A 57,671-nucleotide genomic window follows, 5' to 3' on the forward strand; every position below is an offset into this window, starting at 1 on the left:
AATCACGGGTCTCACTTTGGCGATGGCCATTCCAACCGGCATCACAAGCTTTATATGGGTTTCCATTTATAAAGGAAATATTCCTCTTACTCTTTCGGTGATTTTGATCGACACGTTCCTCTCGCCGTTAATCGTTCCTTATACGGTTTCCTTCTTCATCGGAGCCAAAGTGGAAATGAACACGATGGATATTATGAGTGGATTGATCGGAATGATCGTCATTCCGTCGCTGATCGGCATGCTGGCCAACCAAATTTCAAAAGGAAAAGCCAAGGAAGTGCTCGCCCCTCGCTTGGCCCCGTTTTCGAAAATCTTTTTAGGAATCGTCGTTTTAATCAACAGTTCGGTGATTGCTCCGTATTTGCGCCATATCGATTGGAAACTGGTCGAAATTGCGGCGGCTGTATTTTTGATCGCTTTTAGCGGCTACTACCTGTCCTTTATTATCGGCCGGATGTTCAAACTGAAAAAAGACACAGTGGTCGCGATCACATTCCTTGGAGGCATGCGCAACATCAGCGCCGGCGCTGTCGTCGCAGTTTCTTACTTCCCGGCAAAAGCCGCCGTTCCCGTTGTGATCGGCATGCTCTTCCAGCAAATCCTCGCCTCCACATACGGACACATCGTGGACCACTATTATCGAAAACAAGCTAAAGCTTTTGAAAAAAGGGTGTCTTAGTAGCGTTAGAGGATGGCAAAATCAATTAAAAGTAGATCGTATGATATCAATTTTTAAAATTGCAGCTAATTCCAGAAATGAAGTAGTTTATATGAAAAACGTGTTAGAAGAGGAGCTCGTAAATGAAGCCGAATTTACAAACCGAAGGGATAATCATTTCTGAAAGCTTTCATAATAAGAGGAATAAAACATAAATGAACGTGCCAATTGTTGAGGGCTTCTTTTGAATGAAGTCCTCATATTGATTCATGTCGTCAAAACGTTCATACCGCAACTTCATCTGTTGAATCCTCTAAATACAGATGGTTGTCTTAGTTCAATAAAAAGCTCATCATTCTTTGTGTGATAAATAATGGTATTTTTATTTGATTTTAATAATTCCTTCGTTGCTTCTTGTGAATCCTTGATTGGACGAATCAACGCGACATCATCGACAATCTTTTTATTTCCAACTACATGGGCATCTAAAACTGACAATAAAACGTATTGATCAGGATAAATTTCACGTACTTCTTGCCATTTCACTTTCCCCGCCCCCATGTGCAAAATTTAGACTCGTTAAATTTATTGTATTTCCTTAAAAATTTATATTCAAGAAACTTTATGAGTCATGACGATGTGATACGTTCCTGGAAACGATTTACTCTAAAATGAAACAATATTCGTTATTACCAACTTTATGGAACCGTACCACAACTAATCGAGTAGGAGGGAGCGATTAACTCCCGTCCTCTCACACCACCGTACGTACGGTTCCGTATACGGCGGTTCAATTAAGATAATTGACGCAAGTCTTTATAACTTCCGTGAATAGCTGTTCTCTTTATGCCAGTGGTCACTCCACCCTCCAAGAGGTCTCCCACGGGATTCACCGCTTCCTCCCTCAAGTGAGGTACTACGTTTTCTGTGTTCATCATGACTCACTGAATACCAAGGGCTATTCTCTCTTAATTGTTCGGTCCTTCTTAGTTGTTCTAGACCAACTAATACTATGACCTCTGCTGACTTCTGACGGTTCAGCTACTTATCACTAAGTAGGTTATGAAGAGTACTTCACATATCCGCCAGACCTCCCCGGGTAAGTACATGCACTTTCACACCATCTATCCGCCTCATTTACTCGATATGACCTTCGACAGAAAGAGCTTTGTTTTGTTATGCAAACTCACTCAATCATACCTAGCCTTATATGAGGTTCGTGTTCCTCGGACCGGTGTTTTGCCTCCAGCTTCCTTCAGATTCCGCGTCACCACGGACACCCTTGCTCTTGGCTAACCTCTACTTCTGTCTTCGGGGTTCGGGACTTACACCCTATAGTTCATGTACATGCCGGGCGCACATAAAAAACAATAACCAAAATGATTATTGTTAAACATACGAACCAATTAAAAAATACTCTTCTTCTCCCTTTCGCATCATAAAAAATAAATCTAGATGTGGATTTTTCTTGTTTCATTTTTGGGAAAATACTCCTTTTGTTTGGTCTTGGTGCAAGCATAAAATATATGAAAAGGGGATCGCTTCCAGCTTCACTTTTCTCCTTTTTTGTTCCATTCATTTGCATGGTACATCATATAACACTTCGATCCATTTCTAAAACGGACCAAAGTTAGAAATTATTTATAATCAACATGACAATTCTCTTTTCCCTTCTCAAATACTTTCGACCTAAAAGAATGGATTCTTCAAACTCCTCTTCCATCTTTTGCTGATGAATACATTCATCAATAATAAGCTAAGTGATGCTGAAGCCACTAAAATGCAAACGGAACTCTATCGAAACAAACCAGATGAACTCGATGAATGTGCTATTAAGTAAGATAATCCGCTTTTTGCCAATCCATGGGAAATTTAGTAGGTAATCGGGGAGGAACTTAGTAATAGAAGTAATGACATATAGGTAGATGAGAATATTAAAATAAAGCCGCTGTGTCTGTTGTCATCGGTATGCTCTTCCAGCAATTCTTTCATCCACATAAAGACATATGTGGACCACTATTATCGAAAACAAGCTAAAGCTTCTAAAAAATTGGTTATTTTTATGATTTGGGGGATGGCATAATTAATTAGTAGAAAAAAGATTAAAGGTAGATGGAGGATTATCAGTGTTTAAAATTACTGATAAATGCTCTAAATGCGGCATAGAAATTCAAGGAAATGAAGAGATTTATGTGAAAATGCGTTATCCTGAAAGAAAAGGGATGGCTGAAATCAAAGCGTATTTGCAAAACGAAGGGGAAATGATTTGTGAAAAGTGCCTTATGGGCATCTAACACTGACAATTAAACGTATTGATCAAAAATAAATTTCACGTACTTCTTGCCATTTAACTTTTAACTTTCTATGTATTACCCCCTTATCCAAAATTTTAAGTAGTTATTTTTATATTTGTTTACTTAAAAATTTAATTTCAAGAAACTTCTAAAGAACTTTACACAACTTTGTTTTCGTTGTTTCGTTTATAACCAAACATGATAACCTTCATCCACAAACTGAAAATCCCATAAATCCACCATGTTGATCTATTATTCCTTATAGTTCTATGAAAAAATGATTTTTTCGTCTTTTCTAGACCCTTACTAACCCCCATATACATATAAGGTATGAAGTTACTACCACATTTGGTTTAGAGCCGTTTTTTTTTGCTTTTTGGATCACATTGCACCTATTTAAGTGGGACAACCTTTTTTTGTTTTTATCAAAGTGATCACTTCAAAAGGGAACCACAATGTTAATTCCCATAAATGTTGTTGGGTGTTTGGGGTTCTTACCCCTCCCCTCGGCAAGAACCCCAAACACCTTACACGACTATATCATTCTCCATTTTTCGCTTCTTCTTACCCAAACCGAAAAATGGTCCTTTCTAAAGAAGAATATGTGGTCAAACCAAAATTTTAAATTATCAAATTCATTCTCTTTTGAAAGGCCTATACTCTTTAAATCTAAGACTAAAAGCCACTTTTTTGATTGAGTTTAAATGTTTATCTTAAACTTTAAAAGTCCATTTATTTGCTCTAAGATTTGAATAAATTTAGTGTGTATGTCTATTTCATTAGCTAAATAAGTATCGTCTAAAACATTGATACTATTCTTTAAAGATTGAACTCGTTCTCTCGCGGCTTTTTTCATTTTATCATCCGCTTGTTCAAATGCTTTTTCTGTGTCTATCCAGAAAGAAGTAATTACATTTTCATACTTAGAAAGAGCATCCTGCTTATCATATTCTTTAATAATTTTTTTAGAGATACTCTTTTTCCAAGTACCAGTAGTTATTGCAAAAGTTGAAAGAGTAGTAATTATTGCCAGAGCAATTCCTAAAGTAATAGGCCCCCCTATTGAAGCAACAGCGGAAGCTGCGGCAGCTGTTCCCCCAACAGAAATGCCGATAGATGATAATAAACTTACTGACTGTGCTACAAGAATATACCCACCCAAGTTACCAAGTGTAGAGGCCCAGATGGCTAGTCCACCAAAAGTAGCAATCCCGACAAGACCGCTAGCAAATGCATTTTTAACATCAAATACTAGAGTATTGTGTAAATGTACACCTGAATATTTTTTACTTACCGAGTTGATATTATTGTTTATTTCTTTTAAGTATGTTTCAATAATATCTGAAAGCTCCTCGGATTTTTTTACTAATATGTTCTCTAAAACAGACTCTAATTCCCCAGAAATGTATCCAGATAGTCTTTTTAAATCCTGTTTTTTTCTACTGTATTTATTTTTTTTGATTATGTTTAAAATATGTTCCAAATTGATTATCCTATGGAATTCAGTCCTAAACTCATTCAAACTTTCAGATTTAAGTGCCCTTATTTTATTTAAAACTTCTTTTCTTAAGGACTCGCTCACTATTTCTTCTTGAGGCATGTTCTTTATAGTCTCATTAAGAATTTTTATATACTCGTCTCTTCTTTTTAATAACATCTTGTTAAATTCAATCTTTTCTTCAGATTGTTTTTTTAATTGAAATAGATAGTCTTTAACTTTTTCTCGATACTTTTGTTCAATTATTTCTGGTATTGTTTCTAATAATCTTTTAAGATCAATCTCCAACTCATCCCGTAAAATTTGAGTGTCTGTGGCAAAGGTAAAGAATCTTTTTCGCAGTATTTCTAAGGTGTATTCATAACCGGTTATTCTTTGCTTTTTATGCCATATTTCAGGATTAATATCGGTGTACAGCCTTTCAGCACCAGCATCAAGAACATTCTTAAGCGAAACTAAATTACCATCATCAACAGCTTTCGCATGAGAAGCTACCACATAAAAATTTCCAAGTGGAGAGATTATATTACTGTCCTTTCTTTCTAATGGATCCAAAATGTTTAAGGAGTTTCTTATAAATTGGATTTCTTCACCTCTTAAAAATGCGTTGGATGGCGATAAATAAACAATGATATCAGCAATTTTTTGTGTCGAATTTGCCATTGTATTGTCGAGAGCACGATCTCCAGTGCCAAATCCAGGAACATCAATTAAATCGCACACTCTTAAAATCTCTTTATCCAAATACACTATTATTAAAAGATTTCGGTCTTCATCATAAAATTTTCCCTTTCTGGTACCGAACTCCTTAAGTAAGTTAAGCCCTCCTGCAGCTACTTTATATTTTTCGTAATACTCGGGTTCTGATAATTTTTCAATTTCAATTGATTCCTTTTCGTTGTCTAAAATAATCACATCATGTAGTAAATTAGCCGGACGATCTAATACATGTTTAATATGTACATTCGTTGCTGTAGCAGGCGTCCAATAAGCTGGAAGTTCGTTAGCACCTAATAGTGAGTTAATAAAAGTGCTTTTCCCAGCATCTGACATACCCAATACAGCTATTCTGGGTTTTACGGGGTTGTTAAGTCGACCCAACTGAATAATCTCATCTTTAAAGTTGCTGAAATCACTATGATTCTGTAATTTTGTTAGTTCATTCTGAATGAGTTTTTTTAAATCCTCTACATTTTTCCAGTTGTTTTTTACCGAAAACGTGTTTGGTATCTCTTTCTTAAATCCCGTCAATTCTTCTAATGTTTGCCCTGTAATTTTGGCTAGTTTAATAAGCATACGCAATTCTATTTTTCCAGGGTCGTTTTCCATTCGAACAATTTTATCTCTGCTAACACCCAGCCTATCTGCCAACTCAGATTGTGACAAATTTAAAACTTCTTGTCGAAAAGTTTTTAAATCAAACTCCATCTTTATCCCTCCCTGGTAACTATTGAATATTACAAGCAAATAATACCAATATTCGATGTTGAATTCAAGTAAAAATTAAAAGTGATTTTGCGATTTTTGCACATGAAAATAATGGTATTTAATTTTTGATAGAGATAGATGTCTTCTTAATCATTCATAAGCGCCTGTTTTGAATTGGATTTAAAAGTATCCAAACTAATATGCGGAATTTACGAGAGGAATGGAAAATCCCAAGGAGAACATCTTCCGACCAGTCTCATCCATTCAAGCCTATTTCTTAGAGCGGGACTGATATAAAACTTAAAACAGTGATCTTCAAAAAGAAAATCACTGTTTTGAATCATATTTGTTCAACTCGAATACTCGCTATTGGATGACCACCAAAGCATTTCTTTAATTTTTCTCCTGCTTGCGCGGCCATTTTCTATAAAAACTTGGGGAAATCCAGCTGAATAACCACTTACATTTTCTTCTCCAAAAATATCCATGATTCTTTGACAAGTTTTTGTAAAAAGAAGTTTCAGGGTTCTGATCCATGAACTTCTTAAGGACATCTCCCATCAAGCCTTTCATCTTTCCCTTTTGTGTCTATATAACCAATGTTTGAGCATTTATTACCGCGATTTAAGAAGCATCTCACAAATTTTAAAATCCAAGATTGTATCAATATCAACAGAGCGTTCACTTGGCATTTGATAAGCTAGTACCTTATCTTGCAGGAAAGTTTGCTGTTTGATTAGCTCTTTGACAGTAGAGACATACACAGCACCATTTAATTGATAAATAGCTGGTGTATCTTGCCTTCTAACGGGAAAGTGATCCGTATTGATAATTGGACTCATAAAATCTTTTGAATCCAGTTGATACATCCAATACGGATTTTTATCTGTTTTACAAACGGATACACAGGCAATCCCATGATTTTTTTCACTTTTCTCTATCGCATCATCAATATCTTTAACTAATCGAAGGGGAGACGTTGGTTGTAAAAGGACGATATAATCAAACCCCGGTACTTCTTGAATTGCATGAAGAATGGGGGCTACTCCGGGAGTATCATCTTGCGCCAATTCTTTTGGTCGCACAAACGGAACCTCGCAGCCATATTCCTTGGCGACGTTTATGATTTCTTTATCTTCAGAAGTTAAAATAAGCCGATCTATATATTTTGATTTTTTGGCTTCTTCAATCGTCCAAGCAATCAACGGTTTTCCTGCTAGATTTTTGATATTTTTTCTTGGAATTCCTTTTGATCCTCCCCTTGCAGGGATAATGGCAAGTACTTTTTTATCATGAATCATTCAAAAACCTCCGAAAACTCCAAATTGGCTTTTTCAAAATCCGGAATTTTCCCAATATCTAACCAATATTCTCGAATAGGAAATACATTGGTTTTCTCTTGTCGCTTGATCAATAATTCAAACAGAGACGGCATATCAAAATACTGATTTTCAGGTATGTAATTCAACACCTCAGGATTTAAAACGTATATCCCTGCATTGACGAAATGTCGTTCAATCGGTTTTTCTTCAATCGAACAAAGCCTTGTTCCTTCTGTTCTAACTACTCCATAAGGTATTTGAAGTTGATATTCTCTTACACACATTGTCGCCATTGATTCACTTTCTTCGTGAAACTGCAAAAGTTGCTGAAAATTAATTTTGGTTAAAATATCTCCATTCATCACAATAATAGGTTTTGTTGGCTTTTCAGTAAAAAGTGAAAGTGCTCCGGCAGTTCCTAACCTTTGATTTTCATCAAGGTACTGGATGGTTACTCCCCATTCTAACCCATTACCAAAATAATCTTTTATTATTTCACGTTTATAATTGACGGAAAAGTAAAACCGATGAAACCCATGTTCAATAAAACTTTCTAATATCGTTTGCAAAATCGGCTTAGTGCCAACCGTTAACATTGGTTTAGGTATGTTTTCAGTCAAAGGCAAAAGTCTGGTGCCCAATCCTCCTGCCATTAAGACAACCCAATTATCAAATGAAAGTGAATCAAATAATACATCTGAAAATATCACATCAACCACTTGATTATTTTTATTCAGAATAGGAAGCTGGCGTAGTTTTTTTTCTTGAAAAATCTTTTTAATTGCCTGCTTCGATGTTCCTTTTTTCATCGTAATCGGATTTTTATTCATCACTTTCGTTACTCGGTCATCAAGTGAAATGCCTCTTAAAATTCCCCTTCTTATATCCCCATCTGTCACTGTACCTAAAAGCCGAAAATCATCATCTACTACTAATGCGATTTGGGCAGCGGTATTGTCTATATTTTTCATCGTTTCAATAATGGATGTAGAAGGAGGTACCAACAATTCTTTCCAATTTCTCATTTACTCACTTCCTTAGCAGGACTACCATAAACTTTCTTATTATCGCCGATGTCTCTTAAGACTAAGGAACCTGCACCCACTAACACATTGTTACCGACTGTAATATTTTGAATAATTTTTGCACCTGTGCCTATATGAGTTTCTTCGCCAACTACAACACCGCCTGACAAAACACACCCAGGCGCAATATGACAATGTTTATTGATAAAGCAATCATGGTCTATACTAGCTGAAGTGTTTACAATAGTATTATCGGCAATTTTCGTAAACGGTTGAATAACCGCTCCTGCCATGATTTGAACACCTTCGCCTAGTACAACCGAATCCGAAATAATTGCAGAAGGATGAATAATAGAAGAAAATTGATAGCCTTTTGATTTAAAAAAGTTGAAAATAGTTGCTCGAATCTTCATATTGGAAACAGAACCAAGACCATTCACCAATTCAATTTCTTGCGGATGGTATTGTAATATTTCTTCGTCGTTCCCTAAGTAAGCAATATTGTACGGATTGTTTTCTTTTTTGGGCTCTGTATAACCGATTATTTTTCTTTTTTGCATCAATAAAATGTCAACCAATACCCGCGCATGTCCACCATTTCCAATAATAATCACTGGTTTAGAACACATTACGTTATAACCTCATCTTCTTCATAATCTTGCCCTGCTTTTTGTCCGATATAATCCCAATAATAGTATGGTTCGATTCCTATTCCAGGCCGCTTTACCGTTAGATTATCAAAGGTAAATACTTCTCCTTTTTTAATTGGTTTAGCCGCAACTAAACTTTTTCTTGCCACTTCTTTATTTTTCAGCTCTGTTTGCGTCGGTCTTTTTTGCTTCTCACCAAGGGCTTTTTCAATGATTCGAATGGATTGAATCATTTCCTTTAATTCATTTGGCTCCAATGAAGCTTTATGATCTGGACCTGGCAATGTCTTATCTAACGTGAAGTGTTTTTCGATGATTTTCGCCCCTTTGGCAATTGCGGCAATAGGAACAACAATTCCTTCTGTATGATCCGATAATCCAATAGAAAGATTAAATTCTTCTTTCATATCATCCATTGCATTCAAATGTACATCTTCGTATGGTGTCGGATATTCTGTTGTACAATGTAAAATGCTTACTTTTTCTTGCAGCAACATTTTTGCTTCATCTGTTTGATAAAAACGTTTTACTTTATCAAATGAAACATCCGTTTTATTCGCAAAGCCGTAAGCTAAAAACGCTAGTGCATGATGAATTTCTTCCTTTGTAGCCATTCCTGTCGATAAAATCACATCGACACCATGCAATGCAATTTTATGTAAATATGGAGCATTTGTAATTTCGCCAGATGGTATTTTTATAACATTCAATTCCAATTGTTGAATTAAAAAATCTACACTTTCTAAATCGAAAGGTGTAGACAAAAACATAATATCTTTTTCATCACAATATTGCTTTAGCTTTTTAAAGCCCTCATAACTTAACTCCAGCTTTTTCAGCATTTCATATTGTGATGAGGACTTTCCAATATTCTTTTTTTGATATTCTGCCTGCTGGGCTGATTTTGTGACTAAATGTTCGGTTTTAAATGTTTGAAACTTAATGGCATCCGCACCGGCTTCTACTGCGTCATCAACTAGTTGAAATGCCAAGTCTAACGAACCGTTGTGATTCACTCCTGCTTCTGCGATAATGAATGTTTTCATTATTGTACTTCCCACCAAACTTACATTATTTTTTTCTTAAAACTATTAAATGTTCAATTGCAGAATGTTCTTCCGGCATATAATCTTCCAAAAAGTCTATAAATAATTCATAAATAATATTGCACCACTCTAACTTAATATCAATTCGTTGTTCTTCAGTAAGATTATTCGCCATCTTAACTAAAGGATTAAATAAAGGTCTAAGTCCAATATCCCATATTTTCGCTAAGATATCCCCATATATTGGCTCAACTAATTCAATTTCAACTTCATCAATAGACTTTAATATATTCAAGATTTCTTCCTTAGTTCTAAGTCCCTTCCAAGTATCTAATCGCCCTGCATTTATTATTTCATGGAACTTATCGCTCATAAATGGTATATAATTCCAATAAGTGTAATTTATTATCTCTTTATGCTTCATTTCTAATACAATCAGACCATTAGGCTCTGTTATTCTTACCATATCCTTTAAATGCGCTTCAAATTTATCTACCCAGTATGCACTATTTGAATAGCAAATTGCATTTCCTGATCATTAAAAGGTAATTTGTAATTATTATCGTGTTGTATTAGCTCATTATAAAAACCTAATTTCTCTGCCTTTTTTAATAAATTTTCTTTCCAATCTGTACCATAATAATAATTTTTAGAAGGAGTTTTGCTTACTTTAATAAAATAGTCCTCATTAAAGAAGTCAAACGCATCATAATTTCCTTGACGAAAAGTTCTAGAGAGATTAACTGATCTGAACATATCTACAGATTCAGATAATACTCCTCCCATAGCAATAAATGAAAAAACGCCGTCTCCACACGAAATATCAACAGATTTTTTATTTTGATCAAAATATTTAAATACTTTTTGTAGGGCATCTGCTCTAAGCGCAAGTAATAAAGCATTTTCAGGTCTAAGCCAAAAAAACTTTAAATATTCCTTAAAAAAGTAACCTCTCATAAGTAAAATCCTCCCTGATTTATCTAACTCTTTCTCGCAACAATAAAAATGCTTCTGCTGCTTCAAACCCAGCTGCCGATCCACGCAAATAGGCAAGAGATTTAATAGATTTAATGCTTCTTGGAAAAGGATGTTCTGCTAACTCACTTTTATAGATTCGCATAATTTCAATCTTCTTCTCTAAAAATGGGGTAATATCGACATATACATTAGGACGAAAAGCATTATTATCTGGATTTAAGTTAAAATCGGTCTCTGATAAAGTTTCATAGACAAGAACTTTGTCAATAGTCGGATATCGAAACCATTTAGTGCAAGCAATTGTTGCATCAAATACGACAGCATGATCAGTATGAATATCCCCTCGATAAGGCAAATAAACAACGGTAGGCTGCAAATGAGTAAAAATTTCTCCTATTTGCTTAACGATATTTCCAATTGGTATTGTGTCCAATTTTGTTGGAGGAAGCTTTAAATTATAAACACTTTGAAATCCATATAATTCTTTAACCTTTCTTATCTCTTCCTCTCTCGCCTTTACTTTTTCAGGCTCAAATCCAGACTCTTCAGAAACATGTGTAATAATTAGCCAATGAATTTCGTCTCCCAGTTGTTTATGCTTTAATAATGTTCCTCCACATCCCAAGGTTTCATCATCAGGATGCGGTGTTACAACAACTACCTTGTTTTTCATAAATACTCACCTTCTTTAGGTAAAGGAAATAGTTCATGTTCTACAAGAATAAGAACTCCTTCTCCACATTTGACGTAAATATGGTTCCCCTCTACTTTTAACACTTTACCTGGTTCAATATGAAAAACTTCTTCCTGATTAAAATAATGTTGATCTATTTGCGTTTTCCAAACTTTAACTTCTCTATTACGATATAAACAATGTGCCCCAACATAAGGTTTCGTTAAAGCGCGTACGAGATTATAAATCGTTTTTGCAGACATCCTCCAATTAATTAAACCATCTTCTTTATTTCGTTTTCGCCAGTAATTGGCTTGATCATGATCTTGTGGAATTCTTTTATACGTATTATCCATAAATTGATGAGTAAATGTTTTTATTTGCTGTAGTGCAGTTGAAATTAATTTGTTATACAGAGTATTTGCATCATCCGTTTCTAAAACAGGTAACACTTCTTGACTTAGTATATCTCCAGAATCAGCACCTTCATCCATGAAAAAGAAAGTAGAAGCTGTTTCTTTTAATCCTAAGACAAGTGTCCAAATGATAGGATGCCTTCCTCTATTTTTCGGCAATTTGGTAGGATGGTAACCGATTACACCTAATTTTGGTATCTCTAATATTTTTTTGTTAAGCAAGTACGACCAGCCAAAGCAATAAATAACATCAGGATTAAGTTCTTTAATCCATTGATACATTTGCTCTTGATCATTATTTTCTGCTATCATTAAAGGAATTTTATATTTTTTCGCTAACGGCTCTAAGGATGCAAAATCAGCATTAAATTTAGATTCATTTTTTGTTATAACTCCTACCACTTCCGCTTTTGTTTCTTTTATAACCATCTCTAAAGCGGCGTAGCTAAATTTCACACAACCTATAAAGACAATCCTCATATTGTCACTTCCACATCGAAAAAATTCTTTTTAATGATTCCATGTAAGTCAACTTTTTTTAACACTTCTTTAATTTTTTTAGAGGTACCACCATATCCATATAAAGAAGTTACCTGTTGCAAAACTTTTTGAAAATCTTGAGATAAAGCTATTTGAATTGCATTCGTAATCTCTTCAGCATTTTCTCCACAATCGATAATGGATTTAGCTTTTAATCTACCTTTTTGTCTATCACCAATATTAATTGTCGGTTTCTTAAATAATGGTACTTCTATAATTCCGCTAGATGAATTTCCAATAACTACATCAACATGCTTTAATGCGCTTAAATATCTTAATTGTCCTAAAGATGAAAACAATTTTGAGCGCTCTTTATGTTTTTGAACAAATTCTTCTAATAACTGATTGATAGTCCTTCCCTCTGTATCTGCATTTGCTTTTGTAAACAATATTTTGGCGTTAGGAAAGTTTTCTAACGCTTTTAATAATTCCAGGACGTTTCGTTCAGCTGTTTGATTTTCCAAAGTAACAGGATGATAAGTTACTAAAAATGTAGGGCTACCTAGTTTAAAATCAATCGATTTCTCAAATTTTTCACGATCAAGTAATTCTAGGCGTTGGATATAATCCAATCCAATAGCCCCAAAGTTAAACACCCGTTTAGGATCCTCTCCTAGTTGAATCACTCTATTGCGATATTGCCCTGCTGCTACAAAATGCAGGTGCGACATTTTGGTAATAGAATGCCGAATAGCTTCATCAATTAATCCTTCTGTTAATTCTCCCCCATGAATATGAGCAATCGGTATTCTGGCAATCATCGCCGCTTGAGCTGCGGCTAATATTTCAAATCGATCTCCTAATAAAACTAAAATATCGGGTTTTAGCCGATTTAAAGAATCCGCAAATCCGATTGTTCCCAACCCCAACGATTTTGCAATTCCTACCGGTGTATCGCTAGATAATAGCATCTCAACTTTTTCATTAATTACAAAACCGTCTTCCTCAATTTGCTTATATGTCAAACCAAACTCTGGGGATAAATGCATGCCTGTCGCAATAATTTGCAGTTCCAAATCAGGGTCTGCTTGTATTTCTTTCATTAACCAATATAAAAGGCCATATTCTGCTCTTGTACCTGTTACAACACAGATTTTTCTTTTATTCATCCGCATCTTCCCCTAAGTATGGACTGCTTGGAACATTCACAATTTGATGCTGCAATTGTTCTGTAACTGACAAATCAGCTTTTGGACAGTTTTGAAAAGAATTTAAAAGATGTAACGGTTTCCATACAGGTCTTGACATCACATTATGGTTATTTAACGTTTCCAAAACTTGATTTATGTCATACATTTTTTCATCAAAAATTAATGTTTGCAGCCAGTAATTGCTTCTTGCAAACTCAGGTTCTTTAAATAATTTAATCCCCTCATAATCTTCTATCAATTGCTCATATTTGCTAACAAGTTGACGTTTCTTTTCAATAAAATCTTCTAACTGTTCAAGTTGTGCGCATCCTAATGCTGCATTTATATTTGGCATACGATAATTATATCCTAGTTCATCATGTTCATATTTCCAGCGATGAGGGAGTTTAGCAGTAGTAGTAAGATGCTTCGCATAATCTGCCAGTTTTTCATCATTCGTTAAAATCGCCCCTCCACCGCCGGTTGTAACAATCTTATTGCCATTAAAACTCATGGCAGAAGCTTTTCCGAACTTTCCTGTATGAATCCCTTTATAATAGGAACCCAGCGATTCTGCAGCATCTTCAACCATCATTAATTTCCATCGTTCACATATATCTAACAATGGATCTAAATCAACAGGATGTCCAAATGTATGCATTGGAACAATCGCTCGAATAATTCTGTTAGTTTGCTTATTTACACAAACATTATTCTTTACTATCGCTACCTCTTTCAAATAATCTTCAAGCTTAAATGGATCGATACCTAATGTTGTTTTGGAGACATCCACAAAATGTGGAAAAGCCCCGCAATAAACAACTGCATTTCCGGTTGCAACAAAAGTTAAGGAAGGGATTAGCACTTCATCATCTGGTTGAACTCCTACTATCTTTAATGCTATATGCAGGGCTGCGGTCCCGTTTACAACAGCAACCGCTCTTTTTACGCCGGTAAACTCGGCTATTAATCTTTCAAATTTATCAACATAACTTCCAACAGAAGACACCCACCCTGACTTTATGCAATCAACTACATACTTTTGCTCATTGCCTGTGAATATTGGTTCATGCAACGGAATAAAATCTTTCTCCGGACAAATGTTTTTTATTCTTTTAGCTAATTCTACTAACTCATCATTCATATGTTATACACATCTGCCTTATATAGAGATAAGTTTCTTTCGTCTGTAAACCATTCAATGGTTTCTTGCAGGCCTTTTTTAAATCCGTCTTTTCCACCATAAATCGGTTCCCAACCAAGAAGTTGCTTTGCTTTTTGATTGTCTGCCCATAATCTTTCAACTTCACTTTTTTCAGGGCGAATCCGAACATCATCTGTTTCAATTTCCATATCAACACCCATAATGTCAGCAATCAGCTTTGCAGTTTCACCAATTGATACTTCGTAGTTACTTCCAATATTAATCACTTCGCCAATTGCCTGATCATGTTTCATAACCGAAATAAATCCATTTACTGTATCTTTTATATAATTAAAATCTCGAGTTGGATGGATAGAGCCTAATTTAATTTTCCGTTTTCCCGATGCTAATTGGGTGATAATCGTTGGAATGACCGCCCTGGCTGATTGACGCGGTCCGTATGTATTAAACGGGCGTATGACAGAGACTGGAGTTTCAAAGGAACGATAAAATGACAGTGCAAGCTGATCAGCACCAATTTTTGTTGCTGAATAAGGAGATTGCCCCCGTAATGGATGATTTTCATCAATAGGGACGTATTGAGCTGTTCCATAGACTTCACTCGTAGAAGTGTGGACAACCTTTGATACATTTAAATCGCGGGCTGCCTGCAAAATATTGAGTGTGCCTTTTATATTTGTATCAACATAAGTATACGGTGAATGATAAGAATACGGTATAGCAATTAATGCTGCCAAATGCAGGACGTAATCGCATCCTTTCATTGCTTCTTTTACACCATGAGGATCACGAACGTCCCCAGTGAATACTTCTAATTCATTTTTAATCTCCGGCGAGCTGGAATCGAGCCATCCCCATGAATTAAAAGAATTATAATAAACAAAAGCCCGAACATTATAACCTTGTCTCACTAATTCCTCAGTCAGATGGGAACCGATAAAGCCATCAGCCCCCGTTACTAATATTTTATTGTGCATATTCTCACCTTATATTTTTAGATTGTGTGATAATTCGTCAATTTCTTTACAAAGTTCTTGATAATAGGGACGAATAAAATCTAAGTGTAATTGACATTCCTTTATAAAATCTCCAAATTCTTTTACAACCATTTGCCCTTTCAAGCTGGAATTCTTTTCTTTTCGTATTTCATTCGCTTTTTGCGTCAATTTTTTAAATTGAATTCTCACCATTGGTGAAATAAACATTTGATAAAATAAATTTCGTTTTAATTGATTGAATCGTTTATCAAATTTACCCAATTGCTTTTCCATTTGTTCCGCATGGTAGCGGTTAGAAAACTGCTGAATCTTTGTTAACATGTCTTCTAAAGATGAAACCAGCTTATCAAATTCTTTTAAACTTATATTCATTTTTTGAAGCTGAGCATCACAATACTTTATATCATATTGATTATTTACTTGATACCAAGAATCTCGAACAACCGGTTTTTTCAATCTATTTTTAATCACTTCAGATAAACGAATAAAAGTCGTTCCTTGAATCTTAGCTCCACCGTTTGTGGTGTTGATCACTTCTGTGTCCTTTGCGTTTTTAATATACATTTCCAACTGATTTTTCATACTTTTAAATCCTTCATTTGTGTAAACCATATTACCATATACATCTTCCACCATTAAGTTTTCATTCAATTCATTTTCCGAAACTCGATTCGCAACATGGTCATATTCAATCCCTTCAGCATAGCGGCTACGATCTTTGAATGATAGATTTTGTCCTACTAAAATAATTGGCTGACACTCAAGAAGTTTTAATAATTGAAACGTCATCACTGCAATCGAAGGTGCATCCAAAACAGTTTTTACCCCTTCATTGTCATTTGTTCTAACTAATTGAGGAGAAATGGTATCTTGACTTGTCAGCATATGTAGCATTGGTCCCGGATAATCTTTGAGAGTTTCAAACCCAACGCTGCTGCCAAAAATTAATGGTATGGAAGAAATGTTGAGTTCTTTTACTTTTTGAAAAACTTTTTGATTCAAATGACTGGGGTCATACGTACACGCTGCATCCGGATAAATATCATGACTGATCAAAGCGTTAATAGCCGACCCAACTGAAAAAATGTAGGCTAATCCATGTTCTTTAATATATCTTAAGTTTTCAAATTCCTCCGAAAGAGAAGGACCTGCTGACACAATAATAGCTGGTTTGTCTTTAAAAATCGATGGATTGACATCATGTAAAATATTGGGTGTTTTCATCACGTATGGAAAATTTTTAATTGAGTTGATCGTCCATCGCTTTTGAAACGCTGCATTCGTTGCTACATTAGTTCTTTCATGTAACAATTGTTCTTTCAATGCCTTCATAATAAACGTTAATTCATTCACGTAAATTGTTTCATAAGCCGTTAGAGGAATCACGAGTATATTTTTCCCGTTATTCAACAATTTTTGAATCTCGATTGTTAATTGTTGCTTGTCAGTTCCAGTAAAAATAGACTGTACATTTTTTAAAGGCCAAACCTTTATGTTGATGTGCGTAAAAAATTGAACCAACACTTCTGGATTTGGTTCATAAATAGAAAATTTCATAGCTGGATATTGATTGGCGAATTGTTTTATATGGTACCCTAGCCCAATTCCTACAAAAAGAACTTGTTCATATTGCTCAACATTTGTCCATTTTTCAATCAGCCTTGCTGCTTCATGTTCCGGATCGTATTTGCTGTGAAGATAATGAATTTTGTCATTCCATTTTATTTTCATTGTTAAAGAGCCTTTTTTGGTTGGCTCCACTATAACTTGATCGCTCTCTTGAGATTCCAGCGGCAACAATTTTTGAAACAATTCTCGATGATGTAAATTTAAATACATGCGATTATCAACTAATATCATAGCGGTATCCCTCTTGATCGATTGTTGAATCAATTTCTTTCCCCAATTCTTCTAACAGCGGAAGCAGTTCGTATTGAATCGTATCCGCAATAAGCACTTCATCTTGGTTTTCCAACGCTTCTTGCAAACTTTTTAAATGCTCTTTTAGCGCTGCAGCTATGTTTAAATATTGATCCCAATTTTCCGGCCGCTGCTTTGTTCTATCAATCGTGGCAATCATTTGATTCAACCATTCTAAACCCTCAAGAAAGTCCATAAATCGATCCCAAGTCGTTTGATCGGAATGATGATAAAATTCATCAACTAAATGAGGAAGTTCTGGTTTGGCTCTTTGGATATATTCACTGGCAGAAAGGAGTATGTCATTAATAAACTGTTTCACTGTTTTCAGAACAATCTCCAATTCACTGATTTCTGTAAGATGATCTTCTAAAAACAACTCATGATCTTCATAAATTTCTTTTCCGTCAGCAATGAAATGGCTAAAAAAATAGTTATCGTTCGTTTCACTATTAATTTTCTCTATGACATCATTAGGGCTCGGTTGATTTAAGTCCCATGTTTTTTCATTTATTTTTAAAATCATCATATGCCTCCGAATTACTATTGATAGAAAGAACTTTTCTATTAATATTATCGGACTTAAAAACAAAATATTGAGTGAAAATCAATCAAGTCAAAAACAACAATCACCAATTTCAAAAATAATTTTAAAAATAGAACAAAGATCTCACTAGTTTTTATAAGTGAGATCTTTAAACCAGGTTTATCTCAAGTGGTTTCCTTCCACTTTAAACACAAAAATTTTCTAAACATACTGACAAAACTAAGCTAAACATTACAATTTTGTTTTCTTAGACTAACCACGCTAATAACATTTTTTATGAAGTGAAATACTTATGATAAATCACCGTTTCTACTATTTTCTTCGCTCTTGTAAGCCAAGTATGATTTTGCTCAACTTTTTTTCTACCTTTATCAGCAATTGCTTGCAATCTCTCCTCATTGTTAAGTAAATTTTCTAAAAGATCACCTAAACGTTGACCAAATGAATATAATAAAATATCTTTTTTATCTTCAAACACTTCATTCAAAAATAAATTTTTATCCGTTAAGCTAACCGCACCATTTAACATAGTAGTAAAAATTCTTTCATGTCCACCTCTGATAAAATTCGGTAAAACATTTAATACAATCTTTGAATTCCTCATTTTTTCCTGCGTTTTTTCGAAATTTATGGAAGAGTTAATTTTAATAGAGTTTGCAGATAACAAACCGTTTTCCCATCCATTACCGTATAATTCAATTCTAGCGCCTATTTTGGATATTTCTAAAATGGTTTCAAATCTTCTTTTATGCCGAATATATTTATCAACATTTATTAATGTATGCCAAAACTTGTAATGATTCATATATTCAATATCAATCCCGTTTTCAATAAATACATCCTCGGCTATATTTATAAGTGTTTTACCGTAGCTATATAAATATCTTTCCATAATAGAATCGAATAATTGTGCAATATGCTTTCCTTGTGAAGTCCATTGGTTACGAAAATGATCTGGATTTGTAAAAGATCCCGAAAATAAAATGTCAATATTTCGTTCTTTCATTGATTTTAAAGTTTCAGGTACAGGATAAGGTGCACCATGGGGAATAAAAATTTTTGTATATCCTCCCTTGAGAAATCGGTTTAAAAAACTAATATGTGTTTTATCCACACAGGAAACGATAAGATTTTTCAAACCGAGATTTAATCTATTTATGTGGTACATTGGATGATCCACCATAAATGCAAATAAGGGGATATTTACATAATCATATAAAGGCTTGTCTCCAACTTTCAAATCCACACCCATGGCGTTCATGGACAAAAAGAAAAATACATTTTTTTCTTTTAAAACCTTTTCCAATTCCGTTGCCCATGAAGACTTTAGTAAATCTATTATCTCAACATCAAAACCAAGTTGTTTAAATGAAAATGCTAAATCTTTTATAAAAAAACGAAGTACATTATATTGACTTTGACCATTAAAAAGAACTATTGTTTTATTTTGATCATTCATAAATTCACCCTCAACTCAGTAAATTAACTGATTATTTTTAGAAAAACATATATGTAAAATATCAGAAAACTTCTTTTGATATAGCTACAATAAATCCATAATCCTGCTAAAACTCTTTACCATTTACCCAAAATATATTTTCTTTTTAGTCTATATATGTAGATAAAAATCAGATTACACAAATCTATCTAAAGGAGGATAGAATAAATAAAAGAATTACTTTGGTGATTTTATCGAAATAGATTGTATAAGAACTTTAATAACGATAGCGGAAGGATTTCATTATTCAAGCGGAAATAAGCCGAATTACTCCCTTACTTTATTTTACGAAGTTGTTCCAAATTCTTTGCACTTCAAGAAAAAGATTTAATATACTTTTACTATGCTAGCCATCTTTAAAAAAAGTGGGTTTCTGAATTAGAGTAGATTCGCTTGAAAAGAACCTTTCAATATCAAGAGAAAAAAAGTGACCTTCTACAAAAGAAGATCACTTTTAACTGAAAATTAACGAAGAAGTTGCAGAACTCCTTGCGGTTGTTGGTTTGCTTGAGCCAACATTGCTTGGGCAGCTTGAGCAAGAATAGAGCTCTTCGTTTGTTCCATCATTTCTTTCGCCATATCTACGTCACGGATACGGGATTCAGCAGCTGTTAAGTTTTCAGAAGATGTACTTAAGTTATTAATCGTATGTTCTAAGCGATTTTGGTAAGCACCAAGTTTGGAACGTTCTGCTGACACCTTTTCAATTGCCGTATCAATTTTTGCAATGGCAGCAGTAGCTGTGGCCGCATCTGTTGAAATATCAATACCACCTGTAACTGTTGCATTCGCTCCACTAGTTCCGCTAGCAACACCAAGTCTAACAGCATCCATTGCACCGATTTTTAAATTTATAGTTTGACCAGAGTTTGCACCAATTTGGAATGTTAATCCATTTCCAGAAACTGAGCCATCAAGTAATTTTTGAGTGTTGAACTCTGTTGTATTAGAAATACGAGTAATTTCTTCTGCTAACTGATCCACTTCTTTTTGAAGTTCTGCTCTATCATCTACAGTGTTAGTGTCGTTGGCAGATTGAACAGCCAGTTCACGCATACGTTGAAGGATGGAGTGTGTTTCGTTTAACGCACCTTCAGCCGTTTGAATTAAAGAAATACCGTCTTGAGCGTTACGAGATGCTTGGTCTAAGCCGCGAATTTGCGCACGCATTTTTTCGGAAATGGCAAGTCCTGCAGCATCGTCTCCAGCACGGTTAATGCGAAGACCGGAAGATAGTTTTTCCATCGATTTCGATTGGGCATTAGTAGCAGCATTTAATCGGTTCAACGTGTTTAACGCTGCGATATTGTGGTTGATAATCATGTGTTTTTCCTCCTTGAAATGGTTTTGGGTTCACATCCGTGTGAACGTGAGGATGATAGGTCGGCCGCCCTATTCCTCGCTCGTGTTTTATATCGGCGCTGGGAGAGATAGTTTAATAGTTTTTAAAAAATTTTTTCGCTTTTGTGCTAAAATGGGTTGAAGTTGTTGAAAGGAGGGTATTCTATGGATATTTCCGCATTATCGGTTGGATTGCATCAGATCCAGCTGCAGCAAAGCGTCGGGATTGCCCTGACAAGGAAAGCGATGGATACGGTTCAGATTCAAAGCCAAGAAATGATCAACATGATTCAGCAATCAGCCGTTCCCGCTCCCCATCCGACATCCAGTCATAAGATTGATGTAAGGATTTAACTTAAAAAATCCGACAGCCGAGCTGCCGGATTTTTTAATATCATCTTTTCTGTATCTTCTATGCCCATCAGTTGATATTTCCTTTCCATTTGTGATATTTTTACATAAAATTAAGGACGATTTTTTCATAAAAATGCTTGATTCCGTTTTTCATTCTCAGGTGGAGAGGGTTTTTATATGGAAGAAAACAGACACGGCAGTCCGGCAGCAGGGCAAGTTGCTTCGTCGAAAAGGCGCTGGTGGATTTTGGCGAATGTGTCGCTTGGAACGTTTATGGCCACATTGGATGGCAGCATCGCCAATGTTGCGCTGCCGTCGATTGCCCGCGACACTCATACGTCCATGGGAGATGTGCAGTGGGTGTTAAACGCCTATCTGTTGACGATTTGCGCCCTTTTGCCCGTTGTGGGGAAAATTTCCGACATGGTGGGACGTACGCGGATTTATAATGACGGGTTTTTGATCTTTACGCTGGGGTCGTTATGGTGCGGACTTTCTCATTCGCTTACAGGATTGATACTGGCCCGAATCGTTCAAGCGATAGGTGCGGCCTGTATGATGGCGAACAACCAAGCGATTGTATCGGTGACATTCGCAAGCGGCGACCGTGGCCGGGCAATGGGGATTACAGGAGCGATGGTGTCGATCGGATCGCTGACGGGTCCGGGGATCGGCGGGATTTTAATCGGCCATTTTGGCTGGCCGGCGATCTTTTTCGTAAACATTCCCATTGGGATTATCGGCTTTATTGCCGGCTGGTTTATTTTGCCCCGCTCAAAAAGAAACAGCCAACAAGAACCTTTCGATTACACTGGCTCGGTTTTGTTTATGATCGGAATGGTCGCCTTCTTATACACGGCCTCCAAAGGCGAAGAATGGGGATGGGGGTCCAACAGAACGCTTTCGCTCGGGCTTTTGGCGATTATTTTCTTGCTTGCGTTTTTCATTTGGGAGCGAAAAACGCGTTTTCCGATGATTGACTTTTCTCTGTACCGGATCCGCGCATTCCGCATCGGCAATATCACGGCGTTATTGTCGTTTGTCGCCCTTTTTTGCTCGAACGTGATGATGCCGTTTTATTTGCAAAACATCCTCGGGTTCTCCCCGCAAAAAACCGGTTATATGATGATGGTGTATCCAATGGTGATGGCGGTTGTGGCTCCGTTTGCTGGCTGGCTTTCCGATAAAATCGGGTCGTCGTATTTAACGACCGGGGGATTGCTTCTGAATGCGATTGGATTCGCACTGTTAAATACGTTGTCGATGAAAGAAAGCATGTGGGTCGTGGCTCTGCACTTAGCGATTTTCGGGCTTGGCCACGGTTTCTTCCAGTCGCCGAACAATTCCAGCGTGATGGGCGCCGTTCCTCGCCCGCAGCTGGGAACGGCGGGAGGGCTGAATGCGCTTGTCCGCAATGTCGGAATGGTTTTAGGCGTTTCGTTCTCCGTCACTTTGCTGACGTTCCGCATGAATCAGCTGAGCGGCCATTCAGGGCAAGTTTCCGCTCACGAAAGCGACCCTGCTTTGATGATGCAAGCACTTCATACCGTCTTTTGGGCGGCGTTTGCGATTTGCTTAGTCGGCGTTATGCTTTCCTCTTTGCGTCTGAAAAAACAAACCCAGCCTTCTGATTAAAACCGTCCTTCTCCGACATTCACACACGTTTGTCGGAGAGGTTGTTATAGGCTGAATTTCGCCGTCAATTGTGAAAATATATTGTGAATAAAGCAAATATAAGATCCGGTCGAGCACAGACTGAATGTAAAAATAGCTGGCGGGTACATTCTCATTCCCGTTTTAGTATCGAAGCGAGACGACCGATTTGCTGACGGTGATGTTCTCCAATGGATACCCCCTGCTCCGCAAATAGTATTCTACGCCGTTTTTGGCAATATCGATATTATTTTTAGGACCGATGGTGACATGCCTCACCGGCAGCTTTTCTTTCAATTCAATCGAAATATAAGGAATAATGATGCCGTTAGCCGAACGAAATAAAACTTTGCCGTCGCCGGTATTTGCTTTTCTTCTGCGCGTAAAGGCAATGCGGTATTCTTCTTCGTTTTTGAAAGCTTCATGTTTGAAAAATATCGAGCAGGATGTAATGATTTCCGTAAAATAAGCCGGCAGTTTGGCAACCATTTCATCATCGTCGAACTGTCCGCGGTGCTGCATGAGGAATTCAAACGATCGGATCAAAGAATGAAGGAGAGTCTGTTCTTGCTTTTCTTTTTCGTACAGGACATTTCCGTAGACAACGCTGAATTCTTGTCCCATGTTTTCCGAAAGGCGGTTGATTTCCGCCAACAATTTATCGTAAGAAAAGCCGATATTGTAGCCGTCTCCTCCCGAGTAGTTATACCAGAGGGTTAACGAATCTTGATTGGGAGTCAAAGACAAAACGTACACTTCCAAATGATCCAAATGAATCTCATGCAAAAATTTAGAAAGAGCCCATCTCATTTTTCCCACAAATCGATTCCGACATTTCAAAAGTTCCACATCATTTCCGTACTTTTGGTTGATGTGTTGTTCAAATAATTCAAGCACATGGCGGGCAATATGATGAATATAGACCAGCTCGCCCGAATCGTTTAAGAAATTTCCTTTGGACATCCAGATGCTTCTGTTGTCGATCATTCCCATGAAGCTATCCAAATTGGTGTAGTGGTAGAGAATATCATGGGGACGTTCCGTTTGCCCTATGGCTCTTCCCATGTACTTCCAAAACAGCGATTGCAGCTTCTGCATGAATGAGTCTTGTTCTGCCATCCCATCACTCCCCGATCATATTCACGATGTCCATGTTTCTTTTACTTCAACCACTTCTTCTCTTCTTTTTCCCAAAATCCCGAAAGACAAACCTGCCTTCGAATGGCGCCGCGACTCCAACATATGGCCATCCACTAAAGCGAAAAAGCCGAATTCCCTTTCCGCTTGAAAAAGAATCCGGCCTTACGTTTTGTACTATTCTTATGATGGATTGTCCGTACTTATCCCTTTTTTCTTTCCGTTCATTTTTTAGCTATTACCAAATGATGAAAATCGCCAAAAATCCATTTTTCCAATGGAATATAACGAATCCCATTAGCCTAAGCGTAACAGAATTTCATGTGGATCTTTTCTCATTCGCCAAAATCCGATACACTTTTCATAAATGCAGAGGACGCAAAGAAAGAAGGAGGAAACAAATTCATGATTTTCATTTTATATGCAAGCCTTATTCTTTTTATCGGAGTTCTGATCTTTTTGGACCGTGTTGCTGTTAAAACATACCGCTCCGCCCGGCCGAAAGTCGAACATATTCAAGGGACGATCAAACGTATGCAAGAGCAAACAGATCTTATCAAAGAGGAAGCCATCAAACTTTCTGAATATCAGCGTCAAATGCTGGAAAAGATCGAAGACACCAGGAATTCATTGGAAACTGCTGCAACAGCGGCGAAGCAAACACCGGAAGCTGCGAAGAAGTTATTTAGCGTCTTGAAAACTCAAAGAAAAAAGGCACCAAGCCAGCCATAAATATCCTTTCTGTTCTATAGGCCAGCTCTTAAGGATGTCGAAAATCGGCATCCTTTTTTAAATTTTATTTTTTAACCGTTTTCATGAGAGCTCTTGTCTTGACTTCGACACTATCCGACATTATACTCAAAACGTAGCAACATTGAAATATCAGAAAATTCAACTATTTTAGAAGATAGGAGGACATCATGAGTACACTGTTTCGAAAAAAATCGATCAATGAAATGCTGGCACAAAGCCAGAAAAAAGAGCTGAAGCGATCTCTTGGATTGCTGGACTTAATCTTTCTTGGCGTCGGCTGCGTGATTGGAACAGGCATTTTTGTCATAACGGGAGTGGTAGCAGCTCAAAGCGCAGGTCCCGCAATTATTCTTTCCTTCATCTTAGCCGGAATTGCATGCGCGTTGGCTGCTTTTTGCTATGCCGAGTTTTCCTCAGCAGTGCCGATTTCAGGAAGTGTTTATACGTACACATATGCCACACTGGGTGAAATTTTTGCCTTCTTAATTGGCTGGGACTTGATGTTGGAGTACGTGCTGGCGATTTCAGCGGTGGCAGCCGGGTGGTCAGCTTATTTTCAATCCCTTTTGGCTGGTTTTGGACTGAAAATACCGACTATTCTTTCTTCGGCACCCGGCACTGGGCATGGAGGAGCCGTTGATTTACTGGCAATTCTGATTATTTTGTTTATTACTGCTTTAGTTAGCAGAGGAGTAAAGGAAAGCACTCGTTTTAACAATGTCATGGTCATTATCAAGCTGGCGGTCATCATCGCTTTTATCGCTGCCGGACTCGGCTATGTAAAACCGGACAACTGGACGCCGTTTATGCCATATGGTTTTAGCGGAGTTGTTACAAGCGCCGCAACGGTTTTCTTTGCCTATATCGGATTTGATGTCATTGCAACGGCTTCTGAAGAAGTGAAACGGCCGCAGCGTGATATGCCTATCGGGATCATCACTTCCTTAGCTATTTGCACGATCTTGTATATAGGAGTTTCTCTAATCCTAACGGGAATGATCCCTTATCAAAAATTAAATGTTGCCGACCCGGTAGCCTTTGCTCTTAAATTTGTTGGCCAAGACCGGATGGCTGGGATTATATCCGTGGGCGCCGTCGCCGGAATTACGACCGTTCTCCTCGCTTTAATCTATGCACAAGTCCGGCTTTCCTATGCGATGAGCCGGGACGGTCTGCTTCCAAAAGTGCTTGGCCGCGTTCACCCGACTTTTCAAACGCCGTTTATCAACACTTGGATCACAGGTATTTTAGCCGCTGCTATTTCAGGCTTTGTGGATTTAACGACCCTTGCCCATCTTGTCAATATGGGAACCCTTGCTGCTTTTACGTTAATTTCTATCTCTATTATCGTGCTGCGGAAAAAATACCCTGATTTAAAACCATCATTCAGTGTTCCATTTGTTCCGGTGCTCCCGGCGATCAGCGCCATCATCTGCATTTACTTGTCACTAAGCCTGCCGGGAATCACTTGGATCTCTTTTCTGATTTGGCTGGCCATTGGAACGTTCTTTTACTATATCTACGCCAGAAACCACAGCCATTTAGCACGCCACGACATTCATCAATCAAAAAAAGAGGTTGTCTAGAAACGCGGCTCGTCATGGCCCCATCCTTTTCCGAACCTTGTGGCGTGTGAGTCCCTTGATCTTGTTTAACAGGCTCTCTCCTTTCCCTTTGAAGGAGGGGAACTTCTTTTTTCAAGATCAATACCATTTTGGAAAAAGATGACCTTATTTGGATCATGGGCCAGCTGGAAGGCTGGCCATTTGAATGGAAAAAACAGTTTGTTTTTTCTCTGCGTTACAACGTTTAAAGAGGGAATCCTTTTATAAATCGGACAGACAGTCCATAAGAAAAAGCGAATTTGAAAGATAAGTCTATTTGTAAGCGCTTTTATAACTGAAAACAGTTGTTTCTCTTCATTTTTTTCCCTTTACATTCTTACTATTCCAGGATTAAGATAGGGGCACTCAAAAAATAATAAGAATAATGCAGCATCTTTTATCGCTTAATTCATGATGATGAAGCGGGGGAAACCAACCGCGGCCTTCTGGCTGCTTGGGGTGAATCCTAACATTTTAGGAGGGGTGACTCTTTCCACCCTAATCCGACAGCTAACCTCGTAGGCGTTTGAAAAGAGGAGATGCCTCTTTGCCTATGTTTTGTTTTTTAGTCCGCAGAGTCATTTTCCCTCTGCGGTTTTTATCTGCACAAATTTAAAAATCAAGAGGTGCAAACCATTATGTATACGACATTAAAACGATTGCTGATAGGAAAGCCACTGAAAACCAATGCCCTTAGCGAGCATAAATTAAGCAAAAGGAAAGCGCTGGCCATTTTATCATCCGATGCTTTATCTTCCGTTGCATACGGTCCCGAACAAGTGCTGATCGTCTTAGCTACTGTCGGAGCAGCGGCTTACTGGTACTCCATTCCAATCGCAGTAGGGATTTTGATACTGCTCATAGCGCTCATCCTCTCCTATCGGCAAATTATTTACGCCTATCCGAACGGCGGTGGAGCGTATGTTGTATCCCGAAACAATTTAGGAGAAACAACCGGTCTAATCGCTGGCGGATCGCTATTGGTCGACTATATTTTAACCGTTGCCGTCAGCATTTCGGCAGGGACGGATGCCATTACCTCGGCGTTTCCTTCTCTGCATGCCCACAGTGTGCTGATTTCTATTCTTCTTGTGCTCTTTATTACCATTTTAAACTTGCGTGGGCTGTCTGAGTCGGCAACCGTGTTGTCCTATCCAGTCTATTTGTTCGTATTGGCTTTGCTGATATTAATTGGGGTGGGAATTTCGAAAATCGCCACCGGCCAAATTCCGGCATCGGCCCATGAACCGATGGGACATTGGGTGCCCGGCGTCAGCATGTTCTTGTTATTGAAAGCTTTTACGTCTGGGTGCTCCGCATTAACTGGGGTCGAAGCGGTGTCAAACGCCATTCCCAATTTTAAAGATCCCGCTGAAAAAAATGCGGCCCGTACACTCATGATGATGGGCGCTTTACTTGGAATTTTGTTCTCTGGCATTACCTTTTTAGCTTATTGGTACGGAGTCGGTCCTAAATCGGACGAAACCGTTGTCTCTCAAATTGCGTCCGAAACATTTGGACGGACACCGTTGTACTACTTTATCCAAGGGACAACTGCCTTAATTCTCGTATTGGCGGCCAATACCGGTTTCTCCGCTTTCCCTCTGCTGGCGGTAAACTTAGCGACAGACAAGTACTTGCCTCGCATGTTTACCATTCGCGGCGACCGGCTTGGGTATTCAAACGGCATTTTGTTTTTAAGCATTGCTTCGATCATTCTCATTATCGCGTTTAAAGGAAAAACGGAAAACTTAATTCCTTTATATGCGGTTGGCGTTTTCATTCCTTTTACCCTTTCTCAAACCGGAATGATTGTCAAATGGCTGCGTGAAAAGCCAAAAGGATGGAAAACGAAGCTTTGTATCAACTTTATTGGAGCGCTTATTACCTTTACCGTTGTGTTGACGTTGTTCATTACAAAGTTCACACACGTTTGGGCGGTTTTCGTCTTTTTGCCGGTGATTATCTCGATGTTTTATAAAATTAAGCATCATTATATCAACGTGGGGGAACAACTGCGGATTAATCCCGACGAACTAATCCAACCCATCGCGGGCAACATGGTCATCGTTCCGGTGGCTGGAATTACAAAAGTAGTCGAAAATTCGTTAAAATATGCCCGATTGATTGGCGATCAAGTCATTGCGGTCTATGTGGCGTTCGACCGCGAAAGCGAAGAAGCCATGCAGAAAAAATGGGAAAAATGGCATCCTGATATTCGGCTTTTAACTTTTGTTTCTCAATATCGGAGTCTCGTTCATCCAATTGGAAGGCTTATTGATTTTATCCAAGACAAAGCGAAAGATCACAACTATCAGGTAACGGTCCTGATTCCGCAGTTTATACCGCATAAAAGATGGCATCATATTTTGCATAACCAGTCGAGCATACTGCTGATGGCTTATTTACTTCGAACAAAGAACGTAGTGATCGCCACTGTACCTTACCATTTTAAGAAATAGACAAAAGCCCCTAACCTTCGAAAGGGGCTTTTTCTTTTTGGAATCAAACTACAGCTTCCACCTTGCTCCATTCTTCTAGCTATCATTTATGAAGCAAAAAAACCATCTATAGATGGCTACACATTTAAACTGCACGATCATGATTTTATTTTTTGATTTTTTCAAAAAAAATACTAGATAAAACCAGTTATTTTGATAGAATTAATCTTGATCTGTAATTTCCAGCAAGCGGTAGTGAGGACTTCCGCTTACACTTTGATCGATTACTAGTAAGAGTAAAGGACGAAGAAAATGTGTACAGAATAGCGATTGATGATGAAAGAGATGTGTACATGGCCAGTTCCATCGGAAAAAAAGTGGCGGAAGAATTTGGACTGGACAAAATTCAACAAACCAAGCTGGTCGTTTCGATCATGGAATTGGCACGCAATATCATCTATTACGCAGTAAAGGGGGAAATTTTTATTACTCCCTTTCCTGACTACGGAATTGAAATTTTGGCTATCGACCATGGGCCGGGCATCAAAGAGATCGAAAAAGTTCTGAAAAGTGAGATTCGTTCCAAAAAAGGGCTTGGACTCGGTTTATCAGGAGTTCAGCGGTTAATGGATGAATTTGAGATAACCAGCAAAGAAGACTTTGGAACGAGAATCCGCGCCGTGAAATGGTTAAATGAAAGGCAGGGGAACCATCATTTATAAACAATTGAAATTTAGAGAAGTACACTATGGTTTGATTCTGCTTAAGCCGGACGGCCAAATTGAATATATGAACAATAAGGCCCAGAAATTAATAGGGCATAAAAGCCAGTCCGAACCGAAAAATATTTTTCAGTGCTTTGCTCATCCGGACATCAATAAAAAGCTTCAAGACTGTATGGATGGGACTTGCGAACAATTTGTCGCTCATGTTCACTCAAGACCTCATCTTTTTTTGTTCCATAAAGGCATTGGTCATCCGCCCTCAAGTCATTATTTGTATATCTTCAGCCTTGATCAGCTGAAGAATGTAGAAAATCACAATAATTGGAATGAGAGCTTATTAACTTCCATCGGTGAGATGTCAGCCGGCATCGCTCATGAAGTAAGAAATCCTTTAACAGCTGTAAAAGGATTTTTGCAATTATTGAATCAATCCTATAAACCAGAGTACATCGAAATTGCTCAAAGCGAACTGGAACGGGCGATTACCATTTTAAATGAGCTCATGAGCGTTTCCAAACCGGAATTTGATCAAGAAAAACGAACCACGTTTTCCATCGCCGCTGAAATTGAATCGATTTTGCTTCTGTTTCAAAACCAACTTTATAACATTAAAGTCGTCAAAAAATTGGAACATCCAAGCGCCGTTATTACGGGGAAAAAGGGCCAAATCAAAAAAGCGCTTTTCAACATTGTGAAAAATGCGATAGAAGCGATGCCCAAAGGCGGAATCTTGACGATTGAACAGTATGAAGATCATGAGGGAGTCCATATTAGAATTGCGGATACCGGCGTCGGCATCCCGAAGGATAAATTACGAATGCTCGGCACCCCTTTCTTCAGTTTAAAAGAAGACGGAACGGGAATGGGAGTGGCTCAAGTGTTTTCAGCCATGCAAAACAATAATGCATTCGTTCAAGTAGAAAGCGAAGAAGGAAAAGGGACTGCTTTTTGTTTGCACTTTCCAAAAGGCATCCGGCATTTAGATCCATTCTCCAGGAGGGATATTATGGCGAAAACGATTTCTTTAGAAAAAGAATTAACCGAATTTTTGATCCAAAACATCGATCAATATGCGAAACAATGGGTTCAATATTTGCAAGAGCATAAAAGCTATTATAATCACTTTCACGCAAGCAGCGACGCAGAAGAGGAACAGTTCAATCATTGTAAGCGTTTTTTAAGCCTTGTCGTAAGAAGCATTCCGGAAATTAAAGCGGAAGAAATCATGGACTGGTCGAAAGAGCTTGGTACATCAAGGGCCAAAACCGATTTTCCCATTCATCTGGCTTGGGAATTTTTCCAATCTTCCCGAAGCATGATTTGGGAGGCCATTCATTCCTTTTATCAACAAACCGGCACCAGTCTGGTCATCGATGAGTTTTTTTCACTCGAACGGAAAGTCAATAATATTATTGATATGATGATTAACTCCTACACAGCTTATTATGTTCAATATAAAGACGAATTGCTGAAAAGCCAGCGCGAGACCGTCGATGAGTTGTCCGTGCCCGTTATACCTATCACCGATAAAATATGCATTCTTCCGATTGTGGGCACTGTCGATACATATCGAGCGAAAAAAATTCGCGAGAAGACTCTTTTTAAAGTGAAAGAGTTTAAAGCGCGCAAATTAATCATTGACGTCTCCGGAGTTCCATTCGTTGACACCGCTGTCGTCAACCATCTTTTTAAAATTGTGAGAGGGATTAAACTGCTGGGATGTTCCACCATCTTAACCGGAATCAGTCCGGAGATCGCCGATACGATGATCGAACTCGGCATCGAAATTGGAGAAGGGCTGGAAACCCGCTCCGACCTTCAGCAGGCACTCCAAGAAATCGGCTTTGGCTTTGAACATGCTTCGAACCATATGAAAACAAAAAGATAAATGAAAATTGGAATCGCACTAAAAAGAATGACCGCCTGTTGACGGTCATTCTTTTCTCCTATACGGCTTTCATGACAATGTTATAACCGGCTTTCTGCTTCTTTGTTGATCGGCTGCGGATTTCTCATAATGAACGGATACAGCAGCAATCCGACCACAAATAAACCGATGCCTAGCAAGAAAGTTCTCATATCAGCCGTTCCTGTTTTAATGACCCAAATAGAGTACACCAATGCGAGAACGGTAATCACGCCGTCTGTTCTCCGTGCTCCTTGCGCTAAGCCATAAGTTTCTCCGGTAATCACCAACTTTAATTGATAGACGGCAGACACAAGATATGGAATCAAATAGGCCAGCGTCGCCACTACAATGACAAAGTTATAGGCTCGGTTCACCGTATGGGATATGGTCGAAAACAAGAAAATCTGCGTCATCAAATTGGTGAGGGTTAAAGAGTTTCTTGGACTTCCCTTTCCATTGGTTTTGGCGAAAAAAGCAGGGAATAGGCCCGTTTTTGCCGCTTGATAAGGCACTTCGGAACTGACGACAATCCAGCCCACAGTCGATCCGAACAAAGAAATTAAGGCTAAAATCGCCATAATATAAGTACCGCCGCTTCCAATCACTTGCCCTAAAGCATCGACAAGCGGTTTTTGCGATTCTCTCAGTTCATCTTGAGAGAGAGCCCCCATCGTTAACAGTGTAATCGCGATATAAATCAGCATCGAAATCAACAATCCTAAAAGGGTTGCTTTCTTTACATCTCCTTGCGATTTTGCCCGGTTGGAAAGCATTACGGCCGATTCGATGCCGATAAAAGCCCACAACGCGGAAATAGCTGCACCATTGATTTGTCCGCCCAAAGACACTGCCTTTCCGGTCGAATCCACAAAATGTTTGGCATTTCCCAAATTGCTTTGATCAAAAGCAAAAATAGTCAAAACGACAAATAAGGTAAATCCAAGCACTTTCGCAACAGTCGCCGTTAAATTGATTTTCCCGGCACCGTCAAAGCTGCGAGTCAGAATCCATTGAATTCCCCACAGCATCACCGTACACACTAAAAAGGTGATCAGTTTGCCGACTTCCAATTGAAAAGACCCGGCTGACCATAAAAGCTTTTTGCTTTGCATGATCGGGAAAAAGGTAGTTAAATAACCGGCAAAAGAAATGATGACTGAAGCGGTCGCAGCCCAGTTGGCTGCCCAATAACCCCACGCCATGCTGTAGCCGGCAACCCGTCCGGAATTAGGCGAAGAAAACATCGCCTGTGCGTAGCTTTGCGGCCCCGCTTTCAGCTCCGGTTTTCGAATGGATAAATTTCCAAATACGAGCGCAATCATAAAAACCCCCAGCCCGGTTGCTATCCAGGCGAGAGTGGCCCCCCACGGACTGGACACTTGCGCCAAATTAGTCGGAAGCATAAAAACGCCGCCTCCTACCATATTTCCAACAACAAACATGGTTAAAATCCATAATCCCCATTTTTTATTGTTCATTCTGCTCACCTTTCTGATTCATTATCTCAAAACCAATCCTTCTTCCTTTATTAAGAAAAAACGATCGTTTTCATCGGGATCTTGATTTGACTTTACTATTTTACAACAAGTTCTTTAGTTTAGTAAATTGGTAGAATGATAAAGAAAGAGGAAATGTATCCCACCGTTCAAAAGTCCTCCATATATTCTTGAAAACAGGCATAAAAAAATGGGGCCGACTGAAAAGCCATAGTTATGGCTCTTTACAGTCAGCCCCTGATATTCGAAAACTTAGGTGCATTGAACTCCTAAGCGTAAATGAAACAGCCTCTCTTCATTCCGCAAGTTCCTTCATTTTTCGGATAATCGCATCCGTTACTTCTTTCGTCGTGTTCTTTCCGCCTAAATCCGGTGTTTTGATTCCTGCTTCCAGCACCGCCTCAATGGCTTCCAATAGCAAATCAGCCGATTCCTGCTCGCCAAAATGGTCCAGCATCATTTTCGCCGTCCAAATTTGCCCGATTGGATTGGCAATTCCTTTTCCGGCAATATCCGGCGCGGAGCCATGGACAGGTTCAAACATGGACGGGTATTTTCCGTTTAAATGAATATTTCCTGACGGAGCGATGCCAATGCTGCCCATGATGGCCGCTCCAAGATCGGTCAAAATATCTCCGAACAGGTTACTCGCGACAATGACATCAAACTCCTGCGGTCGAGTCACAAAAAAGGAAGCCAACGCATCAATGTGATAGGACTTCATTTCGACATCAGGATATTTCGCCGCAACTTCTTGAACGATGCGATCCCAAAAAGGCATCGTATGGACAATGCCATTCGATTTCGTTGCGCTGGCCACTCGCTTTCTTCTTGTTTTGGCGAGTTCAAAGGCGTATGTCGCTGCTCGTTCGATTCCTTTTCTCGTAAACACGGCGTTTTGAATCGCCATCTCGTCTTCCCCGCTGTGGATTTTTCCGCCGATTTCGCTGTACTCGCCTTCGCTGTTTTCGCGAACGACGATAAAATCAAAACCGGCTGGATGAGCCAGAGGCGATGTTATCCCTTTCAATTGTTTAGCCGGCCGGACATTGATCACCTGCTCAAACTCTCTCCTGATTTTAATGAGAATCCCCCATAATGACACATGGTCGGGCACCAATCGAGGATCGCCAATCGCTCCTAAAAAGATGGCATCGCTGTCAGCCAATCGGCTTAAACCATCTTCCGGCATCATTTTTCCATGCTCCAGAAAATATTCGCAGTTCCAAGGATATGTATCGTAAGAAAAGGAAAGGCCTCCATGCAGTTGAGACAAAGCTTCCATTACTCTTAATGCTTCCGGAACTACTTCTTTGCCGACCCCATCTCCTGGTATCACGGCTATTTTCTTTGTTTTCATCCTGAACCCTCCAAACCCTTGTTTCTTGCCCGATAAGACTTAAACGATCAAACTAAATCATGTCACTCGTCTTTTTCACCTGAGAACCGTGCATGCTTTCCCCCTGATTGATTTCATCTAATCGACAAGTAGAATCCTCCTTGATAAAAATATTCATCTATTCTGAATTTTACGCCTATTTCAAGATGAGGGCAAATGATGGTTGATACAGAAGAAAAACCATGGTCATAAAAAAAAGGAACGCCCCGCTCTATGGCAGTGCCTTCCCTGTTGAATCATTGCTATTGAATTCTTCGCTTAGCGATAGATCTTACATGGCGTATTTGCGGTTCACCCATTTAAAAAACGATGGCAGGATAGCGACGACAATGATGACGCGGATCACTTGAACGGCGACCACAAAAGTAGAATCCGCGTTAAGGATCACGGCTGTCGCGGCCATCTCGGCAATCCCTCCCGGAGCAAATGCCAAAACCGAAGTGGCCAATCCGATATCCGTAAACCGAGAAACAATATAGGCGCAGACAGTTGTAGCCATCACCAGTCCAACCGATCCGGCCAATCCCACAAGAAAAATACGCCGTGCACCTTGAAACATTTCCTTGTTTAAAGAAGAGCCAATGCTTGCTCCCATGAGAATTTGCGCTACGATCATCAGCCAATTCGGCCACCATGCATTCAAATCGTGCCCTTTCAGCACTCCGCCTAACGTTTGCGCGATCGCCACAAAGATCATTCCTCCAACAAGCCAAGGAGAGGGGACTCTGATCCATTTTGCGACAAAAACTCCAGCCGCCGCCACAGCCACCAAAACTGCCGTCCAAGCTAGATGAGGATCGGTCGTTTGAAGAACGGCTATCGTTCGCGTCCCTTTACCGACAAAGTGTGAAGAATGCAGCGCCCACATCGAAATAAAAAAAGGAACCGTCCCCGTTACAAGAAGCACCCGAACCATCTGTGTAAGGCTGACAACCGCTACATTCGCCCCCAACTCGCTCGCAATTCCCGGCATGGCAGAAAGCCCTCCGGGAGCCGTTCCCACAAAACTCGTGATGAAATCGGTCGAGCTGAACCGCCATAAAATGAATCCAGACAATAGCGAAAAACTGATCGATAAAAGCAGCATGGCCAGTACAATCAAGCCGTCCTCATGAAAGACACGCCATACAGTGGAATTCATTTGTTGTCCCAATTGAATTCCTAAAATAAATTGGCCGATCCACATCCAATGTTTCATCAGCTTGATTTCCACTTGTTGAAAAGAAACAAACGCCGGTTTCCAAAGGGCCAGCCCGCCGGCCAACATCAATGATCCGATCATCCAACCGATGGAAACTCCCGTCCGCGACAATAAAAATCCGCCAATACTGCTAATCAAAATAAACCATAAGTTTTGCAGAATCTTTTTTGTTGATTGCATAACGACCATCCTCTTTCAGTCCCCGTCTTCTTTGCTTTCCAATCGCTTTTCATTTCTCATGATAGCCAACATATGCCTCCTCTATTATAACAGGGAAGTTCCTTTCAATTGGTACTCGAAGATTGGCTATTCTATGCCCCCACGCCCTCTCACTTTTATGTCAGACTTACAAAAAAGCAGTCCAACAGAAACATTCGCCCATCGCTCTTATAAGGGAGTGGGCGAATGTTTGTTCTGAAAAATACAGTATAATTAGTTTTTCCTCTATCCTTGATCTAGGTCCGCTTCCTTTTAATGCCCGGTTTGAATATATAGAATAAAAGCTGCGGCCTGCCTGGTTTTCCACAGCAGACCGCTGAATTCAGTTTCATCTAGGATGTTGCAGAAAAAGAGGGGGAAATTTCTAAAAACAGGAACGAGAAAGTTTTCTAAACTATCGAAGACTCCATTCAACGAAAATGATTCTCATTTAGTTCCTTCGTTTTTAACGATAATGATTATCATTATCTTTGTCAAGGATTTCAAGAAACTTTTTTGGCGATTAGAGATTCTTTATTCTGAAACGACACGAAAACTGCTATAATGCAATATAGAAACTCCTGATCTGTCGACAGATGGATAAACGATGATTTCGACATCCGAAGATTACGAATAAAGGAATGATGCAAGTGGCTGACTATCGGCAATTTTACGATAAATTAGCAGAAGTGGTCATGAAAGACAATATCAAAGTAGACGAATGTCTAAAAAAACACACCTATACACGGTTAGGTGGTAAAGCGGACCTTTTTGTCACACCTACTACTTTTGCGGAAGTTCAAGCAGTGGTTCAATTTGCGAAAAAAGAACAAATTCCTTTCACTTTGATCGGCAATGGGTCCAATTTAATCGTGAAAGATGGTGGAATACGCGGCATTGTTCTTTGTTTAAAAAACTTGAACAAAATCGTTGTGGAAGGAAATCAGCTCCGCGCACAAAGCGGCGCTGCGATTATCGATGCTTCTAAATACGCCTTGGAAAACCGGTTAACCGGCCTGGAATTTGCGTGCGGAATACCGGGTACGGTTGGAGGAGCTGTTTTTATGAATGCCGGTGCCTACGGCGGAGAAATAAAAGATGTGCTCGATTATGTGATGGTCGTGGATCGCGACGGAAACTTATTAAAACTGCCGGCTTCTGACCTCGATCTTTCTTACCGTACAAGTAATGTGGCCGAAAAAGGCTATATTGTGCTGGAAGCTGCCTTTGCATTGCAGCCCGGTGACTACGAAGAAATCAAAGCAGTAATGGATGACTTAACAGAGCGCCGCGAGTCCAAACAGCCTTTGGAATATCCGTCTTGCGGCAGCGTGTTTAAACGGCCGCCCGGTTATTACGCCGGAAAACTGATCCAAGACAGCGGACTTCAAGGCACACGGATCGGCGGCGCAGAAGTCTCCACTAAACATGCCGGCTTTATCGTCAATATCGACAATGCTACGGCAGCCGACTATATCGCCTTGATTCGCCATGTACAAAAAACCGTCAAAGAAAAATTCAACGTCAACCTCGAAAGAGAAGTCAAAATCATCGGGGAAGACTTAACAGACCCTTCGAAACAATGCTAACGCAAAAAGCGAAAGGGATCATTTCCCGTCCATTCAAGCGGGGAATGATCCCTTTTTTCAGTATTTGAAGACATCACATGAAGGATTGGACTCATTATGATCCGGCCGGTTTCACATTTTCGTGCTATTCAATGATCTGGATCAACAACGGTCACCCAAGTCCTCTGATTTTTTTATGGATCAATGATTAACGCGATGATTTTTAACCTCTTTCATACCCATATGTGATGCATCCTTCCTAATCGATATGCTTAGCCATCTTTATCGTCCGTGCGATATGGCGGGACGTTTGTTGAAGGTAAAACTCAGCGTGTTGAACGGCTTTTTCCCACGGGATGACCCCCGGGACTATGCTATAAAGGGCATCGATTCCGTGCTTTAGCACGATGTCGCTGTCTTCGGATAACGAACCGGCGATGCCGATCACCGGAATACCATATTGTTTTGCGACTTTGGCGACACCGATAGGCGTTTTCCCCGAGATCGTTTGACCGTCTATGCGTCCTTCCCCGGTAATCACAAGAGAAGCATCTTTGACGCGCTCTTGAAATTGAACCGCCTCCAGCACAATCTCGACCCCTCGCTTTAATTCCGCATCCAGAAACGCAAGCAAGCCGGCGCCGAGCCCGCCTGCCGCTCCGGCACCGGGAACATGGCGAATCGGTTTTTCCAATGTTTGTTCCACCACATCAGCAAAGCGGCTTAAATTTTCGTCCAGCTGTCGAACCATTTCCGGTGTGGCGCCTTTTTGCGGGCCAAACACAGCTGAAGCTCCGTTCGGGCCTGTTAAAGGATTATCGACGTCACAAGCCACTTCGATTTTCACCTTTTTCAGCCTTGAATCGAGCGATGACAGGTCAATCTCCGCCAATTCCGACAAATGCCCTCCCCCCGGGGCAATTTCTTGTCTCTTTTGATCCAAAAGCCGGCCTCCCAGCGCTTGAATCATTCCGGCACCGCCGTCGTTCGTAGCACTTCCGCCGACTCCAATGATCAAATGTTCTACACCCTTATCCAGAGCGGCTCGAATTAATTCTCCCGTTCCTCTGGTCGTTGTGAGCAGAGGGTTTCGTTTTTCGTTCGGAACAAGATGTAATCCGGAAGCAGCCGCCATTTCGATGACCGCTGTTTTTCCGTCACCAAGCAAACCAAAAAACGCATCTACCGGTTCTCCTAATGGTCCTGTCACTCGTTTTTCGATGACGGTCCCTCCGGTCGCGTCCACTAATGACTGAACAGTCCCTTCTCCCCCATCTGCCATTGGAATTAACACGTACTCCGCTTCCGGAAATACGTCCCGAAATCCTTTTTCGATCGCACGAGCGGCTTGTAAGGCAGACAAACTTTCTTTGAACGAATCAGGTGCAATCACAATTTTCATCATTTCATCTCCGTTTCTTTATGATCCGAAAAGGTGAAATACTCCATAAATCAAAGTGGATACGACCGCTAATGTCATTCCAACAAGCGATTCATACGGCATCAGTTTGAGACGTTCTTTCATTTTCATATGAACACTGCCCGCTGTCGCATGGAAAAAGCTCCCGTGAGGCAAGTGGTCTAACACGGTAGCCCCCGCATGAACCATGGCCGCACCCGCCAACGCAGAAACACCCAACCCCACAATCGTGCCTCCAAATACGCTGCTGGCGACCGCTGTCCCTGCCGTTGTAGAAGCGGTAGCAGCTGACATAAAGATTCCGGCAATCGGCGCTAATAAATAGGCCGGCAATCCTGAATGAGTTAAGCCGCTGATGATCCCCTCTTTTAACGACGAGTTCGCAATCACTCCAGCTAACGTTCCTGTCCCTAATAACATAATGGCAACGCCGGACATTTTCGATAAACCGGAAATGGCATAAGCATTGATCTTCTTGGATTGTTTCATCGCCATGGCCCCCACTATTCCACCGGCCGGAAGTGCGATCATAGGATCAATATCCATATGAAAAGTCGGGCGCAGCGCCAGCAACGCAATGGTTACTATGGGAGCCGTAATCGCAGCTAAAAAGTCGGGCAATTCTTTCTGTTCATGGCCGGCTGATTCCGTTTGTTCCGCAATCATTGTCCCTTTTCGCATCAATTTCTTCGCCAAAAGATAAGTGACCACCATTCCGAAAAAAGCCGGAAGCACCCCGGCAGCCATTAAAGACGTCAACGGAACATGGAAGGAATCTGAGGCAGCGATCGCATTCGGGTTAGGCGACATAATGTTCCCCGCTTTTCCTCCGCCAATCATCGCCAATAAAATGGCGGGTTTGGATAACTGTGCCCGACTGGCAATCGCCAGCGCAATGGGCGCAACCGTCATTACAGCGACATCCACAAACACACCAACCATCGTCAAAATCATGGTCGCAATAGCCAACGCTAATAACGCCCTTGCTTCTCCGAGCTTTCGTACGATCGTTTCCGCAATCGACGCTGCGGCTCCAGACTCAATCAGCACTCCTGCCAACACCCCTGCGGCTAAAATACGCAGGACAGCAGGGACCATCCCTTCTGCTCCTTCCATCATCACATCCACCGTATTGGTCACATCGGCTCCTCCAGCGATTCCGCCAATGAAAGCCCCTGCCATCATTCCGTAAGCAGGTGAAACTCTGCGCAAAATAAGCACGATCGCCATCGCTAAAGCGACGATCGCACCTAAAGCGCTTACTTGAACCCCCATAATCTCCCCCCTTTGATTGTCCTTTTAATTGCCGCCTCGGTTTCGTTTTGAAGCCGTATGAGTATTAACAACCTTCCTTTCTTCCTTCCAAGGAAGTGTTAAGCTTATGAAGATAGGATATCTACCGTTCTAAATGCTTTTCACAATGAAACCCCAAACCTTGTAAACTTGCCTTTTCTTTCAACTTGCCGGCAACTTCAATAATATGTACGGGGCTGCAAAAATATGTAGTCAACGGCCAATGTTGTATTCACCTTTCAGATTCAATTTCTTCAGTGTTATCCGAGCGAATTTTCACAAAAATCCGTAAGCAAGCTAACTTTATCTACTTTTTATATTAAAGATTCACTATCCATTTGAAAACCATTATTTGTTAAAAATCGAGGGTTTTTCGCGTTCTTAAACGAAAGAAACGGCAATCCGATGCTTATAAAGCCAAAAAAGCAAACCCGCTTTCCGATTGAAATCGGAAACGGGTTTGCCAATCAGCCATCTATTTTCACATTTTATTCCGGACGATTGTCGGCATTTGGGTCTACCTTAAAAGAAGGCTTAAATCCTCGATACTTCACGTCTATCATCATACCGGCAGCAGCGTGATGCAATTCATGGCAATGGTACATCCAATCACCGGGATTGTTCGCTTGAAAAGCGATGACATATACTTCTCCCGGTTTGACATTGAGTGTATCTTTTATCAAAGGCGATCCTGTCAGCGGTTTTCCGTTTTTACTTAATACTTGGAAAGAGTGGCCATGTAAATGCATCGGATGATCAACAGTCGAAATATTTCGTAACGTGATTTTGACTAAATCTCCTTTGTTTACATAAATCGGATCCGTCTTCGGATAGTATTTTCCGTTGATGGTATAATGCGTGGTGCCTTTCTTGTCCACTTTTACGCCTAAATCCATGGTATAGTTTACATCATATTTTTGATTCAAAGTAAATCTGGACGGTCCCTTTTCGCCGTATTTTGTTATATCCAACTGCGGCAATGAAGTCTTATAATCCGGCTTATCTGTATGGCGGTTTGACCCTTCATAAACGATTTTGGCCACCATGTTTTTGTCCGCTTTATTGTGATCATGAGAATCGATATACCATGTTCCGGGATGATCGGCTGTAAATTCAATATCATATCGTTCACCCGGCGCGACAGGGATGAGCTTATTTTTCACTAATTGCGGATTATGAATCGGGTTTCCATCGGTGGCAACCACCTTAAACGCATGGCCATGCAAATGAATATTATGAGTGATATATCCGGCGTTGATCAATCGAATACGTACTTTATCGCCTTTGCGAACTTTTAATGGCGGTATGGAATCTCCGGATTTTCCATTGATCGTGTACAAATCATATGTTCCCATGTTATCGCCGTTCATATCCGTATGATTCTTGCCGCTCTTCATTTCATCCATCGTTATGCCGGATGAATTCCATTCATCCAACATAAGAGTATAGTCTTTGTCGACTTTTTCTTCGTTTGCTCCCTCCACGATGATGGCTCCATATAAACCTTTATCGATTTGATTCACACTATCTTGGTGGGAATGATACCAATATGTACCCGGTACAGTGGCAGTAAAATGATAAGTAAAAGAATGGCCGGGTTGCACTGAGTTCATGGTCACCCCCGGAACGCCATCTTGGCTGTTAGGAACCGGAAGCCCATGCCAATGAATGGTCACAGGTTGTGGCAATTCATTTTTAAGCGTTATATTCACGGTTTGACCTTGTTTTAATTTTATAATAGGTCCTGGTACAGAACCGTTGAAAGTCCAAACGGGAAACTTATGTTTAGAATCAAATGAATTCACTGCTTCTTTTGCTGTTATGGTAATGTTATTTCCCGTTAGTTCTTTTGTGGCAGTGGTCATAGGCAAATTCGAATAATCTTTTTGACTACCGGACATTTGGGAATGATCACTGTTTTCCGTACTCTTGCTATCCATATTGGACGTATCATGACTGTTCGCTTTATCATTGGCGTTTGAGCAAGCGGCAGCGATGACAACCAAAATAGATAGAATCATGATGAACCCCAATTTTTTCATTTTTATACCTCCCTACCGTATATCATAATATAAAAAACGGCAGATTGAACGGAGAGAGTGTAAACAATTCATGAATTTCCTTTTTTGAATGAAAGATTTTTCGATAAGAGAACACCAGATGTTGGAGCTTTTATCTTTGATCGACAGATCGATAAACATTTTCTTTTTGAAATGAAGGAATGTCTATTGTCACCCGAAAAAAATCGTACTATAATAATCATGTGTCTTTCGGGATGTAGCTCAGCTTGGTAGAGCACTAGCATGGGGTGCTAGGAGTCGCAGGTTCAAATCCTGTCATCCCGATCGTTCCATACAGATTTTCAATAACCTTCCTTCACTCGACATTTTACTTTTAAAGCATCTGCCATTTTGCAGGTGCTTTTTCTATTTTTCTCCTAAGTATGAACATTTGAGAAACGCTTTCCACCCATTTTCGACTATGTTTCATCACAGGATGATAGAACCGTGGAGAAAGATCGTATTTCCTTTCTCTTTGATGATGGTAAGAGTAACCTGAATTTCATCATGAAAACGATTTAGGTGCCGCTCTTCCTAACATTTAGATAAAATATGAAAATTCTGATTTTTTACGGATGTTTTTGGCAATTAAAAAATGCATCAAATGGCAAATAATTATATTCATCTCACTGTATAAATTTTCATAAGCGAAGTCGCTTGACATGGAGCCTCTGCGGGTATAATTCATCGCAAAGTGTCGGTCCGTATGGCTTTTATAGGCAGATTAGCCTATCAGACCCGTCACTCCATGTAAAGCTGTGAATATGCACTATTTTATGCAAACTCTTAATTACCAAACACTACATCTCTTAATTACCATCAACATTCCGGAACTAATCGAGAGTTTTTCGTTCTGTCTCTTTTATTCTTCCATTACTGTTCCATTCATTCATGCCAATAGTATAAAACTTCCATTCAATCCCTAGCGCTTTTAAGATTTATCTTTTCTTTCAGCCCTGTATTTCAGAATTTGCTGTCCATTAATGTGCGAAAAAAAGACGGGAATCCTTTTAGCAAGTGATTTCCCGCCTTTTTTCATTATAAATAGCTGAACTATTTAGCTAAATTTCCATCGGCAATTGTTTTTTTTCTCGTTCTTATGCGATTCGTTATCCTATTTTCTTTTGGTTCCACCCGCCGAATAAAGAAGGACAAGACAAAAGCAATGACGGTCAAGCCGGTAGCTACCATGAAGGCATCTTGAATCCCCATCGCACTTCCTTGGTGAATCGCCATCGCCATATGCACTTTATCGGCAGGAGAAATATGTTGAGAAGCGACAATATTTTGTATATGCGCTTTTCCTTCATTCGTCATAATCGTGACAAAGAAGGCCATTCCAATAGCGCCTGCGATCATTCGCAGCGTGTTTACCATCGCCGTTCCATATTTATTCAAACTTAGCGACAATTCATTTAAACCGGCCGTAAAAATAGGCATCATCACTAGGGAAATGCCAAGCATCCGGACAGTATAAACGGCCACTACATAAGCAAAAGTCGTGTTCGTTTGAAGCCGGGTAAGCATATAGGTAGTGACGATCGTAATCGCCAATCCGACAACGGCCAGCCATTTAGCTCCGAATTTGTCAAAAAGCTTGCCCGTAATAGGAGACATCAATCCCATGACTATACCACCCGGCAAAAGCAATAAGCCCGATTCCAACGGAGTAAATCCACGAATATTTTGCATGTAAATCGGCATCAAAATCATCCCTGAGAACATAGCCATCGTCACTAAAATATTAATAATCGTGGTAAGTGTAAAAATCGGATACCGAAAAATACGGAACTCCAATATCGGTTCATCCACCACCAATTGGCGCCATACGAACAAAATCAAGCTGATTCCGCCAACGATCAAAAGCGCCATGACATCCGGGCTTTCCCAGCTTTTGGTTCCTGCTGTTGAAAAAGCATAGAGAATCCCGCCAAAGCCAATAGTAGATAGTATCACGCCAATGGTATCCAGTTTTGGTCGGCTCGTTTCCGTCACATTTTTTACGAGAAACAGAGAAACGATCAAATCAGCAAGAGCAATGGGGAATATAATGAAAAACAGAACCCGCCACGAATGGTGTTCCAAAATCCATCCCGATAATGTCGGTCCCACTGACGGTGCAAAGTTCATGGCTACGCCAAATATCCCCATCGCAAAACCACGGCGTTCCGGCGGAAATAACGTAAAAATCACATTCGTGATCAACGGGAACAAAATCCCCGCTCCAGCCGCCTGTACTACCCGGCCGACCAACAGCACGGAGAAACTAGGAGCAATGCCGCAAATAAGAGTTCCAACGGCAAAAAGCCCCATTGAAGAGATATATAATTGCCTTGTCGTAAATCGATTCATCAAAAAAGCGGTGATTGGAATAATGATCCCATTCACTAGCATAAAGATCGTGATTAACCAGTTTACGGTATCCGCGGAAACGTGCATATGATCCATAATTTGCGGCACAGCCACATTAATTAACGTTTGATTTAAAAACGCGATCAAAGCTCCTATCATCATAACGCCCAATATAGGAGCTTTCCGATAGGATTGAACTGATGTGTTTTCAACGTTCATTCTGCAGCAACCCCTCCTTAAAATTTTTTACACAGCTATTAATAACCGTGTTTCTTTATCTATTTGAAACAAAGAAAACCAACATTGGTTAACGCATTGCCATATAAGCACAGCCGTCTCGGCCAAATAAAATTCCCGCAGTTAAAAGCGGGAGTTCAAAAAGTCTGTTTTCTTTTAGAAAATCGGCACACAAAGTGTCAAGACCGGCAAAACTTTATGGCACAAGTCTATTTATTCCAGAACACAATAAAGGTGATTCAAACATCAACTTTATAAAAAGAGCCGAATCGGAGCAGGCAACATTTTTTCATGATGTTTTGTAGTCTATACGCTCACCATTGTCCTTGTCAAGTATAACGCATTAAAGGGGCCAGACCCCTTTAATGCGTTAAAGTTTAATCGAAGATGTATTGGAAAACTTGCGGGTTGTATTGGGTTTAAACAAAGACTTCCTCGCCTAAAATTTCGGGTAGTTGTATGATCTCAAATACTTCAAAAACTTCTTGTCTTACTTTTGAAATTGTAACCTTTATTCCTTTATCATTTAGGGTTTTCACTATATCGATCAATAAGCCCATTCCGGATGAGTCTACAAACGGAACATTTTCAAAATCAATATTCACTGTTTTATAATTGAGCATAGTCGGAATTAACTCTTCTTCCACGACTTCAGTTCCTTCAATATCAAAATCTCCTTCTAGTTTTACATCTAAACGATCCTCTACTTCGTTATAAAAATATTTGATCATGATACACTCACCTAGGCTTTCTTTTCAAAAATCATTCTATTATTCTCGTCCAAACGAGCAACAATCGAATCTTGATTTTCTTTTAAAGTATGCTTCACGTTTCCTATTTTTAAGATAGTGCCTTCCAGCGCTTTATTGATTTTGATCGTTTGGCCAACCGGCACAGCGATGATTGTTGTAGTCCCACTTTTCGCTCCTGCTTCATGGATTTCAACACCTAATTTACCATATACTTCCCCTCCGCGCATTATTCCGCGTATTTCCAATTTTCCTCCTGCATGAATTTTTGTATTCAAACAACCTTGTCCACTTACGATAATATCGCCACTACAATAAATCTCACTATTCAAAACATTAGATATGATAATATAAGAATCGGGTTCCACAGGCAATTTGCTAAATTCGGAAAGCTGTTTCATTTTTTGGGCTAACTGTTTAATTTGCTCCAGAGAAGTGATTTCCTTCGTCAAGGATAAAAAAGTCTTTCTTACGAAGACAGCTACTTCTTTCCAGTCATCATCTTCAAGGTCTTTTTCCTCTTTTTGTACAAGATCCACATATTTTTTAGCAAGCGGAGGCAGGCTCTTAAACTTTTTCTCTAACAAAATGCGAATCAAAGGCTGCATGCCGCCGCGTTGAAAGTCGCTTGATTTAAATGCAGGAGAATGGATGAGTTGTGTAATGACCTCGATCATGCCTTTCACTTGAACATGCATTTCCTCGAGTAATTGCCCCAGTTCTGCGATAAGCCTGTTATGTTTTCCGGCTGAAAGTTTAGAACCTATGACATTGCCGTTAACAACAATTGCACCTGCTGCTGTTAAAGTCGCCATATTGACATTTTTTTGAACAAAGATTGCGCCCGCCGCCTCGACCGTCATCCTAACATCTACATCGCCTAAAATATCGACATCTCCTACAAAACGAATATTTCCAGACGATAAATCCACGTTTCCACTATGGGTTATTTTTGGAAGAATATCTACTTTAACGAGTTGTCCTCTTTGTTCAATATGCGGTCTTCCCGATTCCATCGCCACGATTTTATCATCCACGACAACAACTCCTTTACCAGCTCGAAGCTTGATAGGAAAGGATGGCTTTGGAGGAAGAGGTTCATTTGTAATGGTAATACCGGGCTGTCCAGGAACAGGAGGATGAATGACGGCAATGACCTCTCCTCTTTCCGCTGTCGGAATAGCCCTTATTTCTCGATAATTTACTTTCCCATCTTCGTCTTCTTTTAGACCATTTTGTATGGTTAAAGGAACTTTGGGTTCTATCCAACCATCATGACCATGAGTCGCTTTTTTACCTGTGGCAATTTCAAATGTACCTGGTTGCCGAGATTCGATCGCTTTCAAAATTTGATCTTTATTGATTCCATAGATTACTCCTAATGAAGCCAACTCCTCAATGACCTCTGCGAAGCTTAATGTATTTTGAATTTCTTTCAATTCCTCAGCCATTAATTCAATATGTTTACTAGGCTCTATATCCGGTATACGTCTTGTCATTTTATAACCAGGTTCAACCTGGAGAAGCGCCTTTAATTTCAGCTTATCGATCGAAATATTCCATTTGGTGTCTTGTACTTCATTCTCACACTTGACTTCATACCGAGCTGTTTCTGAAAGAACGATGTTTTTATCTTTAACAAGTTCATTATTCTTATATAATTTAATTCCTTTGCCAATGGTCAGAGTTGGATAAAAAGTTGGCGTTGTCGTAAAAAATAATTCCCCGGATTTCACCCATACTTTTCCCTCTTTGTCCATTTCATCGGCAACAGGATGATTCTCGTTTTCCTCTTGCGACGAGGATGTTTCACTGATTATATCATTAAGCATTTCGGAATTTATTTCTTTATCGTTTCCTTCCCTTTCCGCCCTATCATTCTCCTTCAATTTTTTAACGGAAGCGTCAACTTTCGTTAGTTTGACAATTGCTTTTCTGGCTCCAATTCCCAAAAAAACCTTTTGTTTCGTGCTGAATAATTTCAATATCTACTTCTTCCTTTTTCGTATCCAATAATTTTAACGTCTTTCCGAAAGAAGTCTCCCATCCTCTAGGAATGTGAAGGTGCGAATAGCACCAATGAGTAGGTGGGAGATGAATTTCGGTTGGCTTTAGCCAAAGTTATTTTTCCAATCCCTTTCTCAACAATTCTAAGATTGCGGCTGTTCTAGTTGGAATCCCATTTTCTTTTTGATATTGCTCCAATTTTTCTAATATCGTCTTAGGCATACGAATTTCTACACGTTCTTTCTCTTCTCTCATGATTATCACCTCATATTGATTGTACGGATTTTTTACGGTATAATCAATATATACGAAATTTTTCCGCACAAAGTGAGGTGAATTGATATGGCCAAGCAAAACAAAGCTTTCAAGTTTCGTTTGTTACCAAACAAAGAACAATCCGCATTATTAGCTAAGACATTTGGTTGTGTTCGCTTTGTCTACAATAAGATGTTAGCTGAACGCAAAGAAACGTATGAAAAGTTCAAGGATGATAAAGAATTGCTTAAAAAGCAAAAGTTTCCGACCCCTGCAAAATATAAAAGTGAATTTCCATTCCTAAAAGAAGTGGATTCTTTAGCTTTGGCAAATGCACAAATGAACTTACAGACTGCTTATAAGAATTTCTTTGAAGGAAATGCGGATTTTCCAAAGTTCAAAAATCGTAAAGCAAAACAATCCTATACAACTAATATGGTCAACGGAAATATTAAGCTAGAAAATGGTCATATCAAACTGCCAAAAATCAAAAAGCCAATAAAAATGAAACAGCATAGAGAGATACCTGCTGATTATAAAATCAAATCTTGCACTATTTCTAAAACAAAGACAGGCAAATACTACATTTCAATTTTGACAGAATATGAGAAAGATATTCGTCCAGTTAAAATACAGAAAGTTGTTGGTTTGGATTTTGCTATGGATGGTCTATATGTCGAGAGTGAACAGGGTAAGAAAGCCAATTACCCACGTTACTATCGGCAAGCCTTAGATAAATTAGCAAAAGCACAACGAATTCTTTCTCGAAGAAAGAAAGGTTCTGCAAGATGGGAAAAACAACACCTGAAAGTGGCTAAGCTACATGAAAAGACAGCGAATCAGCGCAGAAACTTTCTTCATCATAAGTCAAAAGAATTAGCAACAAACTATGACGCTGTGATTATTGAGGACTTAGACATGAAAGGCATGTCTCAAGCCCTCAACTTTGGAAAAAGCGTTCATGATAACGGCTGGGGGATGTTCACTACTTTCTTAGCGTATAAGCTAAAAGAACAGGGGAAACAACTTGTGAAAATTGATAAGTGGTTTCCCTCCACTAAGAAGTGTTCATGTTGCGGCAAGGAAAAAGAAATGCCATTATCTGAACGTGTATATAAATGTTCTTGCGGCTTTGTATTAGATTGCGATCACAATTCAGCAATCAATATCAAAAATGAGGGATTACGCTTATTAGCATAAAGAATAATAACTTTCGGAACGAGAGGGTTAGCTCGGTCAATTTTCTGTCATTAGACGGGATTACCCGAGAAGCCCCCACTTCAATCAAACCGTAAGGTTGATAAGTGGAGGGTAGTTCACTCCTAATTGTATGGCTTCTTCTATATTTTTTCCTTTTGAAACTACGCTTCGCCCTATCTGCCCCCTAATTGATTACTGGAGCGTTTAAACTTGAAATATCCACTTTTGGTTGACTTACTTTTAGCAGAACCATTGTTATATCATCTTTTTGAGGGACGCCTTCTATAAATCGATTGACTGATTCTAAAACACTATTCTGAATATCGTGGACGTTTTGGTCTTGATATTTGATCAACGTTTGAATAAGCCGCTCTAATTTATATTGTTCCCCCTCTTTATTTTGGGCTTCGATAATACCGTCCGTATAAAAGAATATTGTATCCTGGTCTACTAAATGAACAGAAGCCTCTTTATATACTTGCTTAGGCAGCCCTCCAACCATAATTCCCTGTACCTTTGGCAGTTCTTTCACCGTTCGATCTTTCCCACTAATATAAATAGGAAGGTGATGACCCGCATTCGCGTAAGTAAAAGCTCCTGTTTTAGGATCCCAATCAGCGCAAAACAACGTCACAAAAGATTTTAATGTCCGTAAGTCTTCATACAATGCTTGGTTTATGGAAGTTAGTGTTTCCGCGGGACCTCGAGTACTTTCAGCGGTACTTCGAAAAGCGCCTCTTGTTAGAATCATCAGCATAGCCGCAGGGATTCCTTTTCCCATGACATCGCCTATCACCATTCTGATTTTTCCATTTTTTAAAGGATAAAAGTCATAATAATCTCCGCCAATCAGCCGTGCGGGAAGGGAAAAGCCGGCAATTTCACCGCCTTCCACTTTCGGGGTTTTTCCATTTAATAATTGCATTTGAATATTTCTCGCTAAATTGATCTCTCGTTGCAAAGTTTTCCCCATTTCTGGATTCGCTTCAAGGAGCTGTTGATGGGTATAAGTTTGTACGCTTTTACACATCCATCTCACTCCCCTGTATCTCTTCTAATATTTGATACAATCCAACCATCTCAAAAAATTGGTTCGTTAGGTCATTAATCCCTTGAAGTTTTAGTTTAAAATGTTTTTCTTGAGATAAATAAATCGCATTCATGATAGAGCCGATGCCGGTCGAATCAATAAACTCCAGATTTGTAAAATCAAATACTAATGTTTCCACATTATCATCCAACTCTTTTAAATAAAGCTCTAACAGATGAGTGGTCGATATATCCAAAATTCCATCTATATGAAGGATCACAGCTTTTTCATTCACTTTTTTTTAATTTTTAAGGACATTGCATTCCCACTCCTATAATTTGAATTTCTTCATAGATTCAAGCAATGCATTCGAAATTTCAGATAACTCCCTTGACTGCCCATGCAAAGAATGAATCAAATCCGACAAAGTAATGGTCATGTCTGTAGTAGCGGCAGTTCGTTCATTGGCAATCTGTTTCATATCTTCTACTTTCTCAATGATATGAAGGACCTGTTCATTCTTTTTATACGGCTGTAATGTTTCTACAAATTCATCTAAAAACGAAATGATTTCGTCCAGCTGTTCCCTCGATTTCATCGTTGTTTCGGTAGTTATAGCATAGATTTTTTCTATCGTTTGAGAGGTTTCCGCTTCTAACAATACAGAAAGTTTTTGCGCTTTGGTTGCTTGTTCTTGTGTGTCCTTGACAAGCTGATTTAACTTGTCCACCATTCGATTTGTACTTTGCGATAAGTTTTCCAACTCGCTTCTATCATTTACATTGCTTTTAGCCGTTAAATCTCCCTTTTCTAGTGATTGAATCTGACGTTTTATTTTTTGGATATTTTCATATATACGATTAAAAAATCGTGCCGTTAGTAGAAATAAAACTATCAAAGAAATTACACCTGTAACAAGAAGAATTATTGAATGGCGGTAAAGTGGTCCGCTTAAAGCTCCATAATCTAGGGCTATATAAATGACTTGTCCATCTTTAGTTTTAATGAATAATTTATAAATCTTTTCATTTTTATATTTTTCAATATAATGGTATTTTTGTAATTTATTTTCCTCCATACCGATTAATATCTTTGTATCTTTCGAATCTTTGTAACTGTAATTACCATAGATTACTTTTTTTAAAGGTGGGAATAATTTCGTTTCTAATTCAGGATTTTGGAAAACACGTGGATCAAGAACAGCAATTTCCTTAAGTCCTTCACCATTTTTTGTGACTAGCACAGAATTCTGACAATCAGTTAGCTAGAGTGGGGGACACTCAAACCCTCTCCTTCTTCATCTTACAGACCAGCCAGTTGGTGGAAAAGAAGCGGTCAAGTGCTTTCCTTGACGGCTTCTTTTCCACCAACTATGATTATCAAAGTGATGAAGAAGGAGAGGCTAGGACACCTGTTTTTTATAAGTTTTTCCTGTACACTCCAAAAATACACGTGTTCTAAATCGATCAAGATTTCTATACCCATAAGCTCGTCGTTTGATGTTCTTAATTTTGTGGTTGGTGCCTTCTGTTCGTCCATTCGTGTAAGGTGTTTTAAAGTATTGAAGAATCTGGTCTTTCCAATTCTCGATCGTTTTTGCCACTTCATGGAAGGAAGGAAAAGGACTACTCCAAGCCAGTTGAAGCCATTCTTTTCAATACTGGTTTGCTGTCTCATAGTTTGGTGATCGATAAAAGTCTCGAAATAGCTCTTTTAGATAATATCCATAGGCTAGGTTTTCATGTTTTTCTAATAGTTCATTTAGTCGTTCTCGTTTCTCTTCTTTCAGATTTTCATAGCCCTTCAGTAGGATAAATCGTGCTTTTTTTAATCCGGGGATTTTCTTACGAACTTGATCGAACGCCTGAGTCACTTTTTGAACAACATGGTATTTATCCACGATCATACGGGCATGAGGAAACGCTTTGCGAACGGCTTTGTGAAAGGGATCCCACATATCTACGACCACGTTTTTCACCTTTTCAGGATGAAGGACCTTTAAAGATAAAAGTTCCAATGTTGAATCGAAATCACGGTTGTGATGCATCCCCATGACAGCACCGAGGTTCGCATCATATAGTACCGTTTCATAGCTGTGTCCTTTTCGAACAGCGACTTCGTCCATACTCAAAGTCATGTCTTGATCGCTTTGAGTTTCTTGGATGACAGATTCATGTTCCTTCGCTTTATCATGAGCGACGGAATAAAAAATTCGCTCCACCGTGGAATAAGGAATCTGGTATTTTCGACGAATCTCTTGAATGGTGGTGCCGAGAACCTGTTCATAAAGGAAAAGACAAAAACGCTTCGTATAGTGTTGATGAGAACCAATCGATTCAAAGGAAGACGTAAAGACTTCGTTACAGTTTCGGCAACGATAACGTTTTACAAGCACCAGTAAATATAATGGTTTATTTAACACGGATAAATCTCTAACTTTCCTTGTCCTTCTGTCATGAACAAATGATGTGAGAAACCCACAATGAGGACATCGTTCCTCCTCATCTTTTTTCTCAACATGAACAAGATAATGAGTGGGCAAAATTTCTTGATTAACAACTTCAAATTCTGGCAATTCTAGTGATACGGAAAACACTGACAGAACCTCCTGTTATGTTTAGTGACGCTAGCATTATTGCCAGGAATCTGTTGGTGTTTTCTTATTTTTTGTCTAACATCACAAAATGTGATGATGAATCTTCCTTAATAAAGTTATTCTTTTCAATCATTTTTTTGATCCAAGAGTCGGGACCTACCTTTTTTGTGAATTGATAAATTTCATTTACTTTTATATAAGGATTTATAATATATTCAGAATATTTAAAACCTATCGAATAAAATCTTTTTGGCTATAAAGAGTTTTGTACTTACAGTGATCGACCTAATAAACGATTTCACCGGCAAAGTTTTAACAAGATCGCCATTTTATTTTTTGAAAAACAGCAAGTAAAATGGTAGTGAATTTGGCAGTTCGATATGTTAATATTGAGAAAAGTAAGAAAGGGATGAGTTGAATTGGATCAGGCTGCGAACGTGTTAAACAACGCTCTTATCACCGAAAATCAACATGTATACGATATGCTGTCTGACTTGGGCAAATCTTTATATTATCCTAAAGGAATCCTTAGCCAGTCTGCTGAAGCCAAAAAAAAGGCTTATCGATATAATGCAACCATTGGCATCGCAACGGAAGGCAATAGACCGATGTATCTTCCGGTAATTCAAGATACTCTTTCCGCATATGAACCTGAAGATTTATATACATACGCTCCACCGGCAGGCAAGCCTGAGCTTCGATCTGCGTGGAAAGACAAAATGATCATCGAAAACCCTTCTTTACAAGGGAAATCAATAGGCGAACCTATCGTTACAAATGCTCTCACGCATGGATTAAGTATTGTAGCGGATTTATTTGTCGATCAAAATGATCCCCTCATTGTACCGGATAAATACTGGGGCAATTACAAATTCGTATTTGGCATCAGAAGAGGAGCCAGAATACAAACTTACCCGTTATTTGACGAAAACCAACGCTTTCATGCAGAAGCCTTGCGAGAAGCCATTCTGAAAGAAAAAGATCACGGCAAAGCGGTTATTTTGTTGAATTTCCCTAATAATCCAACCGGGTATACTCCTACCGAGCAAGAAGCAGAAAGAATTGTATCGGTGATCGAAGAATGCGCTAACCTAGGAATGAATCTTGTCGTCATGACGGACGATGCGTATTTTCAATTGTTCTATGAAGACTCGATTAAAGAATCTCTCTTCGCTAAACTGGCCGGCTTGCATGATCGTGTTTTGGCAATCAAAATTGACGGAGCCACTAAAGAAGAATTCGTATGGGGATTTCGAGTAGGTTTTATCACCTATGCAAGCTCCAGTCCAAAGGTGTTGGAAGTTCTGGAAGAAAAAACAAAAGGAATCATTCGCGGGACGATCTCCAGTGCATCGCATCCTTCGCAAACCTTTATTTTAAAAGCAATCCAATCCCCTCAATTTGTCGAGCAAAAAAATGCCAAGTTTCAAATTATGAAAAAACGGGCCAATAAAGTTAAAGAAATTTTATTGAATAACGAGAAATACAATGAAGTTTGGTCTTTCTATCCTTTTAATTCCGGTTATTTTATGTGCCTGAAATTAAAGAACATCGATGCCGAAAAACTTCGCATCCACTTGTTGGAAAACTATGGGGTCGGTACGGTTTCGATCAATTCCACCGATTTAAGAATCGCTTTCTCCTGCGTAGAAGAAGATCAGCTGGAAGATTTGTTTGAACTGATCTATCAAGCAGCGAAAGATCTGAGTTAATACGGATGGATCCAATAACAGCAAAGAAGAGATTGCTTTGGATTCTGTACCGGGCTGTTCATTGTTTCTAATGAGAAATTTACCTCTTGTAGGTTTGATTATCTCAAAAAAGCTATTGGCGTATTGCCTATAGCTTTTTTATTCTAAATACCTGTATCGTTGGATTTACAGTGAATATCCGCGACATCAGCGAACAAGAGAGATTTGAACGTGCAATAAAGAATTTGCGACCAACATAGCAAACGAACGAAACATTGAGTTAACAAAGGTAAGGAGTATCAAGGTGCAACACTTTACTTATCAAGTACCTAAATCGGTGCTTCTTTCAACAAAAATGCCAATAATAGACGAACAAGGTAAAACCATTTTTTTGTTGCAAAAACAGCCACATAAATTTCCTGCAAATGTCTTCAATGCGACGTTACGTTTTGGTTTGCCTTATACTTATAAAATTACCAATTTATCTGGAAAACCTCTGTATAGCATTGATTGCGCGTTTCCTGGAATTCGTTATAAATTACTGACCATTTATCCTCACAGACAGTACCGATTGCACGCCAAAGAGTTCAATTGATTGAAACAGCGTATTCGTTTAAAATAGCTGATCACGATTATTATTTCGAAAAAGATTATACAGGTACTGGTTACTTAAAATGTGATAATAAGGAAATTGCGAGGGTTTCTAATCTTTTTTCGGTAAAGATTTCGACGGTTGATACCATTAACATTGCCTCAACAACGGAAGAAACGGCTTCACTCTCTGCTGTATTGTTCCATACATTTTATTATTACGGTGCCTAAAAGGGTAGTTATTCTGTTAATCATCTACTCCCATAGTCGAAAAAAGATTTAAATCAACTCAAACGATCATATTCTGCATTTCAAACACTATGATGTCAACAGAAGCTCTTTAATATGTTGCTCAGTACTTTCATGACTGCGATTAACTACAAACAAGAACCAAGCAAGATAATTGTCGAGATATTTTTGCAGCGCTCCTTTTAAACAATTTGCAATATCAACATTATTCTTTAATAAAGCCCAAATTGAAATAGTATCTTAAAAAGACCTCACTTCACTCCCTTTAAGTTTTGATTGAAAACAGCAGAACGTTAGAGGAGGAAAGAATTTTTCCCTTCTTTAGTCCGCTCCCTCTTTTGCATCTCTCGTATTGCCTCATTCACTCATTTTTTATGGGAACTATTGAGCGGTTAAATTCTAAATAGGAAAAAAACCTCTCTTGCCGGATGGCAAAAGAGGTTCAGAAAAAAACTTTTAGCGTATGATTTTTTCATGATGAAATTTTTTTGAAGAAATCAATTTTTATATAAGCTGCTTGTTCTTTAATAACTGGTATTGTTCCACGATTAAGGCGGCTAAATCCGATTTTCTGTCGATCTTCGTATAATGTTCGATCGTGGATTCTAACCCATTCTTTTGAATGCTTTCTTGAATTTCAACAGCTTCCTTATCTTGCGGATAGTCATACATTAGGGCAGCTGCAATGCTTTTGGCTAAGTAAACCGGCCGTTCTCCTACAACACTTGCAAATTGTTTAGCCGGGCTGACGAGCCGATCATTCGGACCAAGCTTACGAATCGGAGAACGTCCTACCCTTGTTACTTCATCCGAAATATAAGGGTTCGAAAAACGATTCATAATTTTGGATATATATTCTTGGTGTTTTTTCATGTCGAAACCGTATTTTTTTACAAGCAGCATTCCTGTTTCTTGAAGAGTTTTCTCAACAAGAGTCCTGATTTCTTCTTTTTCCATTGCTTCATTTATTGTCGGAATTCCGGCATAATAGCCTAAATAGGCGGCCACAGCATGCCCTGTGTTAACAGTGAATAGTTTTCTTTCAATGTAAGGATTTAAGTCGTCTACAAACGTAATTCCTTCCACAGGAGGTTTTTCTCCCACGATTTTTGTTTGATCTACCGCCCACTCATAAAACGGTTCAACCGTCACTTTCAATTTGTCTTCATGGGATTGATTCGGCACGATTCGATCAACGGCCGCATCCGGAAATCCGAATCGTTGATTAAACAATTCTTTTTCTTCTTCGTTCAATTTTTCATATACCTTTTCTTTAAGGAAGGTGCTGCCTCCGATCATGTTTTCACACGCAATGATATTGAGTGGCTTATCGGTGGTTTGAATTCTTTTTCTAAGCCCTTCCGCAATCGCGCCCGCAATATGCGGCAAAATATTCGGACCTACAGCTGCTGTAACCAAATCCGCCTGGGCAATGGCCTCTACCACTTGATCCATATTTTTTTGGCTATTAATGGCACGGACGTTTTTGATGACCAATTCATCTTGGGAATGGTCCGCAATCCCTACGCGGTATTCCCGTTTTTCATTTAATAAATCAACAATTTCACTGTTTACGTCCACAAAACAAATTTCATAACCTGAATGATATAAGAGATTGCCGATGAAACCTCTGCCGATATTTCCTGCTCCAAAATGAACAGCTAGCATGTTAGTTCACTCCTTCAAAGATCGCTAGGATTTCTTCTTTTGAAGAAGCGTTGACAATCTTTTGCACATTTTCTTCTTCCGAAAGAACAATGGCGATTTTGGACAGCACTTCTAAATGCTCTCCACCTTTTCCGGCGATTCCAACTAATAATTTCACGATATTGCCGTTGCCAAAATCTACACCATTCGGCACTTGAATAATGGCAATTCCGGATTCTTTTACGGATTCTTTTGCATCATCCGTTCCATGTGGAATCGCAACAAAGTTTCCCATATAAGTGGAACTTAATTCTTCTCTTTCCAGCATTTTTTCAATATAGTCATCATCTACATACCCATTTTCCGCTAACACACTTCCTGTTAATCGAATGGCACTTTCCTTGTTGTCAATTTCTGCGTTTAATAAAATATTGTCTGGTGATAAGATAGGCAAAGTCATGTTGTACACTCCTTTATTTTTTGATTTTTTCATCAAGAAACTGCTCGAACTTAGCGGCCAAATAGGATGAGACGGAATGAACATTATTTGATTCAAATATCTTTATACTTTGTTCGTTTTCAATAATGACTGTACTGATAAAGCTTAGGACCTCTAACCCTTCGCTTGGCAGCTGCTCAGGCGACAGCAGCAAAAGGAAGCTCTCTGCTTGTATTTCTGACTGATCCATCGCTTTGACTTGAAGCGGTTTATTCAGACTGACGATGGTG

At 39.2% G+C, this 57,671-nt stretch carries 49 protein-coding genes, 1 tRNA gene, 2 pseudogenes and 1 riboswitch (2 of these 53 only partly in view); of the genes and pseudogenes, 15 read left to right on the top strand and 37 right to left on the bottom strand.

Annotated features, from left to right (window positions below; genetic code table 11):
- Positions 1–679: the 3' portion of a bile acid:sodium symporter family protein gene (locus NST81_RS14825; RefSeq protein WP_341030135.1), read on the top strand. 290 nt of this gene lie to the left of the window's left edge; the window shows 679 of its 969 coding nt (coding positions 291–969); its start codon lies beyond the left edge, outside the window; its stop codon occupies positions 677–679.
- Between the two features lie 276 nt (positions 680–955).
- On the opposite strand, the gene NST81_RS14830 is transcribed toward NST81_RS14825, so the two are convergent.
- Positions 956–1,204, bottom strand: a complete 249-nt coding sequence (locus NST81_RS14830; RefSeq protein WP_341030136.1) for a hypothetical protein — start codon at positions 1,202–1,204, stop codon at positions 956–958.
- A 1,580-nt stretch (positions 1,205–2,784) separates the two neighbouring features.
- Between NST81_RS14830 and NST81_RS14835 the strand changes: the two genes are divergently transcribed.
- On the top strand, positions 2,785–2,952 hold the full coding sequence (locus tag NST81_RS14835; protein ID WP_341030137.1) for a Fe3+ hydroxamate ABC transporter substrate-binding protein: 168 nt from the start codon (positions 2,785–2,787) through the stop codon (positions 2,950–2,952).
- Positions 2,953–3,652: 700 nt separating this feature from the next.
- Here NST81_RS14835 and NST81_RS14840 read toward each other — a convergent pair.
- The 16 genes from NST81_RS14840 to hag all read right to left on the bottom strand — a co-directional run bounded on the left by NST81_RS14840 (position 3,653) and on the right by hag (position 21,109).
- A complete protein-coding gene (locus tag NST81_RS14840) occupies positions 3,653–5,878 on the bottom strand; it encodes a dynamin family protein (protein ID WP_341030138.1) in 2,226 nt (741 codons plus the stop codon).
- Positions 5,879–6,492: 614 nt separating this feature from the next.
- Complete coding sequence (locus NST81_RS14845) at positions 6,493–7,179, bottom strand: acylneuraminate cytidylyltransferase family protein (protein WP_341030139.1); 687 nt, start codon at positions 7,177–7,179, stop codon at positions 6,493–6,495.
- The gene (locus tag NST81_RS14850) at positions 7,176–8,225 is read right to left on the bottom strand and encodes a nucleotidyltransferase family protein (protein WP_341030140.1); all 1,050 of its coding nucleotides are present in this window, start codon (positions 8,223–8,225) and stop codon (positions 7,176–7,178) included. Before NST81_RS14850 ends, NST81_RS14845 begins: the two co-directional genes overlap by 4 nt.
- Positions 8,222–8,854, bottom strand: a complete 633-nt coding sequence (locus NST81_RS14855) for an acetyltransferase (protein WP_341030141.1) — start codon at positions 8,852–8,854, stop codon at positions 8,222–8,224. The genes NST81_RS14850 and NST81_RS14855 overlap by 4 nt, the downstream gene beginning before the upstream one ends.
- Positions 8,854–9,921 (bottom strand): N-acetylneuraminate synthase, encoded by a 1,068-nt coding sequence (gene neuB, locus NST81_RS14860; RefSeq protein WP_341030142.1) that lies wholly within the window; start codon positions 9,919–9,921, stop codon positions 8,854–8,856. The genes NST81_RS14855 and neuB overlap by 1 nt, the downstream gene beginning before the upstream one ends.
- A gap of 25 nt (positions 9,922–9,946) precedes the next feature.
- Positions 9,947–10,387, bottom strand: coding sequence for a hypothetical protein (locus NST81_RS14865; protein WP_341030143.1), 441 nt, complete (start codon positions 10,385–10,387; stop codon positions 9,947–9,949).
- 26 nt (positions 10,388–10,413) lie between these two features.
- Positions 10,414–10,878, bottom strand: coding sequence for a hypothetical protein (locus tag NST81_RS14870; protein WP_341030144.1), 465 nt, complete (start codon positions 10,876–10,878; stop codon positions 10,414–10,416).
- Between the two features lie 19 nt (positions 10,879–10,897).
- Positions 10,898–11,572 carry a PIG-L deacetylase family protein gene (locus NST81_RS14875; protein ID WP_341030145.1) on the bottom strand — a complete coding sequence of 225 codons (675 nt, stop codon included), beginning with the start codon at positions 11,570–11,572 and terminating at the stop codon, positions 10,898–10,900.
- Positions 11,569–12,468, bottom strand: coding sequence for a formyltransferase family protein (locus tag NST81_RS14880; protein WP_341030146.1), 900 nt, complete (start codon positions 12,466–12,468; stop codon positions 11,569–11,571). The genes NST81_RS14875 and NST81_RS14880 overlap by 4 nt, the downstream gene beginning before the upstream one ends.
- Complete coding sequence (gene neuC / locus NST81_RS14885; RefSeq protein WP_341030147.1) at positions 12,465–13,637, bottom strand: UDP-N-acetylglucosamine 2-epimerase; 1,173 nt, start codon at positions 13,635–13,637, stop codon at positions 12,465–12,467. The genes NST81_RS14880 and neuC overlap by 4 nt, the downstream gene beginning before the upstream one ends.
- A complete protein-coding gene (locus NST81_RS14890; protein ID WP_341030148.1) occupies positions 13,630–14,802 on the bottom strand; it encodes a LegC family aminotransferase in 1,173 nt (390 codons plus the stop codon). Before NST81_RS14890 ends, neuC begins: the two co-directional genes overlap by 8 nt.
- Positions 14,799–15,800, bottom strand: coding sequence for an NAD-dependent 4,6-dehydratase LegB (locus NST81_RS14895; protein ID WP_341030149.1), 1,002 nt, complete (start codon positions 15,798–15,800; stop codon positions 14,799–14,801). The genes NST81_RS14890 and NST81_RS14895 overlap by 4 nt, the downstream gene beginning before the upstream one ends.
- Positions 15,801–15,809: 9 nt before the next feature.
- On the bottom strand, positions 15,810–17,681 hold the full coding sequence (locus NST81_RS14900) for a motility associated factor glycosyltransferase family protein (RefSeq protein WP_341030150.1): 1,872 nt from the start codon (positions 17,679–17,681) through the stop codon (positions 15,810–15,812).
- The gene (locus tag NST81_RS14905; protein ID WP_341030151.1) at positions 17,668–18,267 is read right to left on the bottom strand and encodes a hypothetical protein; all 600 of its coding nucleotides are present in this window, start codon (positions 18,265–18,267) and stop codon (positions 17,668–17,670) included. Before NST81_RS14905 ends, NST81_RS14900 begins: the two co-directional genes overlap by 14 nt.
- Before the next feature lie 295 nt (positions 18,268–18,562).
- The gene (locus tag NST81_RS14910) at positions 18,563–19,747 is read right to left on the bottom strand and encodes a glycosyltransferase (protein WP_341030152.1); all 1,185 of its coding nucleotides are present in this window, start codon (positions 19,745–19,747) and stop codon (positions 18,563–18,565) included.
- 504 nt (positions 19,748–20,251) lie between these two features.
- On the bottom strand, positions 20,252–21,109 hold the full coding sequence (gene hag, locus NST81_RS14915; RefSeq protein WP_341030153.1) for a flagellin Hag: 858 nt from the start codon (positions 21,107–21,109) through the stop codon (positions 20,252–20,254).
- A gap of 183 nt (positions 21,110–21,292) precedes the next feature.
- Here hag and NST81_RS14920 point away from each other — a divergent pair, with 183 nt between their 5' ends.
- Both NST81_RS14920 and NST81_RS14925 read left to right on the top strand, forming a co-directional pair.
- Positions 21,293–21,481 (top strand): YjfB family protein, encoded by a 189-nt coding sequence (locus NST81_RS14920; protein WP_341030154.1) that lies wholly within the window; start codon positions 21,293–21,295, stop codon positions 21,479–21,481.
- A 177-nt stretch (positions 21,482–21,658) separates the two neighbouring features.
- The gene (locus NST81_RS14925; RefSeq protein ID WP_341030155.1) at positions 21,659–23,116 is read left to right on the top strand and encodes an MFS transporter; all 1,458 of its coding nucleotides are present in this window, start codon (positions 21,659–21,661) and stop codon (positions 23,114–23,116) included.
- Positions 23,117–23,278: 162 nt separating this feature from the next.
- Here NST81_RS14925 and NST81_RS14930 read toward each other — a convergent pair whose 3' ends face one another.
- Complete coding sequence (locus NST81_RS14930; RefSeq protein ID WP_341030156.1) at positions 23,279–24,253, bottom strand: DUF2971 domain-containing protein; 975 nt, start codon at positions 24,251–24,253, stop codon at positions 23,279–23,281.
- A 423-nt stretch (positions 24,254–24,676) separates the two neighbouring features.
- Between NST81_RS14930 and NST81_RS14935 the strand changes: the two genes are divergently transcribed.
- From NST81_RS14935 to NST81_RS14955, 5 genes are all read left to right on the top strand, one after another.
- Positions 24,677–25,003 carry a hypothetical protein gene (locus tag NST81_RS14935; RefSeq protein WP_341030157.1) on the top strand — a complete coding sequence of 109 codons (327 nt, stop codon included), beginning with the start codon at positions 24,677–24,679 and terminating at the stop codon, positions 25,001–25,003.
- A gap of 188 nt (positions 25,004–25,191) precedes the next feature.
- Positions 25,192–26,610, top strand: coding sequence for an amino acid permease (locus NST81_RS14940; RefSeq protein WP_048624046.1), 1,419 nt, complete (start codon positions 25,192–25,194; stop codon positions 26,608–26,610).
- Positions 26,611–27,019: 409 nt separating this feature from the next.
- A riboswitch (cyclic di-AMP (ydaO/yuaA leader) is annotated at positions 27,020–27,169 on the top strand.
- 97 nt (positions 27,170–27,266) lie between these two features.
- A complete protein-coding gene (locus NST81_RS14945; protein ID WP_341030158.1) occupies positions 27,267–29,090 on the top strand; it encodes an APC family permease in 1,824 nt (607 codons plus the stop codon).
- Positions 29,091–29,383: 293 nt separating this feature from the next.
- The gene (locus tag NST81_RS14950) at positions 29,384–29,791 is read left to right on the top strand and encodes an anti-sigma regulatory factor (RefSeq protein WP_048624048.1); all 408 of its coding nucleotides are present in this window, start codon (positions 29,384–29,386) and stop codon (positions 29,789–29,791) included.
- A gap of 31 nt (positions 29,792–29,822) precedes the next feature.
- The gene (locus NST81_RS14955; protein WP_341030159.1) at positions 29,823–31,682 is read left to right on the top strand and encodes an ATP-binding protein; all 1,860 of its coding nucleotides are present in this window, start codon (positions 29,823–29,825) and stop codon (positions 31,680–31,682) included.
- 80 nt (positions 31,683–31,762) lie between these two features.
- Here the strand turns inward: NST81_RS14955 and NST81_RS14960 are convergent, their stop codons facing one another.
- From NST81_RS14960 to NST81_RS14970, 3 genes are all read right to left on the bottom strand, one after another.
- On the bottom strand, positions 31,763–33,181 hold the full coding sequence (locus tag NST81_RS14960; RefSeq protein ID WP_341030160.1) for an amino acid permease: 1,419 nt from the start codon (positions 33,179–33,181) through the stop codon (positions 31,763–31,765).
- Positions 33,182–33,494: 313 nt separating this feature from the next.
- The gene (locus tag NST81_RS14965) at positions 33,495–34,559 is read right to left on the bottom strand and encodes a tartrate dehydrogenase (RefSeq protein ID WP_341030161.1); all 1,065 of its coding nucleotides are present in this window, start codon (positions 34,557–34,559) and stop codon (positions 33,495–33,497) included.
- Between the two features lie 310 nt (positions 34,560–34,869).
- On the bottom strand, positions 34,870–35,979 hold the full coding sequence (locus NST81_RS14970; protein ID WP_341030162.1) for an AbrB family transcriptional regulator: 1,110 nt from the start codon (positions 35,977–35,979) through the stop codon (positions 34,870–34,872).
- A gap of 662 nt (positions 35,980–36,641) precedes the next feature.
- Between NST81_RS14970 and murB the strand changes: the two genes are divergently transcribed.
- A complete protein-coding gene (gene murB, locus NST81_RS14975) occupies positions 36,642–37,586 on the top strand; it encodes a UDP-N-acetylmuramate dehydrogenase (RefSeq protein WP_341030504.1) in 945 nt (314 codons plus the stop codon).
- Positions 37,587–37,824: 238 nt separating this feature from the next.
- On the opposite strand, the gene NST81_RS14980 is transcribed toward murB, so the two are convergent.
- From NST81_RS14980 to NST81_RS14990, 3 genes are all read right to left on the bottom strand, one after another.
- The gene (locus NST81_RS14980; RefSeq protein WP_341030163.1) at positions 37,825–38,967 is read right to left on the bottom strand and encodes a glycerate kinase; all 1,143 of its coding nucleotides are present in this window, start codon (positions 38,965–38,967) and stop codon (positions 37,825–37,827) included.
- An 18-nt stretch (positions 38,968–38,985) separates the two neighbouring features.
- Complete coding sequence (locus NST81_RS14985) at positions 38,986–40,260, bottom strand: GntP family permease (RefSeq protein ID WP_048624055.1); 1,275 nt, start codon at positions 40,258–40,260, stop codon at positions 38,986–38,988.
- Positions 40,261–40,766: 506 nt separating this feature from the next.
- A complete protein-coding gene (locus tag NST81_RS14990; protein ID WP_341030164.1) occupies positions 40,767–42,320 on the bottom strand; it encodes a multicopper oxidase family protein in 1,554 nt (517 codons plus the stop codon).
- Between the two features lie 229 nt (positions 42,321–42,549).
- On the opposite strand from NST81_RS14990, the gene NST81_RS14995 reads away from it, so the two are divergent.
- Positions 42,550–42,623: transfer RNA gene (locus NST81_RS14995), tRNA-Pro, on the top strand.
- Between the two features lie 768 nt (positions 42,624–43,391).
- Here the strand turns inward: NST81_RS14995 and NST81_RS15000 are convergent.
- The 5 genes from NST81_RS15000 to NST81_RS15020 form a co-directional block, all read right to left on the bottom strand.
- The gene (locus NST81_RS15000) at positions 43,392–44,909 is read right to left on the bottom strand and encodes a DHA2 family efflux MFS transporter permease subunit (protein ID WP_341030165.1); all 1,518 of its coding nucleotides are present in this window, start codon (positions 44,907–44,909) and stop codon (positions 43,392–43,394) included.
- A 437-nt stretch (positions 44,910–45,346) separates the two neighbouring features.
- Positions 45,347–45,658 (bottom strand): STAS domain-containing protein, encoded by a 312-nt coding sequence (locus NST81_RS15005; RefSeq protein ID WP_048624058.1) that lies wholly within the window; start codon positions 45,656–45,658, stop codon positions 45,347–45,349.
- A gap of 11 nt (positions 45,659–45,669) precedes the next feature.
- Positions 45,670–47,508 carry a DUF342 domain-containing protein gene (locus NST81_RS15010; RefSeq protein WP_341030166.1) on the bottom strand — a complete coding sequence of 613 codons (1,839 nt, stop codon included), beginning with the start codon at positions 47,506–47,508 and terminating at the stop codon, positions 45,670–45,672.
- A gap of 73 nt (positions 47,509–47,581) precedes the next feature.
- On the bottom strand, positions 47,582–47,689 hold the full coding sequence (locus NST81_RS15015) for a Jag N-terminal domain-containing protein (RefSeq protein WP_341030167.1): 108 nt from the start codon (positions 47,687–47,689) through the stop codon (positions 47,582–47,584).
- 108 nt (positions 47,690–47,797) lie between these two features.
- On the bottom strand, positions 47,798–47,938 hold the full coding sequence (locus NST81_RS15020) for a ribbon-helix-helix protein, CopG family (RefSeq protein ID WP_003352379.1): 141 nt from the start codon (positions 47,936–47,938) through the stop codon (positions 47,798–47,800).
- Positions 47,939–48,025: 87 nt separating this feature from the next.
- On the opposite strand from NST81_RS15020, the gene NST81_RS15025 reads away from it, so the two are divergent.
- On the top strand, positions 48,026–49,138 hold the full coding sequence (locus tag NST81_RS15025) for an RNA-guided endonuclease InsQ/TnpB family protein (RefSeq protein WP_341030168.1): 1,113 nt from the start codon (positions 48,026–48,028) through the stop codon (positions 49,136–49,138).
- A 184-nt stretch (positions 49,139–49,322) separates the two neighbouring features.
- Here the strand turns inward: NST81_RS15025 and NST81_RS15030 are convergent, their stop codons facing one another.
- The 4 genes and pseudogenes from NST81_RS15030 to NST81_RS15045 form a co-directional block, all read right to left on the bottom strand.
- Positions 49,323–50,168, bottom strand: coding sequence for a PP2C family protein-serine/threonine phosphatase (locus NST81_RS15030; protein ID WP_341030169.1), 846 nt, complete (start codon positions 50,166–50,168; stop codon positions 49,323–49,325).
- Positions 50,161–50,463, bottom strand: coding sequence for an STAS domain-containing protein (locus NST81_RS15035; RefSeq protein WP_341030170.1), 303 nt, complete (start codon positions 50,461–50,463; stop codon positions 50,161–50,163). Before NST81_RS15035 ends, NST81_RS15030 begins: the two co-directional genes overlap by 8 nt.
- A 36-nt stretch (positions 50,464–50,499) precedes the next feature.
- Complete coding sequence (locus NST81_RS15040; protein ID WP_341030171.1) at positions 50,500–51,411, bottom strand: methyl-accepting chemotaxis protein; 912 nt, start codon at positions 51,409–51,411, stop codon at positions 50,500–50,502.
- 159 nt (positions 51,412–51,570) lie between these two features.
- Positions 51,571–52,764: pseudogene (locus NST81_RS15045) on the bottom strand (ISL3 family transposase).
- Between the two features lie 419 nt (positions 52,765–53,183).
- Between NST81_RS15045 and NST81_RS15050 the strand changes: the two are divergent.
- The 3 genes from NST81_RS15050 (at position 53,184) to NST81_RS17685 (ending at position 55,277) form a co-directional block, all read left to right on the top strand.
- Entirely contained in the window at positions 53,184–54,476 is a 1,293-nt protein-coding gene (locus NST81_RS15050) for an aminotransferase class I/II-fold pyridoxal phosphate-dependent enzyme (RefSeq protein WP_341030172.1), read from the top strand.
- Between the two features lie 283 nt (positions 54,477–54,759).
- Complete coding sequence (locus tag NST81_RS15055; RefSeq protein WP_048624063.1) at positions 54,760–55,050, top strand: tubby C-terminal domain-like protein; 291 nt, start codon at positions 54,760–54,762, stop codon at positions 55,048–55,050.
- Positions 55,047–55,277 (top strand): tubby C-terminal domain-like protein, encoded by a 231-nt coding sequence (locus NST81_RS17685; protein WP_048624064.1) that lies wholly within the window; start codon positions 55,047–55,049, stop codon positions 55,275–55,277. The genes NST81_RS15055 and NST81_RS17685 overlap by 4 nt, the downstream gene beginning before the upstream one ends.
- Positions 55,278–55,364: 87 nt before the next feature.
- Here NST81_RS17685 and NST81_RS15060 read toward each other — a convergent pair.
- The 4 genes and pseudogenes from NST81_RS15060 to NST81_RS15075 form a co-directional block, all read right to left on the bottom strand.
- A pseudogene (locus tag NST81_RS15060) lies at positions 55,365–55,478 on the bottom strand (IS1595 family transposase); the annotation flags it as partial.
- A gap of 321 nt (positions 55,479–55,799) precedes the next feature.
- Positions 55,800–56,963 (bottom strand): mannitol-1-phosphate 5-dehydrogenase, encoded by a 1,164-nt coding sequence (locus NST81_RS15065; protein WP_327824818.1) that lies wholly within the window; start codon positions 56,961–56,963, stop codon positions 55,800–55,802.
- A gap of 1 nt (position 56,964) precedes the next feature.
- Positions 56,965–57,402: a PTS sugar transporter subunit IIA gene (locus NST81_RS15070; protein ID WP_048624536.1), complete on the bottom strand. Its 438-nt coding sequence runs from the start codon at positions 57,400–57,402 to the stop codon at positions 56,965–56,967.
- A 13-nt stretch (positions 57,403–57,415) separates the two neighbouring features.
- Positions 57,416–57,671 carry the end of a BglG family transcription antiterminator gene (locus NST81_RS15075; RefSeq protein WP_048624066.1) on the bottom strand. It continues 1,850 nt past the right edge of the window, so the window shows 256 of its 2,106 coding nt (coding positions 1,851–2,106); its start codon lies beyond the right edge, outside the window; its stop codon occupies positions 57,416–57,418.

The sequence above is a fragment of the Bacillus sp. FSL W8-0223 genome, from assembly GCF_038006805.1.
In the GTDB taxonomy this organism is placed as follows: Bacteria; Bacillota; Bacilli; order Bacillales; family DSM-4216; genus Bacillus_O; species Bacillus_O smithii.

Bases quoted from the DNA above. Each gene is read 5' to 3' on its own strand.
- NST81_RS14840 (WP_341030138.1), bottom strand. From the start codon at position 5,878: ATGGAGTTTGATTTAAAAACTTTTCGACAAGAAGTTTTAAATTTGTCA.
- NST81_RS14845 (WP_341030139.1), bottom strand. From the start codon at position 7,179: ATGATTCATGATAAAAAAGTACTTGCCATTATCCCTGCAAGGGGAGGA.
- NST81_RS14850 (WP_341030140.1), bottom strand. From the start codon at position 8,225: ATGAGAAATTGGAAAGAATTGTTGGTACCTCCTTCTACATCCATTATT.
- NST81_RS14855 (WP_341030141.1), bottom strand. From the start codon at position 8,854: ATGTGTTCTAAACCAGTGATTATTATTGGAAATGGTGGACATGCGCGG.
- neuB (WP_341030142.1), bottom strand. From the start codon at position 9,921: ATGAAAACATTCATTATCGCAGAAGCAGGAGTGAATCACAACGGTTCG.
- NST81_RS14865 (WP_341030143.1), bottom strand. From the start codon at position 10,387: ATGGTAAGAATAACAGAGCCTAATGGTCTGATTGTATTAGAAATGAAG.
- NST81_RS14870 (WP_341030144.1), bottom strand. From the start codon at position 10,878: ATGAGAGGTTACTTTTTTAAGGAATATTTAAAGTTTTTTTGGCTTAGA.
- NST81_RS14875 (WP_341030145.1), bottom strand. From the start codon at position 11,572: ATGAAAAACAAGGTAGTTGTTGTAACACCGCATCCTGATGATGAAACC.
- NST81_RS14880 (WP_341030146.1), bottom strand. From the start codon at position 12,468: ATGAGGATTGTCTTTATAGGTTGTGTGAAATTTAGCTACGCCGCTTTA.
- neuC (WP_341030147.1), bottom strand. From the start codon at position 13,637: ATGAATAAAAGAAAAATCTGTGTTGTAACAGGTACAAGAGCAGAATAT.
- NST81_RS14890 (WP_341030148.1), bottom strand. From the start codon at position 14,802: ATGAATGATGAGTTAGTAGAATTAGCTAAAAGAATAAAAAACATTTGT.
- NST81_RS14895 (WP_341030149.1), bottom strand. From the start codon at position 15,800: ATGCACAATAAAATATTAGTAACGGGGGCTGATGGCTTTATCGGTTCC.
- NST81_RS14900 (WP_341030150.1), bottom strand. From the start codon at position 17,681: ATGATATTAGTTGATAATCGCATGTATTTAAATTTACATCATCGAGAA.
- NST81_RS14905 (WP_341030151.1), bottom strand. From the start codon at position 18,267: ATGATTTTAAAAATAAATGAAAAAACATGGGACTTAAATCAACCGAGC.
- NST81_RS14910 (WP_341030152.1), bottom strand. From the start codon at position 19,747: ATGAATGATCAAAATAAAACAATAGTTCTTTTTAATGGTCAAAGTCAA.
- hag (WP_341030153.1), bottom strand. From the start codon at position 21,109: ATGATTATCAACCACAATATCGCAGCGTTAAACACGTTGAACCGATTA.
- NST81_RS14920 (WP_341030154.1), top strand. From the start codon at position 21,293: ATGGATATTTCCGCATTATCGGTTGGATTGCATCAGATCCAGCTGCAG.
- NST81_RS14925 (WP_341030155.1), top strand. From the start codon at position 21,659: ATGGAAGAAAACAGACACGGCAGTCCGGCAGCAGGGCAAGTTGCTTCG.
- NST81_RS14930 (WP_341030156.1), bottom strand. From the start codon at position 24,253: ATGGCAGAACAAGACTCATTCATGCAGAAGCTGCAATCGCTGTTTTGG.
- NST81_RS14935 (WP_341030157.1), top strand. From the start codon at position 24,677: ATGATTTTCATTTTATATGCAAGCCTTATTCTTTTTATCGGAGTTCTG.
- NST81_RS14940 (WP_048624046.1), top strand. From the start codon at position 25,192: ATGAGTACACTGTTTCGAAAAAAATCGATCAATGAAATGCTGGCACAA.
- NST81_RS14945 (WP_341030158.1), top strand. From the start codon at position 27,267: ATGTATACGACATTAAAACGATTGCTGATAGGAAAGCCACTGAAAACC.
- NST81_RS14960 (WP_341030160.1), bottom strand. From the start codon at position 33,181: ATGAACAATAAAAAATGGGGATTATGGATTTTAACCATGTTTGTTGTT.
- NST81_RS14965 (WP_341030161.1), bottom strand. From the start codon at position 34,559: ATGAAAACAAAGAAAATAGCCGTGATACCAGGAGATGGGGTCGGCAAA.
- NST81_RS14970 (WP_341030162.1), bottom strand. From the start codon at position 35,979: ATGCAATCAACAAAAAAGATTCTGCAAAACTTATGGTTTATTTTGATT.
- murB (WP_341030504.1), top strand. From the start codon at position 36,642: ATGCAAGTGGCTGACTATCGGCAATTTTACGATAAATTAGCAGAAGTG.
- NST81_RS14980 (WP_341030163.1), bottom strand. From the start codon at position 38,967: ATGAAAATTGTGATTGCACCTGATTCGTTCAAAGAAAGTTTGTCTGCC.
- NST81_RS14985 (WP_048624055.1), bottom strand. From the start codon at position 40,260: ATGGGGGTTCAAGTAAGCGCTTTAGGTGCGATCGTCGCTTTAGCGATG.
- NST81_RS14990 (WP_341030164.1), bottom strand. From the start codon at position 42,320: ATGAAAAAATTGGGGTTCATCATGATTCTATCTATTTTGGTTGTCATC.
- NST81_RS15000 (WP_341030165.1), bottom strand. From the start codon at position 44,909: ATGAACGTTGAAAACACATCAGTTCAATCCTATCGGAAAGCTCCTATA.
- NST81_RS15005 (WP_048624058.1), bottom strand. From the start codon at position 45,658: ATGATCAAATATTTTTATAACGAAGTAGAGGATCGTTTAGATGTAAAA.
- NST81_RS15010 (WP_341030166.1), bottom strand. From the start codon at position 47,508: ATGCTTAATGATATAATCAGTGAAACATCCTCGTCGCAAGAGGAAAAC.
- NST81_RS15020 (WP_003352379.1), bottom strand. From the start codon at position 47,938: ATGAGAGAAGAGAAAGAACGTGTAGAAATTCGTATGCCTAAGACGATA.
- NST81_RS15025 (WP_341030168.1), top strand. From the start codon at position 48,026: ATGGCCAAGCAAAACAAAGCTTTCAAGTTTCGTTTGTTACCAAACAAA.
- NST81_RS15030 (WP_341030169.1), bottom strand. From the start codon at position 50,168: ATGTGTAAAAGCGTACAAACTTATACCCATCAACAGCTCCTTGAAGCG.
- NST81_RS15065 (WP_327824818.1), bottom strand. From the start codon at position 56,963: ATGCTAGCTGTTCATTTTGGAGCAGGAAATATCGGCAGAGGTTTCATC.
- NST81_RS15070 (WP_048624536.1), bottom strand. From the start codon at position 57,402: ATGACTTTGCCTATCTTATCACCAGACAATATTTTATTAAACGCAGAA.